Source organism: Amphibiibacter pelophylacis (assembly GCF_037688875.1).
Lineage (GTDB): Bacteria > Pseudomonadota > Gammaproteobacteria > Burkholderiales > Burkholderiaceae_C > Amphibiibacter > Amphibiibacter pelophylacis.
In genome coordinates this window covers 1-56,015 of record NZ_JAWDIE010000001.1, presented here as the reverse complement: position 1 = coordinate 56,015, position 56,015 = coordinate 1, and the positions used below count along the sequence as shown (strand labels likewise).

Sequence of the window (56,015 nt, the reverse complement as noted above, 5' to 3'; positions counted from 1 at the left end):
GCATGGTCAGCTGGGCCGCGCTGCCGCCGGACGTTGATCACCCTTACGGGCACCACAAGGCGGAGTTTTTCTCCAGCGGCTTTGAAGGCATCCTGGTGGTGCTGGCCGCGGGCGGCATCATCTGGGTCGCGGCGCAGCGCCTGATGCACCCGCAGCCGCTGGAAACGCTGGATCTGGGCCTGGTGCTGGCGCTGCTGGGCGCGGCGCTCAACGGCGGTTTTGCCTGGCTTTTACTGCGCAAATCGCGTCAGTTCCGTTCGCAGGCGCTGGAGGGCAATGCGCGCCACCTGATGACCGATGTGGTCACCACCGTGGGCGTGGTGCTGGGCCTGATCCTGGCGCGGCAGACCGGCTGGCTGTGGCTGGATCCGGTGGTGGCGATTGCCGTGGCGCTGCACATTTTGCGCGAGGGCGCGCACCTGATCTGGGAATCGGCCCATGGCCTGATCGACGCCTCGCTGGACGACAGCCAGCTGGCCGCCATCCAGGACACGGTGCAGCAGGTGCTGGCCGGGCAGGAAGGCGTGCGCTTTGATGATCTGCTCAGCCGGGGCGCGGGCCAGCGGCAGTTTGTGTCCATGCACCTGCACGTGCCCGGCGACTGGACGGTGCAGCGCGCCACCGAACTGCGTGCCGCGCTGGAGCAGGCGCTGCTGGCGCTGATGCCCAGCCTGGTCTGCCACATCGAGATTCTGGCCGGTGACATGGAGGCCCAGTCGCAGAAGCAGGCCCTGCTGCTGGACCCCCGGCCGGCCGGCTGAACTTTACTTCTGACCGGCGCGAATCTCGCGCAGACGCTCCTGCAGGTAGCCGTCGGCGGTGATGTTGTCGAAGCGGCGCGGCCGCTCGGCGCTGACGCAGCCCGGCAGGCAGTTCAGGCTCATCTCGGGGCGCGGGTGCAGGAAGAAGGGAATCGAGAAGCGCGGCTGATGCCACTCTTCGCGCGGCGGGTTGACGACGCGGTGTGTGGTCGAGCGCAGCACGCCGTTGGTCAGGCGCTGCAGCATGTCGCCGACGTTGATCGTCAGATCGCCGTGACCCGGCTGCACCGGCACCCACTGGCCGTCCAGCGTTTTCACTTCCAGCCCCTGGGCCGACGAGCCCATCAGCAGCGTGATGAGGTTGATGTCCTCGTGCGCCGCCGCGCGCACCGCGCCCGCCGGTTCGGTGGTGATGGGCGGGTAATGGATGGCGCGCAGGATGCTGATGCCGCCCTGGATGTGCGGCACGAAATAGTCTTCGGCCAGCCCCAGATAGAGCGCAATCGCGCGCAGCAGATCAGAGCCCGTGCGCTCCAGCGCCTCGAACGTGGCCTTGAGCGTGGGCGTGAACTGCGGCCGCTCGGACACCTCCAGGTTGGGCGGCTGGTGCGCGCCCAGCGGGTCGTTCGCGGCGTAGGTCTGGCCGTGGTGCCAGAACTCTTTCAGGTCGACGCGGGTTTCGCCCTTGGCCTTTTCGGTGCCAAAGCCGCTGTAACCGCGCTGGCCATTGATGCCGGGCACGATGTATTTCTGCTTGGCCTCGACCGGCAGGCCGAAGAAATCGCGCGTTTCGGCAAAGGCCGCATCCTGCAGCGGACGCGGCACGTCGTGGCCTTTGACCACGGCAAAGCCGATGCGGGAGAAAGAATCCCCCAGTGTCTGGATGAATGCCTGCCTGCGCGCAGGATCGCTGGCGCGGAAATCGGCCAGGTTGACATCGGAAACCAGGCCTTCGGGCACTGGGACGGGAGCGTTCATGAGCAGTCCTTTCTGTCGGACATCAAAACACGGCCTGGACAACACAACCCCGCCGTTGAGGCCGCCAAACGGCAGGGCAAAAAAACAGAAATGGGCGCTTAGGGCGCTCAGGGCGCGCGGCGCAGCGTGGTTTCGATGAAATCGAGCACGCCATCGCCGTTCACCTGCAGGCAGACATCGACGTTGCGGCGCAGGCCAAAACCGGGTTCGGCGTAGCCCACGCCGTCCACGGCGAAGACCGTCTGGCCGATGGCCGGGCCGTCCAGCACCACGTCGATCTGGCCCTTGCGCGTGGTGAACAGGTCGGGGCGCAGCACCTGCACGACGGTGGCCGGATCGTGGACCGAGAAGCCGTCAAAGCCGGCCGTGTTGCGGTAGAAATTGGCGTAAAAGCGGGTGATTTCGGCCAGGAAGCCGCCCACTTTGGGCGACACCTCGCGCAGCGCCGCCATGCGCGACTCGGGCATGATGGTGTGGTGCGTCACATCCAGCCCGACCATGGTGATGGGCCAGTCGGCGGCAAAAACCATCTGCGCGGCGTGCGGATCGTTCCAGATGTTGGCTTCGGCCACCGGCGACACATTGCCGCCCCGGTGCACCGAGCCGCCCATGATGACGACGTTTTTCACGTGCTTGGTGATCTCCGGGCACAGGCGCAGCGCCATCGCGATATTGGTCAGCGGCGCCACGGGCACCAGCGTGATCTCGCCGGGCGCCGCCATGATCTGGTCGACGATGAACTGCGCGGCACTGTCCTTCACGGGCGCGAAACCGGCCGGGGCTTCGGTGTGCAGATCGCCAAAGCCGAATTTGCCGTGGACGAAATCCGGGAAGGCGTGCGGCGTGATGACCAGCGGCGTCGCCGCACCTTGGGCCACCGGCACGGGCGCCGGCATGAGCGAGGTCAGGTAGCCCGCGTTGAGCGTGCCCTGCTCAACCGCCAGGTTGCCAAAGACCGTGGTCAGGCCGACCAGTTCGACGTCGGGGTGCCAGGCGGCCAGCAGGATGGCGACGGCGTCGTCCACGCCCGGGTCGGTGTCGATGATGATGCGGTGTTTCTGGCTCATGCTCAGGGCTCCGGGTAACAGTCGGGAAATCGGTGAGGGGGAATCAGGCAGACGGCAGTTCGCGTGCCCAGGGGATCGAGGGGCTGGCGCCTTCGCGCGACACCGTGATGGCCGCCGCCTGCAGCGCGCGCTGCAGCGCCGCGCCAACCGCCAGGCCCGCGTCCAGACCGGCCAGCAGGTAGCCGGTGATGGTGTCGCCCGCCGCCGTGGTGTCGACGACGGTGGTCGGCACGGCGGCCAGGCGCCAGTCCTGCGCACCCTGCGCGGCGTGCAGGCCGTCGGCGCCCAGCGTCATCACCACCAGGGTGTCCGGGCAGCGCGCGCGCAGCCGGGCCAGCGCCTCGGGCGGCGTGTCTGCGCCGCTGAGCTGCTGGGCCTCGATCTCGTTGACCACGAGCAGCCCCAGCTGCTCCAGCGGCAGCGCTCCCAGGCCCGGCGCGCAGGGCGCAGGGTTCCACGCCACGCGGCGACCGGCGGCCAGCGCCTGCGCCCAGGTGGCGGCGATGTCATTGGTTTCGTTCTGCAAAAGCACCCAGCCGTGGTCCGGGTGAGCGTCCAGCGCGGCCTGGATGTGCTGGGGCGTCAGGCAGGCGTTGGCGCCGGGGAAGAGCAGGATGCAGTTCTCGCCCGCCGCGCTGACCTGGATGATGGCGTGGCCGGTTTCGGCCTCGCCCCGGTGGATGGCGCCAGTAGGGAGGCCCGTGCGCTCCAGCGCCTGCGCGGTCCAGACATCGTCCTGGTGGATGGCGCCAACGTGGCAGACCGCCACCCCGGCGCGCTGCAGCGCAATCGACTGGTTCAGGCCCTTGCCGCCCAGATGGCGCTCGTAGCGCTGGCAGGCCAGGGTCTCGCCCGGCCGCACGAAGTCGGCCACGTGATAGACGTGGTCGCAGTTGATGGATCCGATATTAAGAACAGGCACGGTTCAGCGCTCCTTGCGGTAGGGGCGGCCGATCGCTTTGGGCGCGATGGCCTTGCCGATGAAACCCGCCAGCAGGATCACCGTCAGAATGTAAGGCAGGGCCTGGAAGACCTGCGTGGGCAGTGCGCCGATGCCGGGGATTTCCACCCCCTGCAGGCGGGCCTGCATGGCCTGCAGAAAGCCAAACAGCAGGCAGGCGCCCAGCACGGGCAGCGGCCGCCATTTGCCGAAAATCACGGCGGCCAGGGCGATGTAGCCCGCGCCCGCCGACATGTCTTTGCTGAACGAGGCGTTCTGCGCAGTGGACAGGTAAGCGCCCGCCAGGCCGCACAGCACGCCGGTGCCGATCAGCGCCAGATAGCGCAGGGCGGCCACCGAAATCCCGGCGGTGTCCACGGCGTTGGGCTCCTCGCCCACGGCGCGGATGCGCAGGCCCAGGCGCGTGTGCATCAGCAGCACATGAACGATGGCCACCACGGCAAACGCCACATAAACCAGCACAGCCTGGCCGGATATGACCGTGGCGTAGAACTGGCCCAGCAGCGGCACATGCTCGCGCAGAATATCCACCCCCGGCAGATGCACGGGCGCAAAGCGCTGCGCGCCCTGCAGCTCGGGCGTCTGTCCGCCCATGTCAAACCAGGCCTGGCCCAGCACCACCGTCAGGCCTGAAGCCAGGAAGTTCAGCGCCACGCCCGACACCACGTGGTCGCCCTTGTAGTGAATGGTCGCCACGCCGTGCAGCAGGGCAAAAATCACGCTGGCGGCGATACCGCCCAGCAGCCCGATCCAGACCGAGCCGCTGACGCTGGCCACCGCCGCCGCCACAAAGGCCGAGACCAGCATTTTGGCCTCCAGCCCGATATCGACCGTGCCCGAGCGCTCGGCCAGGATGCCGCCCATGGCCGCCAGGATGAGCGGCGTGGACAGCCGCACCGTCGAGGCCAGGATGCTGAAGAGATTCGTCCAGATGTCGTCCATGGGGGTCTCCTCAGCCGCGTGCGCGCTGCCAGCGGCGGAACTGGTTTTCGATGGGCGAGCGCACCAGGCTGTCCAGTGCTGCCGCAAAAAAGATCACCAGCCCCTGAATGACCAGGATGAGGTTGGGATTGATGCGCGGGAAATCAAACTGCAGGTCGCCCGTGCCCTGGATGAGCACGCCAAACACGAAAGCCGCCGCCGCCACGCCCAGCGGGTGGTTGCGGCCCATCAGCGCGACGGCGATGCCCAGAAAGCCCAGGCCGCTGGTGTAGCTCAGGATCAGCCGCCCCTGCCCGCCGTACACGTCGTTGAGCGCCATCAGCCCGGCCAGCGCGCCCGAAATCAGCATGGCGATGATGATCAGCTTCTGCGCCGACAGACCGGCGTAATCGGCCGCTTTGGGGTTCTGGCCCAGCACGCGCAGCGCGTAGCCCAGGCGTGTGTGCCACAGCAGCCACCACACCGCCGCCACGGCCAGAATGGCCACCAGCAGCGAATAGTTCAGCAGCGAGGTGCCGACATCCCAGCCCCAGCCAGCCAGCGTATCCGTGATGCGCGGCAGCATGGCCGTGGCCTCCCAGCTGCGCGTTTCCAGCCCCTGGCTGGTAGAACTTTTGATCGGGCCGACCAGCAGGTAGTTCATCAGCGCGGCGGCGATGTAGTTGAACATGATGGTCGTGACCACGATGTGCGCGCCGCGCCGCGCCTGCAGCCAGGCCGGGATCAGCGCCCAGGCCGCACCAAACAGCATGGCGGCCAGCCACGCCACCAGGAACATCAGCGGCGCGCCCAGCACATGGTCCAGCCACAGGCAGGCCAGCGCCACACCCAGGCCCGCGAAATAAGCCTGGCCTTCACCGCCGATGTTGAACAGCCCGGCGTGAAAGGCCACCGCCACCGCCAGGCCCGTGAAAATCAGGTGGGTGGTGTAGTACAGCGTGGAGGCCAGTCCAATGCTGGGGTCCAGGGCGCTGGAGACCATCGCGGTCATGACCTGCAGCGGGTTCTCGCCCACCATCAGCACGACCAGCGAGGCCACGGCCAGCGCCAGGGCCAGCTGGACGGTGGGAATCAGCAGCCCGCCCAGCCACCAGGGCAGGGGCCGGGCCGCAGCGGGCAGGGCGTCAGCGCTCATGTTCTTGCTCATGGTGAAAACCGCTCAGGCGGCCGTGCTGTGCTGCTCGGCCATCAGCTGGCCGACGGTACCGATGTCGGTCTCGGCGGTGCGCAGCAGGCCGGTGATGTGGCCCCCGTTCATGACCAGGATGCGGTCCGACAGGGTGAAGATTTCTTCCAGCTCGACCGACACCAGCAGGATGGCGGCACCGGCCTTGCGGGCGCGCATCAGCTCGGCGTAGATCAGCTCGATGGCGCCGATGTCCACGCCGCGCGTGGGCTGGCCGATGAGCAGCAGGTGGGGGTCGCGCATCATTTCGCGGCCCATGACCAGCTTCTGCTGGTTGCCGCCCGACATGTCGGCGGTGCGCAGGCCGGGCACGCTGGGGCGCACGTCGAAGCGGCCGATGATCTCCATCGTGCGTTCGCGGATGCGCGCCGGAGACAAACGCCAGGCGCTGCCCAGTTCGGCATCATCGTGGTAGCCCAGCACCGCCGTTTCCTGCATGGCAAACGATTTGACCAGGCCGTGCGCAATGCGGTCTTCCGGCACGTGCGCGCAGCCCATGCGGCGCAGCTGCGTGGGCGTGACCCACTGGTCGGGCGTGTAGCGCTGGGGCGTCCCGGCGCCGCCCGCCTGCGGCAGGGTCAGCGTCAGCGTGCCGGCCTGCGGCACCGCCAGACCCGACAGCGCGGCCAGCAGCTCGGTCTGGCCGTTGCCCGACACGCCGGCCACGCCCAGGATCTCGCCCGCGTGCACATCAAACGACAGATCGTGCAGGCGCGTCACGCCCCGGTTGTCCTTCAGGGTCAGGCCCTGCACGCTCAGGCGCACCGGGCCGCTGGCGGACGGACCGCGACCGGCCTGCGCCGTGTCGTGCGGGTTGGCCTTGCGCCCGACCATGAGCTCGGCCAGTTCGGCAAAGCTGGTTTCGCGCGTGGGCCGGTGGGCGACCACACGGCCGCCGCGCATCACCGTCACGTTGTCGGTGATGTCCAGAATCTCTTTGAGTTTGTGCGTGATGATGATCACCGTCACGCCCTGCGCGCGCAGCTCGCGTAGCACGGCAAACAGCTGCAGCGCTTCCTGCGGGGTCAGCACGCCAGTGGGCTCGTCCAGGATCAGCACGCGCGCCTTGCGGTACAGCGCCTTGAGAATCTCCAGCCGCTGCTGCTCGCCCACGGGCATGTCCTCGACCCGCGTGTCCAGCCGCACCGACAGGTGAAAGCGCGCCATGATCTCTTCGAGCAGGCGGCGCGCCTGCGGCAGCGCCTTGCGCAGGAAGAAGTGCTGTTCGGCGCCCAGAATGACGTTGTCCAGCCCGGTCAGCGTATCAACCAGCATGAAGTGCTGGTGCACCATGCCCACGCCTTGGGCGATGGCGTCGGTGCTCTGGCGGATGCGCACGGGCTGACCGTGCAGCAGAATCTCGCCGCTGTCGGCCGTGTAAAAGCCGTACAGGATGGACATCAGGGTGGATTTGCCCGCCCCGTTTTCGCCCACGATGCCCTGGATGCTGCCCGCCGGAACGCTCAGGTCCACCGCGTCGTTGGCCAGCACCGAACCGAAGCGCTTGGTGATCTGCCGCAGCTCGACCGCGGGGGGTTTGGGCGCATCCATGGCTCAGTTCTCCTCGTCGCCAGTGGGGACACCGGCGGACCCGCTGCCGGGCCGCCGGTTTTTCTCTTTACCGAAGGGTCAGGCGATCAAGCGCCGCACTTGGCCTTGTCTTCGTCCTTGTAGTAATCCAGCACCTTGATCTTGCCGCTGATGATGTCGGCCTTGATCTCTTTGACCTTGGCCTCAATGGCCGGGGTGATCAGCGAGCGGTTGTACTGGTCGAGGGCCCAGTCCACGCCGCCCTCTTTCAGGCCCAGATCCTGCGTGCCGCCCGAAGGCTTGCCCTTGCCGTCGTTGGTGAAGCTGTTCTTCACCGCCACGTCCACGCGCTTGACCATCGAGGTCAGCATGGTGCCGGGGAAGAGGTAGTTCTGGTTGCTGTCCACGCCGATGGCGAATTTCTTGGCGTCCTTGGCCGCCTGGTAAACGCCCACGCCGGTGCCACCCGCTGCCGCGAAAATCACGTCCACGCCACGGTCCATCTGCGATTTGGCCAGCTCACCGCCCTTGGTCGGGTCGTTCCAGGCGCTGGGCGTGGTACCCGTCATGTTCTGCAGGACTTCGGCCTTGGGATTGGCGTATTTGGCGCCCTGGGCGAAACCGCAGGCGAAGCGGCGGATCAGCGGCACGTCCATGCCGCCAATGAAACCGACCTTGCCGGTGGCCGATTTCAGCGCGGCCACGGCGCCGACCAGGAAAGAGCCTTCGTTGTCGCGGAAGACGATGGATTTCACATTGGGCTGGTCCACCACCGAGTCCACGATGACGAACTGCGTGTTCGGGAACTTGGGCGCGACCTTTTTCAGGGCCGATTCGCCGATGAAACCGATGGTGATCACCGGATTGTTCTTGCGCTGGGCCAGGCGCTCCAGGGCCTGCTCGCGCTGGGCTTCGCCCGACAGCGTGATTTCGGTGTAGTTGCCCCCGCCCGCCTTCTTGAACTGTTCTGCGCCCGTGGCGGCCGCCTGGTTGAAGGATTTGTCGTTCTTGCCGCCGGCGTCGTAGACGATGGCGGGTTCAGCCAGAGCAGCCTGGGTGCAGGCCAGCAGGACGGCCGAAGTCAGGACTTGATAAACGGTCTTCATGGTTCGCTTTCCGCAGCACACGCTGCCAGCCAGTTGCAAAGGGAGCAGAAGATTAGCACGCGTCATCCTGGCGCGGCGCACGGTGAAAACCCTCTCTTGACTTTTGCACGCTGAATTGATTTAGCAAAACGATTCAGCATCCGGGTCTAAGAGCTGCAGCGCCCCCGTCCGGGCACCGTGCGCCGGGGGCGGCATAATCAAAACCATGCCAGCCTACAAATACGATGCCCTGACCCAGGACGGGCGCAGCCGCACCGGCCTGACCGAGGCCGATACGCCGCGCGCCGCCCGGGCGTGGCTCAAGACCCAGGGCCTGATGCCGGTGTCGGTGACCGAGGTCGCGACCCAGGCCTCGCGCGCCAGCCTGCTGGCCCGGCGCGCCTTCACGCCCGCCACGCGCACGGTGTGGACGCGCCAGCTCGCCGGGCTGGTCAGCGCCGGGCTGCCGCTGGAGCGCGCGCTGACGGCGTTGGGCGACGAAGCCGAATCCCCCGCGCAGCGCGAACTGATGGCGCAGCTGCGCAGCGAAGTCAACGGCGGCGCGCCCTTCGCGCAGGCCCTGGCGCACGCGCCGCGCGAGTTCGACGCGGTCTTCTGCTCGGTCGTTTCGGCGGGCGAGCACAGCGGCGCGCTGGGCCCGGTGCTGGAGCGCCTGGCCGACGACCTGGAAGAGCGCCAGGCGCTGCAGTCCAAACTGCTGGGTGCGGCGCTCTATCCGGCCATCGTGTCGGTGATTGCGGTGGTCATCGTGCTGTTCCTGGTGACCTATGTGGTGCCGCAGGTGGCCAGCGTGTTTGCCAGCTCCAAACAGACGCTGCCGCTGCTGACGCGCGCCATGCTGGCGATCAGCGCTGGCGTGCGCAGCTACGGCCTGTACGCCGCCGCCGCCATCGCGCTGGGCGTTTTCCTGTTCGTTCGCGCGCTGCGCGCCCCGGCTTTTGCGCTGCGCGTGGACGCCGCGCTGCTCAACCTGCCCCTCGTCGGTCGGCTGGCGCGCGGCTATAACGCGGCGCGCTTTGCTGGCACCCTGGCCATGCTGGCCAGCGCGGGCGTGCCGATTCTGAAAGCGCTGCAGTCGGCGGCCGAAACGCTGTCCAACCGCGCCATGCGCGAGGACGCGCTCGACGCCCTGGTGCAGGTGCGCGAAGGCGCGCCGCTGGCCTCGGCGCTGGCGGCCAAAAAACGCTTCCCCGGCCTGATCGCCATGTTCGCCCGCCTGGGCGAGCAGACCGGCCAGCTGCCGCAGATGCTGACCCGCGCCGCGCGCCAGCTCTCGGGCGAGGTGCAGCGCCGCGCCATGGGCATCGCCACGCTGCTGGAGCCGCTGCTCATCGTCGTCATGGGCGGGGTGGTGATGCTGATCGTGCTGGCGGTGCTGCTGCCCATCATCCAGCTCAACACCTGGGTCAAATGACATGAGAGCGCCATGAGCACCCCCCACAGCCCCAAACCGCGCCCGGCTCTGGTGGTGGCGCTGTCGTCGCGGGCGCTGTTTGATTTCGACGCCGACACCGAGCAGTTCGAGCGCGAACGCGCCGCCCTCCCCAGCCCGCCGCCTTGGGAAGACCATTTCATGGAGTTCCAGCGCCAGCGCCTGGAAAGCAGCGTGCCGCCCGGCGCCGCCTTTGCGCTGGCCAGCAAGCTGATGCGCTTCAACACGCCCGGCCAGCCGCCTCGGGTGGATGTGGTGGTGGTGTCGCGCAACGATCCGATCTCGGGGATGCGCGTGTTTCGCAGCGCGCAGCAGCGCGGCCTGCCGCTGGAGCGCGGCGTGTTCACGCGCGGCCAGCCGCCCTGGCCCTATCTTGAAGCGCTGGGCGCGCACCTGTTTCTCTCGCCGCTGGAAGCCGATGTGCGTGCCGCGCTGCAGGCCGGCATTCCGGCCGCCCGCGTCTTCAACGACGCCGCGCGCGAAACTGCCAGCCCGGCGGACGAGCTGCGCATCGCCTTCGACGGCGACGCGGTGCTGTTCTCCGACGAGGCCGAACGCATCTACCAGGAAGGTGGCCTGAGCGCCTTCACCGAAAACGAGCGCAGCAAGGCCGGTGTACCGCTGGCCGACGGGCCGCTGAAGCCGCTGCTGCAGGCACTGCACGCGCTGCGACAGATGGATTGCCCGCTGCGCGTGCGCATGGCGCTGGTCACGGCGCGGGGCGCTCCGGCGCACGAGCGTGCGCTCAACACCCTCACGCAGTGGGGGCTGGCGATGGACGAAGCCTTCTTCCTGGCCGGCCTGCCCAAAGGGCCTTTCCTGGCCCGCTTCCAGCCCGATTTTTTCTTTGACGACCAGCGCGGCCACATCGACAGCGCCCGCTCGCACGCCCCCGTCGGCCATGTGCTGCAGGGCGTGAGCAACCCGGATTGATCCATGACCGAAGCCCTTCTGACCGCCAACCCTTTCCCCGCCGCCACCTCTGGCCCCGCAGGCCCCGGTGCGGACCGCATCCTGGTGATGCGCCTGATGCCCATGCCGCGCGATCTGAACGGCGCGGGCGACGTGTTCGGCGGCTGGCTGCTGGCCCAGCTCGACCTGGCCGCCAGCGTGCTGCCAGTGCGCCGTGCGCGCGGCCGCGTGGCCACCGTGGCGGTCAACGAGGTGCTGTTCAAGAAGCCCGTTTCGGTCGGCGACCTGCTGAGCTTTTACGCCCGCATCACCCGCATCGGGCGCACGTCCATGACCACGCACATCGAGGTGATCGCCGAGCGCAACCCCTCCGATCCGCACTTCACCGTGGTCGCCGAAGCCACCTTCACCTTTGTGGCGCTGGACGAAAAAGGGCAGCCGCGCCCGGTGCCTGATCGGGAAGACTGAAGCCCAGCACGAAGCGCGCCCCGCCCAGCGGGTTCTCGCCGTCTGGGGCCAGTGTCAGCGTGGCATCGTGCATGGCAGCGATCTCGCGGGCGATGGCCAGCCCCAGGCCGCTGCCCTCGGCGCTGACTTCCAGCGAGCGGTAGAAGGGCTCGAAAATGCGCTCGCGGTCGGCCTCCGGAACGCCCGGGCCCGAATCCTCGACGATGACTTCTGCGCAGCCCACGCGGGCCTGCACGCGCACCGTCACCACCCCGCCCTGCGGCGTGTAGTTGATGGCGTTGTCGACCAGATTGCGCACCAGCTCGCCCAGCAGCAGGGCGTGGCCGGGCAGGATCAGCGCCTGCGCCACGCCGCCGTCAATTTCGGCCAGCTCGTCGTCCGTCACGTCGGGCGGCAGGCCGCTGTCGGGTGCCGCTTCGGGCTGAGGCAGGACGGCGGCGCAGTCCGGATCGATGTCGGTTTCCAGCCCCAGATCAATGCGCCGCGCCATGGCGCGCGGCACGCTGTCCTGCGTCACGCCGGTGACCAGGGCCAGCAGATCGAGCGGGTGCTTCTCCACCGTCTGCGCCTTGTCCTCGGCATGCGCCAGCGCCAGCAGCTGGTTGACCATATTGGCCGCCTTCTGGCTGGAATAGGCGATGTGCTGCAGGCTGGGCCGCAGCGCCTGTGCGGTGGCGCCGTCGTCGATCTGCTGCTGCGCCAGTTCGGCCTGCATGCGCAGCCCGGCCAGCGGCGTCTTGAGCTGGTGCGCGGCGTCGGCCAGAAAGTGCTTCTGTGAGGCCAGCGAGCGGCTGAGCTGCTGCAGCAGCCCGTTGATCGACTGCACCAGCGGCACGACCTCTTCGGGGGCGCGGCTCTCGTCCATGGGGCTCAGATCGTGGCTGTCGCGCTGGAAAATCTGCTGCTGCACATGGTGCAGCGGCGCAATGGCGCGGGTCAGCGCCAGCCAGACCAGCAGCAGCGCCAGCGGAAACAGCGCCGCCTGCGGCAGGATGACGCCGCGCAGGATGTCCTGCGTCAGCGTGTACTGGTCGCGCGTCAGCAGCGCGCTGCGCAGCAGCACCGGGTGATTCAGCCCGGGCACGCCGCGCAGCCACAGCCGCGCCACCCGGCGCTCACCTTTGGCGCTGGGCAAGGTGTCCAGCACCACCTGCCCGGCCGGAGACGGCCGCAGGGAGAGCTGGGCGAGAAAATCGCGGGTGCTGGCGTCCGAAGCGGCCAGCAGGCGGCCGTCCTGCGCGTGGACATCCCACCAGTAACCGGGGTTGTCCAGCGCCGCCTGCGCCTGCGGCGAATACCAGCCCCAGCGCACCAGCTGCTCGCCAATGTGGGCGGTCTGGGCGCGCAGCTGGCCGTCAAAATACTGGTTGGTGATGTGCTGCGACACCAGCCAGACCAGCGCCATCGAGCACAGCCAGAGCAGGAAAAGCGGCAGCAGCATCCACTCCAGCAGCGTCTCGGCCAGCGACAGGTTGGCGCGCGCGGCCTCGCGGCGGCGCAGCCAGGCGCGCCAGACCACTCAGGCCGTCCGGCTGGCCGCCGGAGCGATTTTCTCCAGGCAGTAGCCCAGGCCGCGCACGGTGGCGATGCGCACCGGGCCCTGCTCGATCTTCTTGCGCAGGCGGTGGATGTAGACCTCGATGGCGTTGCTGCTGACCTCGTCGCCCCACTCGCACAGCTTGTCGATCAGCTGGTCCTTGCTGACCAGGCGCCCGGCGCGGCGCAGCAGCACCTCCAGCAGGGTGATTTCGCGTGCGGACAGATCCAGCATGCGCCCGTCCATGTAGGCCACCCGGCCCGAGGCATCGAAGCTCAAAGGCCCATGCTCGATCACCGCCGACGCCGATCCCAGGCCGCGGCGCGTCAGGGCGCGCACGCGGGCCAGCAGCTCGGCCAGATCAAAGGGCTTGGACATGAAATCGTCGGCGCCCAGGTCCAGCCCCTTGACGCGCTGCTCGACGTGGTCGGCCGCCGTCAGGATCAGCACCGGCATGCTGCTGCGGCGCTCGCGCAGGCGGCGCAGCACCTCAAAACCATCCAGCCGGGGCAGGCCCAGGTCCAGGATCAGTACGTCGAACTCCTGGGTGGACAGCGCCGCATCGGCGTCACGCCCGTTCCCCACCTGGTCGACCACGTAGCCCGCATGACGCAGGCTGCGCAGCAGGCCATCGGCCAGAACCTGGTCATCTTCTGCAATCAGGACACGCATGGAAACAATACTCCTCCTTGCGGGGGGTGCGGTGGTGGCCCCCGGACTGAAGCGTTATTATCCGGGGTCATCGGGCCACAGCCGCCCCAAAGGTCTCGGGACTTTCCCGCAGGCCCATCGTTTTTTCAGACCCCACAGACCTGCCGCCAGCGCACAAGGAAAACATGTCCACTACCCTGACCAACGACCGGGCCAAGGCCCTGCAGGCCGCTCTGGCCCAGATCGAAAAACAGTACGGCAAAGGCACGATCATGCGCCTGGCCGAGGGCGAGGCCATCGAGGACATCCAGGTGGTCTCCACCGGCTCACTGGGTCTGGACGTGGCGCTGGGCGTCGGCGGCCTGCCGCGCGGGCGCGTCGTTGAAATCTACGGCCCGGAATCGTCGGGCAAGACCACGCTGACGCTGCAGGTCATCGCGCAGATGCAGAAGCTGGGCGGCCAGTGCGCCTTCATCGACGCCGAACACGCGCTGGACGTGCAGTACGCGCAGAAGCTGGGCATCCAGCTGAGCGATCTGCTCATCAGCCAGCCCGACACGGGCGAACAGGCGCTGGAGATCGTCGATGCGCTGGTGCGCTCGGGCTCGGTCGATCTGATCGTCGTCGATTCGGTCGCGGCGCTGACGCCCAAGGCCGAACTGGAAGGCGATATGGGCGATTCGCTGCCCGGCCTGCAGGCCCGCCTGATGAGCCAGGCGCTGCGCAAGCTCACCGCCAACATCCAGAAAACCAAGTGCACCGTCATTTTCATCAACCAGATCCGCATGAAAATCGGCGTGATGTTCGGCAGCCCCGAAACCACCACCGGCGGCAATGCGCTGAAGTTCTACGCCTCGGTGCGCCTGGACATCCGCCGCACCGGCGCCATCAAGCGCGGCGAGGAAGTCATCGGCAGCGAAACCAAGGTCAAGGTCGTGAAGAACAAGGTCGCACCCCCCTTCAAGACGGCCGAATTTGACATCCTTTACGGCGAAGGCACCAGCCGCGAGGGCGAGATCATCGACATGGGCGTGGCCCAGAACATCGTCGAGAAATCGGGCTCGTGGTACGCCTACGGCGGCGAGAAAATCGGCCAGGGCAAGGACAACGCCCGCGAGTTCCTGCGCGAAAACGCCGCGCTGGCGCTGGAGATCGAAAACAAGGTACGCGCTGCACTGAACGTGCCCGCTGCTGCAGGCGCTGCCCCGGCCGCCGCCGCTCCGGCCGAAGGCTGATCCCGAAAGCCCCCATGCCTGCGGCAGAACGGCTGGCCCACTCCCTGCGCCAGCGGGCGCTGGCCAGCCTGTCGCGGCGCGAGTACGGCCGCACCGAGCTGTCGCGCAAACTGCTGCAGTGGCTGCGCCGCCAGCCGCCTGAAGTGCTGGGGGTGACTGAGGCGCCCGGCGACGAAGCGGCGCCCTCCCCGGCGACCTCCCCGGCGTCCTTCCCGGCGCTGGTCGACAGCGTCCTCGATGGCCTGGCCGCCAGCGGCTGGCTGGACGAGGCCCGCGCCGTCGAATCCCGCGTGCGCCAGCGCGAGGGCGGGCGTGGCCTGCGCCGCATCGAGCAGGAACTGCAGCAGCTCGGCCAGCGCCTGGACGCGCCGCTGCGCGATCGGCTCAGGGACAGCGAACTCGCCCGCGCCCACGCCCTGTGGTCGCGCCGCTACGGCCAGCCGCCACTGGACGAGCGCGAACGCGCCCGCCAGTCGCGCTTCCTGCTCTCGCGCGGCTTCGGGATGGACACCGTGCGCCAGCTCTGGGCCGGCTGGGAGCCGCCGCAGGACGAGGCCTGAAGCCACTTTGCCGGGGGCCGGGTGTCAAGTTACGCTCAGGTTGGGCGGACCCAGCGTGTTACATTTGTCGCCGTCATTGACTTCCAACCCTCAGACCTCCCATGAAAATTCATGAATATCAAGGCAAGGAGCTCCTGCGCCAGTTCAACGTGCCTGTGCCTCGCGGCTACCCGGCGTTCAACGTCCAGGAGGCTGAAGAAGCCGCTCAGAAGCTGGGTGGCGCGGTCTGGGTGGTGAAAGCCCAGATTCACGCCGGAGGTCGCGGCAAGGGCGGCGGCGTCAAGGTCGCCAAGTCGCTGGACGACGTCAAGGCACTGTCCGGCCAGATCCTGGGCATGCAGCTCAAGACGCACCAGACCGGCCCCGAAGGCCAGAAAGTCCGCCGCCTCTACATCGAGGAAGGCGCGGACATCAAGAAAGAATATTACGTCTCGCTGGTCACCGACCGCGCGTCGCAGAAGGTGGCGTTCATCGCATCGTCTGAAGGCGGCATGGACATCGAAGAAGTCGCGCACAGCACGCCCGACAAGATCATCACCGAGATCATCGACCCGCTGACGGGTCTGGGCGCTGCGCAGGCCGAGAAAATCGCCCGCGCCATCGGCCTGGGCGATGTGTCGATCGCGCAGGCGGTGACGCTGTTCCAGAACCTGTACCGCTGCTACATGGAGACCGACGCGTCGCTGGTGGAAATCAACCCGCTGAACTGCGACAGCAAGGGCACCCTGATCGCGCTGGACGCCAAGTTCAACTTCGACAGCAACGCCCTCTTCCGCCACCCCGAGATCCTGGAATACCGCGACCTCGACGAAGAAGATCCGGCCGAAATCGAAGCCAGCAAGTTTGACCTGGCCTACATCAGCCTGGACGGCAACATCGGCTGCCTGGTCAACGGCGCGGGCCTGGCCATGGCCACCATGGACACCATCAAGCTGTTCGGCGGCGAACCGGCCAACTTCCTGGACGTGGGCGGTGGCGCTACGGCCGAAAAGGTCACCGAAGCCTTCAAGATCATGCTCAAGAACCCCGAGGTCAAGGGCATTCTGGTCAACATCTTCGGCGGCATCATGAAGTGCGACACCATCGCCGAAGGCGTGATCGCCGCGTGCAAGGCGGTCAACCTGAGCGTGCCACTGGTCGTGCGCATGAAGGGCACCAACGAGGATCTGGGCAAGAAGATGCTGGCCGAATCCGGCCTGCCCATCATCTCCGCCGACACCATGGCCGAAGCCGCGACGAAAATCGTCGCCGCCGTCAAGTAAGCCCGCCCAGAGCCAAGGAACACGAACATGAGCATCTACATCAACAAGGACACCCGGGTCATCACCCAGGGCATCACCGGCAAGACCGGCCAGTTCCACACCCTGGGCTGCCAGGCTTACGCCAACGGTAAAAACTGCTTCGTCGCGGGCGTGAACCCCAAGAAGGCGGGCGAGAAGTTCTCGGACATCCCCATCTACGCCACCGTCAAGGAAGCCGCGCAGCAGCAGGGCGCCACGGTGTCGGTGATCTATGTGCCGCCCGCCGGTGCCGCCGCCGCGATCTGGGAAGCCGTTGAAGCCGATCTGGACCTGGTCATCTGCATCACCGAAGGCATTCCCGTGCGCGACATGCTGGAAGTGCGCAACAAAATGAAGGCCAAAGAGGCTGCTGGCGGCAAGAAAACCCTGCTGCTGGGCCCCAACTGCCCCGGCCTGATCACGCCGGAAGAAATCAAGATCGGCATCATGCCCGGCCACATTCACCGCAAGGGCCGCATCGGCGTGGTATCCCGCTCGGGCACGCTGACCTATGAAGCCGTGGCGCAGCTGACCGAAATTGGCCTGGGCCAGTCGTCTGCCGTCGGCATTGGGGGCGACCCCATCAACGGGCTCAAGCACATCGACGTGATGCGCGCTTTCAACGACGATCCCGAAACCGACGCCGTCATCATGATCGGCGAAATCGGCGGTCCGGACGAGGCCGAAGCGGCACGCTGGGTCAAGGATCACATGAAAAAGCCGGTGGTCGGCTTCATCGCGGGCGTCACGGCGCCTCCGGGCAAGCGCATGGGCCACGCCGGCGCGCTGATCTCGGGCGGTGCCGACACGGCCGATGCCAAACTCGCCATCATGGAAGAGTGTGGCTTCACCGTGACGCGCAACCCGTCCGAAATGGGCAAGCTGCTCAAAGCCCTGCTCTGACCGGATGTGACCACGCTGGCATGGGTGCTTCTGGGTCTGGCGCTGGGCGCGGCCTGGGCGCTGTTCCAGCGCGGACGCCGCCCGCCCGAGGCGGCGTCTTTGTCAGCGCCTGAAACCGGACCGGAAGCGGACTCGGGTGAGGCAGCTACAGATGCGTCTGCTGGCGCTGCAAGCCCTCCCGTCCTGCTGGGCCTGACCCTGCAGGACGTTCTGGGCCGGGGCAGCAGCGCCACCGTCTATCGCGCCCTCGACCACGCCAGCGGCGACACCGTGGCGGTCAAGGTCTTTGCCACCGCACTCGACGGCCAGGGCCGCGCCCGGCTGGAAGACAGCGGCGATCTGCCGCGCTTTCTGCAGGAAGTCCAGACGCTGGAGCGCCTGCAGCACCCCCACATCGTGCGCGCGCGGCGCAGCGGCCAGCGGGGTGGCCGTGTCCATCTGGTGATGGATCTGCTGCGGGGCCAGAGCCTGCGCGCCTGGTGCGGCAGCCAGCGCCTGAGCAGCCCGGCGCTGGCGGGCATCGCCGACCAGATCCTGGACGCGCTGGCTTACGCCCACGAACAGGGCATCGTCCACCGCGATCTCAAACCCGACAACATCCTCTACGACGAGGCCAGCAGCCAGGTCACGCTGACCGATTTCGGTGTGGCGCGCTGGCTGCAGGACAGCCAGACGCGCAGCGGCATGATGCTGGGCTCGCCCGCCTACATGGCTCCCGAGCAGCTCATGGGCCAGCCCTGCGACGCGCGCGGCGATCTGTATGCCCTGGGTGTGGTGCTGACCGAGCTGCTGACCGGCCGCCCGGCGTTTGACGCGCCCTCGCTGGGCGAGCTGATGCGCCTGATCCTCAAAGGGCCGGTCCCCGCCGTGCCCGACCGCGCCGACGGCAGCGCCCCGGCCTGGAATACCTTCCTGCAGCCCCTGTGCGCGACCGACCCGCAGCAGCGTCCGGCCAGCGCCCGCGCTGCCCGCGCTCTGCTGGCCCGCAGCGGCCTGCGCGCATGAACACGCCCCCTGCGCCCGACCCCAGTGGCGGCTGGCTGGCCGCCCCCTGCGATTTCGATCTGCTTTGGGGCGCCGCCACCGACGTGGGTCTGGTGCGCCGCAACAACGAAGACGCTGTGCGCATCGAACACGAGGCCGATCTGGCCTTTCTGGCCGACGGCATGGGCGGTTACAGCGGGGGCGAAGTCGCCAGCCGCATGGCGGTGAACTGTGCCTGCACGCAGATTCTTTCGGCGCTGGGCCGCGCTACTTCGGCGGACAGCGACAGCAGCCTGGCCGCCGTGCAGCAGGCTCTGCACGACGCGCAATGGCAGGCGCACCACCAGGTGATGCAGCAGGCGCGCCGGGATCCGGCGCTGCACGGCATGGGCACGACCCTGGCCGGGCTGTGGCTGCGACGCGACCGTGCTTTTGTCTGCCATGTGGGCGATTCGCGCATTTACTGCTGGCGGGCCGGCGAGCTGCTGCAGATCACCCGCGACCACACCGTGCTGCAGGAGCAGATCGACGCCGGGCTGCCCGCGCAGAGTCTGTTCGGCCATCCGGCGGCGCGCAATGTGCTGACCCGCGCCCTGGGCATCGAGGGCGCGTTTGGCCCGGAGACGCGCGTGCTGCCCGTTGTGTCCGGCGATCTTTTCCTGATGTGCAGCGACGGCCTGACCGACGCCCTGGACGACGCGGGCATCGCCCGGCTGTGCGCCGGCCTCAGTGCTCCGCAGGCCCTGGCCGAAGCCCTGGTCCGGGCCGCGAATGAACACGGCGGACGCGACAATGTCACCGTGCTGACCGTGCGCGTCGGCTCTTTGCGGACGCCTCCGGGGCTTTCTGGCCGATAATGGCGCCCAATCCGCGCGCGATCGGTTGCGCGCCTTTCTGACTGGAACCGGCCTATGAGCAGCCCGCTGAAACTGATTTTGTCGCTGGACGGACAGGTGGTCCGTGAAGTCGATCTGTCCAAAGACCGCACCACCCTGGGGCGCCGCCCTTACAACGACGTCGTCATCGACAACCTCGCCGTAAGCGGCGAGCACGCCGTGCTGCAGCGCATCGGCGACAACGTTTTCCTGGAAGACCTCAACAGCACCAACGGCACTTACGTCAACCGCAAGCCCGTCAAGCGCCAGATGCTGGGCCCGGACGACGTGATCGAAATCGGCCGCTACCGCCTGCAGTTCGCCCGCGCCACCGAGCCCCTCGCCGCTCCGGCGCTGCCCGCTTTTGGCACCATTGCTGACCTGTCCAGCGCACCACAGGCCCGCGAATCGGTGATGGGCGACACCCCAGACCCGACGTCCGAGCCCACGATGGTCGGTGCCGCGCTGGCCGATCTGGCCCAACCGCCGGTGGCAGCAGCGCCCGTCCCGGCGCCGCAACGCGACAGCGAGGGCCTGCTGGTCTGCCGCCTGCACGTGCTGTCGGGCAAGGCCGAAGGCAAAATCATGCCGCTGGCCAAGGCACGCACCACGCTGGGCAAGCCCGGCGTGCAGGTCGCCGCGATTGTGCGCAGCGCGGACGGCGTGGAAGTCCAGATCGACGACACCCGCCGCGCCCTGACCAGCGGCGAGGTGCTGGACATCGCCGGGACGCGCATCGAAATCCTCATCCCCTGACCGCCCGGCGGCCGTGAGCGCGCGGGCCGCAAGCCGGGAGCGCTGGCTGGGCTGGCGCGAGGCCCTGTGGCGGCTGCCGCTGCGCTGGCTGGTCGGGCTGGCGCTGGGGTTTCTGGTCACCTTAGGCACCTTTCACGCCGTGGGCGTGCTGCGCCTGGCGCCGGTCGAACGCGTCGAGTGGTGGCTGCAGGACGTGCGCTCGCTGGCGCTGCGCCGCCCCAGCAGCGCGCCCATTGTGATCGTTGACATCGACGAAGCCAGCCTGCAGCGTCTGGGCCGCTGGCCCTGGCCGCGCGAGACGCTGGCCGGGCTGACACGCGAACTGACAACCACCCTGGGCGCCCGCGCCGTCGCCTTCGATCTGGTCCTGGCCGAACCCGAGCAGACCGTGCCGCTGCAGGCCTGGCAGCGCCTGACCCAGCAGCACCCGGCCCTGAACCGCTACACCCGCGACTGGCAGAGCCTCACCCAGCCCGACCCGGCCCTGGGCGCCTGGCTGGCGCAGCAGCCGGTGGTGCTGGGCTACTACCTGACCTCGGACCGGCTGGGCCAGCGCAACGGCCACCTGCCGCCGCCGCTGTTCCCTGCGCCAGGGCTGATCTCGCCCTGGACAGGTTACGGCGCCAGCACCCGCGCGTACGCCGGGGTGCGCGGCGGCTTCATCAACGCCCTGCCCGACCGCGATGGCGTGGTGCGCCGCGTGCCGCTGGTGACGCCGCTGGACGGGCAGTTTTATGGCTCGCTGGCGCTGTCGCTGTACCTGCTGCCGCACAGCGGAATGCAGGTGCAGCCGCAGTGGCTGCCCGCCAGCCGCAGCGACAGCGGCCAGCGCCTGCTGCTGGGCCTGACGCTCACACCGCCGGGCCAGGCGGCGCGGACGATGGGCCTGGGCCGCATGGGTGATGTGCTGGTGCCCTGGCGCAGCGCACGGCCCGCCTCGGAGGACAGCCCTGGCCCGCCATCGGCCTTCGACCGCATCAGCGCCGCCACCCTGTGGCAGGCCCGCCAGGGCGAGCTGGCGCCCGCGCAGGTGGCGGCGCTGCGCGCGCGTCTGCAGGGGCGGCTGGTGCTGGTGGGCAGCTCGGCGCCTGCGCTGGCCGATCTGCGCGCCACGCCCATCGCCCCGGCACTGCCCGGTGTCGAGGTGCACGCCCACGTGCTCAGCGGCCTGATCGACGGCGATCTGCCCTGGCGGCCGGACTGGGCCAGCGGCTACGAGATTCTCTCGCTCATTGTCGTCGGGCTGTGGGTGGGCAGCGCGGTGCTCTGGCTGGGACCGTGGTCGGGCGTGATGTCGCTGCTGGGATGCACGTCCTGTCTGGTCGCGCTCAATCTGTGGCTGTACCGCAGCGAGCACTGGGCGCTGCCCATGGCTGCGCCGCTGATGCTGGCCGCCCTGCTTTATATCGGCGCCACCAGCTGGGGCTATGTGACGCAGACGCGCCAGAAACGCGATCTGGTCCGCCTCTTTGGCAGCTACGTGCCACCCGAACTGGTGCGCCAGATGGCGCGCCACCCCGGCCGCTACAGCCTGCAGGCCGAAAACCGGGAGCTGACGGTGATGTTCTGCGACCTGCGCGGCTTCACCGCGCTGGCCGAGGGGCTGGACCCGAGCGCGCTGCGCGACATCATCAACCTCTTCCTGTCGCGCATGAGCGCCGTCGTCCACCGTCACCAGGGCACGGTGGACAAGTACATCGGCGACGCCATCATGGCCTTCTGGGGCGCGCCGGTGGCCCAGCCCGACCACGCCTGGCGCGCCGTGCGCTGCGCGCTGGCCATGCAGACGGCGCTGGCCGAGCTCAACCAGGATCTGGCCCAGCGCGGGCTGCCCGGCGTGGGCATGGGCGTGGGGCTGAACACGGGCATGGTCTGCGTCGGCGACATGGGCTCGGACGTGCGCCGCACCTACACCGTGATCGGCGATGCGGTCAACGTGGCCGCGCGGCTGGAGGCGCTGACGCGCCAGTTTGGTGTGGCCGTGCTGGCCAGCGCCGCCACGCAACTGGCCTGCACGCCCTGGCAGAAACACCCCGCGCCTGCACCCGGCAAAGGACGCGGACGGCCCGTCACGCCGCCTGGCCCCGAGTGGCACTGGCAAGCCGTCGCCGAAGTCCAGGTCAAGGGCCGCCAGCAGAAGGTGGCGGTGCTGACACCCGTTTTACGGGATCCGGTTTGCGTGCACAACAGCACACCGGCTGGTGCTATTTCCCACACAGCAGGGGATTAATCCCTTGCCCCTGTCCGGCGGGGCGCGCATCATCGCGTTTCGCCAGCCCCAGATTCACCATGCAACTTCGCGTCCTGGGCTGCTCGGGCTCCATCGCCTCCGGCAGCCACACCAGCACCTTCCTGCTCGACGACGACATCCTCATCGATGCCGGAACGGGCGTGGGCGGCCTGACGGTGGACGAAATGGCGCGCATTGACCATATTTTCATCACGCATTCACACCTGGATCACGTGGTGTCCATCGGCTTTCTGGCCGACACGGTGATGCGGCTGCGCCAGCGCGCATCGCGCCCGCCGGTGCGTGTGCACGCCCTGCCCGAAACGCTGGACGCCCTGCGCCGCCACGTTTTCAACGGCGTGATCTGGCCCGATTTCAGCGCCCTGCCCTCGCCGCGCCAGCCCACGCTGGCCTTCGAGCCCCTGCAGACCGGCGACATCATCGCCCTGGGTGACCGCCGGATCGAAGCCCTTCCCGCCGAGCACAGTGTGCCTGCCGTCGGCTATGCCGTCTCCCCGGCGGACGAGCCCGGCCGCGTCTGGGCCTACACCGGCGACACCGGCCCCTGTCCGGCGCTGTGGCAGCGCCTCAACGAGCTGGATGTGGCCGCACTGATCGCCGAAACCGCCTTCTCCGACGACGACGCCCTGCTGGCCCGCATCAGCGGCCACCACTGCCCCGCCACGCTGCTGGCGGGTTTGGGCGAGCTGCGCCAGCCCACCACCGTGCACCTGACCCACATCAAACCGGGCGAACACGCCGCCGTGCTGCGCAGCCTGGGCCTTGCCTGCCAGCAGATGGGCCAGCACAACAGCCCGCAAGCAGGTCTGCGCTCCAGCGAGGCCCCCCTGTTTGCTCCTTGCCAAGGCGGTCACCATCGCCTGCAGCCGCTGCAGCAGGGTCAGCAGCTGAATTGGGAGCGCCCAGCCATTTTCGCGCTGCCAGAGCAGGCGCTGCGGTGCGCAGTGTGATGGCGTAAAACGGCGCGAGCCCAGCGACCGACACCCCCCGCGAGGGGACAGACACCCGCGCCGCGTGCGACTAGATTGGATGTGCCTTTACACCCCCACTGGAGCACATCATGACCCCTCGCCGCATCCCGCAACGTACCGCCCACCGCACCACAGTGCGCCCGCACGGCTTCACCCTGGTCGAACTGATGGTGGCCGTGGCCATCATCGGCATCCTGGCCGCCGTCGCCCTGCCCGCCTACCAGGATTACGCCAAACGCAGCCGCGTTACCGAGGGCCTGACGCTGGCCAGCGGGGCCAAGACCGCCGTCACCGAGTATTACGCCAACAACGGCGCCTGGCCCACCGCCAATGACAAAGCCGGTCTGCCCGCCACCATCAAAGGCAAGAGCGTGGACAACGTGCAGGTCGGTGCTGACGGCGTCATCACCGTGACTTTCTCCACGAAAGTCGATGACGCCACACACAACCTGCTGACCCTCACCCCGCAGGACAAAGACGGCTCGCTGCAATGGGCCTGCGCTCCGGCAACCGACAAGGGCGTCAAACCCCAGTATCTGCCCAGCGAGTGCAAGACGGCAGGCACAGCAACAGGCTGACGTTTTTTGTCAGTTGACACTTTTTGCCGCCCGCCAGCCGAGGGCTGCGCAAAAAGTGTCGCCCGCTACGCCGTACAAACCTGCACTTTGTCACGCACAAGCCTTGCGCAGCCAGCAGGCTCAACTCAAACACCTGGCACGGAACCTGCTTAGAGGAAGTCATCCTTTAACCCTCCAGGAGTTCTCCATGAAAAAACGTGCCCAGCAAGGCTTCACCCTGATCGAACTGATGATCGTGGTGGCCATCATCGGTATCCTCGCAGCCGTTGCGCTGCCGGCTTACCAGGATTACACCAAACGCGCCCGCGTTTCAGAAGGCCTGACCTTGGCCAGTGCGGCTAAAACAGGTGTGACCGAGTACTACACCTCGAACAACAAGCTGCCCACAAGCAACTCTGACGTTGGTCTGCCTGAAGCCAACAAGATTGTCGGCACGGCCGTCAAGAGTGTTGGAGTGGGTGCCAACGGCGTGATCACGGTGACGTTCAATGACAAGGTGGCCACCGATGCCACACTGACGCTGACGCCTGACGTCACTACAAGCACCGGTTCCATCGCTTGGAAATGCCGTGCTGGTGCTAGCAGCGGCACTAACGCCCTTCCGCAGAGCGTACTGCCGGCCGAGTGCCGTGGTACCTAATCTCGCTGATGCCTGATTCAATCCAGAAAGCGCCTTCGGGCGCTTTTTGCTTCCTGCTGCGGAGTGCCCATCATGAAGAGAAAAAATAGTGGCTTCACGTTGATCGAGCTGATGATCGTGGTCGCCGTCATTGGTGTGCTTGCTTCTATTGCCACCCCAGCTTTTCTGGACTACACAACGCGCTCCAAAGTGACGGAAGGCCTAAGTCTGGCCCAAGGTTATAAAACGGCAATCATGGAGACTTTTACCTCGCGTGGCCCTCAGAACATGGAATGTCTGGGCTACAACCCGGATGCCACCCTCTGCGGCATTAACTTGGGCATCCAAATCGTCAAGCCCACAAAAAACATTGCCAATGTGGCCAGCGCCACCAATGGCACCATCACAGTCACCTTCACGGAGGCCGTCGCTCCGATCGGCAAGAACACACTGGCACTGGTACCCAGTTTCGATCTGAGCCAGCCCAGCGTATCAAGTCAAAATGTTGTCTGGACCTGCGGCGGCACCCTTGATCCCAAGTATTTGCCCGCCAACTGCCGCACGGCAGCCAAAACGCCTTAAGGCTTGGGATCAGCCAGCAGATCTGGCCTGATCCGCGCGGTTTTGGCCAGGCTCTGTTCGCGGCGCCAGCGCTCGATCCTGGCGTGGTCGCCGCTCAGCAGCACGTCGGGCACAGCCAGGCCACCCAGCTCGGGCGGCAGGCGCTCGGGGCGGGTGTAGCACGGGCCTTCCAGCAGGCCGTCGGAGAAGCTGTCCTGCTCGTGGGATTGCGCCGTGTTCAGCACGCCGGGCTTGAGGCGCGCCATGGCGTCCAGCAGCGCCAGCGCGGGCAGTTCGCCGCCCGACAGCACGAAATCCCCCAAGCTGATTTCCAGATCGACATGCCGATCCAGCACGCGCTGGTCTATGCCTTCGTAGCGGCCGCACAGCACGACGAGGCGGGGGATGCGCTCCAGGCGCTGCACCAGCAGCTGCGTGAGCGGCTGGCCACTGGGGCTGAAGTGGATGACGCAGCGCGGGCTCTGCGCGCCGTCTGGCGGCAGCGCGGCCAGGGCGCGCTCCAGCGGCTCGGCCATCATCACCATGCCGGGGCCACCACCAAAGGGGCGGTCGTCCACACGGCGGTAAGTGCCTTGCGCAAAATCGCGCAGCGCCCACAGATGAACCTGCAGCGCCGCATCCGCGCCGCCCGCCGGCCAGGCCGCTGCTGCACTGAGTGCCGCAGCAGCATCCGGGCTGGCCCCATGCAGGGCATAGGCGCGGCGCGTCACACCCACAGCCATCAGGGACGGAAAAAGTTCGGGAAACAGGGTAATAAGATCAACGCGCTGCACGCGCGCGCCGTCTGAGTCCTGCTGATTCATCGAAGAGACCGGATCCGGCGGGTTCAATCGCTGAAATCCTCGGGCCAGTCCACACGAATCTGCCCGCCCGCCACATCGACGGCCAGCACATACTGCGCGACAAAAGGAATCAGGTGCTGGCGGGCGTCACCATGCACCTCAAGCACGCTGGACGGGCCGGTGCTCATGAGATCGTGCACGGTGCCCAGGCGCTGACCATCCTGGTTGAGAACCTCCAGACCGATCAGGTCGACCCAGTAATACTCGTCGGGATCGCCGCTGGGGAATTGCGCGCGTGAGACAAAAATCCGCGCCCCACGCAGGGCTTCGGCAATGGCGCGGTCGGCCACTTCGCGCAGTGTCGCAACCATGCCTTCGCCCTGGGGCTTGACCTGGGCGACCTGCACGCGGCAGGGGTAGGAGATGGCGATTTTTGCGGCGCCGCCCGCAGCCTGCGGCTGGCGCAGCACAGCTTCAGGCGCCTGCAAGTACCATCGTCTGGCCCCCAGCAAAGCCTGCGGGTCAGATGACCACGGTTTGATCCGGATGCCGCCTTTGACGCCCCAGGCGCCTGTGATGCAGGCGACCTCAACCGCATCGTCCGGCCACGGGGTCTGCGCATCAAGGGGCAGCAGCCCGGACGGCAAACCCGCCACGGCCATCAGGCGGTGGCCGTCTTCTTGGCTTCGCCAACCAGACGGGCGCAGGCGGGGGACAGCTGCGCGCCCACGCTCACCCAGTAGTTGACGCGGTCCAGCGCAATGCGCAGGGTTTCCGCCTGGCCCGAGGCCACGGGGTTGTAAAAGCCCAGGCGCTCGATGAAACGGCCGTCACGGCGGTTTTGCGAGTTGGCCACGACAATATTGTGGAAAGGACGCTTTTTGGAACCGCCGCGCGACAAACGAATGACAACCATGCCCATCTTCCTGAATGTTGGGCCGGACCGCTTGAGAAAGCGCGGTACGGCCGGAGTCTGATCTGTAGCGTTCCAGCCTGAACATCAGCCGGAACTTTGAATGAACCGGCTATTATAAGCGGCCCACCGCTGCTGCGGGCACCGTACCCGCCCTCATCTGTCAGAAATTGGCGACATTCATGCTGATCCGACCCTGCACCCCTGCCGACCTGCCCGCCGTCCAGGCGATTTACGCCCACGCGGTCGATCACGGCACCGGCACTTTCGAAACCGTCGCGCCCACCGTGCCTGAGATGCGCCAGCGCTTTGACGGCGTGGCTGCACTGGGACTGCCCTGGCTGGTGGCGCGGGACGAGGCCCACCAGATTCTGGGATACGCCTATGCGGGCTGGCTTCGCCCGCGCCAGGCCTTTCGCTACTGCGTGGAAGATTCGGTTTACATCGCGCCACAGGCCCAGGGCCAAGGCGTGGGTTCGGCGCTTCTGGCCGAGCTGATGGCGCGCTGCACTCAGGCCGGATCGCGCCAGATGGTCGCCATGATCGGGGACAGCGCCAACCTGGGCTCGATCCGTCTGCACGAGCGCGCCGGTTTCGTGCGCGCAGGGCTTGTGGCGTCGGCCGGGTGGAAGTTCGGGCGCTGGCTGGATCTGGTCATCTGGCAGAAAGCGCTGGGGGCGGGCGACAGCACGTCGGCCCAGCCCGCTGCGGCAGACGGCCGCGCGCCGGACAGATAAAGAGGCCAGTCAGGCGGCGGGAGAGCCCTGGTCCACGGCCTCGCGCAGGGCTTTGCCGGGCTTGAAGTGCGGCACGCGCTTTTCGGGGATGAGCACCTCGTCGCCATTGCGCGGGTTGCGCCCCACGCGCGGCGGGCGGCGGCTGACGGCGAAACTGCCGAAGCCGCGAATCTCGATGCGATGGCCTTTGGCCAGAGCGCCGGACATGGCCTCCAGCAGCGTCTTGACCACCAGCTCGGTGTCTTTGAGGGTGAGTTGCGGAAAGCGCTTGAGCAGGGCGCTCACCAGATCGGAACGGGTCATGGCGGGATCCTTGGTGTCACAGGCGCGCGCTTCGGGCGGCGATCAAAAAAGCCACCGGTCTGGCAGAGCCGGACCCGGTGGCTGGGAGAGCAGCGCAAAGGGGCCGCCGAAGCCGCCCCTTCGCTGGAGCGATCACTCGTCGCTGCCACCCATCTTGGCGCGCAGCAGCGCACCCAGGCTGGTCGTGCCCGCGTTTTCACGCTCGCTCGACTGCGACAGGCGCTGCATGGCTTCCTGCTGGTCGACCTGGTCCTTGGCCTTGATCGACAGCTGGATGTTGCGCGTCTTGCGGTCGATCGCGGTGATGACGGCGGTGATCTCGTCGCCCACCTTCAGCACGTGGCTGGCGTCTTCGACGCGGTCGCGGCTGATTTCGCTCACACGCACATAGCCCAGCACTTCGGTGGCCAGTTCGACTTCGGCACCGCGCGCATCAACGCTGATGACCTTGCCGCTCACCACCATGCCGCGGTCATTGACCGAGGTGTAGCTGGTGAAGGGATCGGCGTCCAGCTGCTTGATGCCCAGGGAAATGCGCTCGCGCTCGACGTCCACAGCCAGCACCAGGGCTTCGACTTCCTGGCCCTTCTTGTAGTTGCGCACGGCGGTTTCGCCCGGCTCGTTCCAGGACAGGTCGGACAGATGCACCAGGCCATCGATGCCCTGGGCCAGGCCCACGAACACGCCGAAATCGGTGATGGACTTGATCGGGCCGCTGACCTTGTCGCCGCGCTTGACCGTGGTCGAGAATTCTTCCCACGGGTTGGCCTTGCACTGCTTCATGCCCAGCGAGATGCGGCGCTTGTCTTCGTCGATCTCCAGGACCATGACTTCGACCTCGTCGCCCATGGACACCATCTTGGACGGAGCCACGTTCTTGTTGGTCCAGTCCATTTCGGAGACGTGCACCAGACCTTCGATGCCGGGCTCGATTTCTACGAATGCACCGTAGTCGGTCAGGTTGCTGACCTTGCCGAACAGGCGGGTGCTGTTGGGGTAACGGCGCGACACGCCCAGCCACGGGTCTTCACCCAGCTGCTTGATGCCCAGCGAAACGCGGTTTTTCTCGGCGTCAAACTTGAGCACTTTGGCCTGCAGTTCCTGGCCGACCTGAACGACTTCGCTCGGGTGACGCACACGGCGCCAGGCCATGTCGGTGATGTGCAGCAGGCCATCGATGCCGCCCAGGTCCACGAAGGCCCCGTATTCGGTGATGTTCTTGACCACGCCATCGACGATGGCGCCTTCGTGCAGGGTTTCCAGCAGCTTGGCGCGCTCTTCGCCCATGGAGGCTTCGACCACGGCGCGGCGGCTCAGCACCACGTTGTTGCGCTTGCGGTCCAGCTTGATGACCTTGAATTCCAGCGTCTTGCCTTCGAAAGGCGTCATGTCCTTGACAGGGCGCGTGTCCAGCAGCGAACCCGGCAGGAAGGCGCGGATGCCATTGACCAGCACCGTCAGGCCGCCCTTGACCTTGCCCGACACGGTGCCGGTGACGAAGTCGCCCGATTCCAGAGCGGTTTCCAGCGCCAGCCACGAGGCCAGGCGCTTGGCCTTGTCGCGCGACAGGATGGTGTCGCCGTAACCGTTTTCCACGGCGTCGATGGCCACGGCCACGAAGTCGCCGATGTGGACTTCGATCTCGCCCTGGTCGTTCTTGAATTCGTCGATGGGCACGTAGGCTTCGCTCTTGAGGCCGGCGTTGACCACCACGTAGCTGTGCTCGATGCGGACCACCTCGGCGGTGATGACCTCGCCTGCGCGCATTTCGCTGCGTTGCAGGGATTCCTCAAAGAGGGCGGCAAACGATTCGCCGCCAAAAGATGCCATGGATTCAGACATGTTGATACTTGGATATGCAGACGTGGGCAGGGCGCTGTCGCGCACGTTGCGGGTTGAACAGAAAAAAGGGCGGTGCCCACCGCCCCGGTTCACTGCAGAAAATCGGGAAACTGCGCTTTTGACAGGCGATGCCTGACGATCACTGAAGATCAGGCCCGGGACCACCACACCTGCAGCACCTGGTCAACGGTCTGGGCGATGGTCAGATCCGAGTTGTCCAGCAGCACGGCGTCCTGTGCGGGCACCAGCGGGTGAGTGGCGCGCTGCGTGTCGCGTGCATCACGCTCGCGCAGGTCTGCCAAAAGGTCGTTGATTCTAGACGAGATTCCCCGCTGCAGCAATTGCGCATGACGGCGCCCGGCGCGAGATTCGGCGCTGGCGGTCAGAAAAATCTTCAGGCGCGCGTCCGGGAAAACCACCGTGCCCATGTCGCGGCCATCGGCGACCAGGCCCGGTAGCGCGCGCAGGCTGTGCTGCAGGCCGTCGAGGGCATGGCGCACGCCGGGCAGCACGGCTACTTTAGAGGCGGCGTTGCCGACCGCCTCGCTGCGCAGCTCATCGCCCACCGAAACGCCGTTCACGCGCACACCCTGTGGCTCGAACGCGACATCCAGCCCGGCCAGCATCGCCACCAGCGCGGCCTCGTCGTCCAGCGCGACGCCGCGCTGCAGGGCCGCCCAGGCCGTCATGCGGTAGAGCGCGCCGGAATCGAGCAGGCGGTAGCCCAGCCCTTGGGCTAGCTGCGCCGCCAGCGTGCCCTTTCCCGAGGCCACCGGGCCATCGACCGCCAGCACCGGCACGGCGCCTCTTGGGCGCGTGCAGGCGAACAGGGTCTCGAAATAATCCGGGAAGGTCTTGCCCACGCAGCGCGGATCCTCAATGACCACGCCGCGCGAGTCACCCTGCAGCGCGGCCAGCGACAGGCACATGGCCATGCGGTGATCGTCGTAGGTGTGAATGCGCGGCAGCGGCCCGGATTCGGGCGCGTGCAGCGGCGCGGACACCTCGATGAAATCCGGCCCTTCGGTGACGCGGGCGCCCACCTTGCGCAGCTCGGTGGCCATGGCCGCGATGCGGTCGGTTTCCTTGACGCGCCAGCTGGCGATGCCCGTCAGCCGCGTCGCCGGGCCGTCCGGATCGGTGAACAGCGCCATCACCGCCAGCGTCATGGCGGCGTCGGGGATGTGGTTGCAGTCCATGTCCACGGCCTTGAGCGGCCAGGCGCCCCGGCGCACGACCAGGGCGTTGGCCTCGCCTTGCACGTCGGCGCCCATGGCGCGGGCGGCGTCGATGAAGCGCACGTCGCCCTGAATGGCGTCCAGGCCCACGCCTTCGATGCGCAGTGGCGCGTCCACGGCCGCGATGGCGCCCAGCGCCACAAAATAGGACGCCGACGACGCATCGCCTTCCACCCAGATCTCGCCCGGGCTTTGGTAGCGGCTGCCCTGCGGCAGCGTGAAGCGCGACCAGCCCTCGCGCTGCACGCTGATGCCAAAGCGCGCGAGCAGCCCCAGGGTGATGTCGATGTAAGGCTTGGAAATGAGCTCGCCCTCGACCTCGATCACCATGTCGCCCTGGGCAGTCAGCAGCGGCAGCGCCAGCAGCAGCGCGGTCAGGAACTGGCTGGAGACATCGCCGCGCACGCGAATCTGGCGCCGCGCCGGGAAAGGCCCGGCCGCAGCAGCCACGCGCAGCGGCGGATAGCCCTCCTGCCCCAGGCAGGTGACGGTGCAGCCCAGCTCGCGCAAGGCATCCACCAGGTCGCCAATCGGGCGTTCGTGCATGCGCGCAATGCCGGACAGCTCGAAGCAGCCGCCCTGCTGCGCCGCCAGCACCGCCAGCGCGGCAGTCAAGGGCCGCATGGCCGTGCCCGCATTGCCCAGAAAAAGCTGCGCCTGCGGCACCGCCAGTGTCACGCGGGCATCAGGGCCGCCCAGGCCCGTGACGCGGCAGACGTCGCCGTCCTGCACCACGGCGCAGCCCAGCTGCTGCAGTGCGGCCAGCATGACACGGGTGTCGTCGGAATCGAGCAGGCCACGGATCGCAGTCTCGCCTTGCGACAGCCCCGCCAGCAGCAGGATGCGGTTGGAGATGCTTTTGGAGCCCGGCAGCACCACGGTGCCCGCCGCCGACAGCAGGGGAGGAAGTTCCAGGGCAGGAATGGAGTACATGGCCGCTTGATCCGCAAAAAGAAAAGACAGCCGGTCAGTTTACCGCCGCCGCCTGAGTCGCTGCCGCAGGGGCCGCTGCCGGTTCACGCTTGAGCCGGGTATCGATCCAGCGCAGCAGATCGCCCCACATGGCGCCGCTTTCGGCCTCGGCGATGCGGCTTTCGTGCTTGAGCTCGATGGTCACCACCGGCACGCCGCGCACCAGGCCGCCGTAATTGCCCAGCGAGCCGGGGTAGACACCCAGCTGGTCCAGAAAGAGGCTGCCCAGTTTGCTGGGCGGCTTTTGCGGGCCGTCGAAATCCAGCAGACCGTAGGGCGCGTGCACCGAAACGACCAGGTCGGGGCGAAATTCGCCGATCTGGTCCAGCACCCAGGAGGTTTCGGGCTCGGACGCCGCCGACGGGCCGGGGAAGCGGCGCGGGTCCTTGCGTGTGGTCTTTTCCCAGTAGTGCGCGGCCTTGGCCACCCAGTCTTCGGTGGGGAAGTTGCGGTTCAGATCCACCCCATGCGCGTTGACGCGGGTGGGCGGGCTGTGCAGCAGGCCGTCGGGGTTGACCAGCGGCGCCATGCGCCAGACGATGCCCGGCGCCGGGTGCTCGCGGGCGCGGCGCACCCAGTCGAACACCAGCGTGGACGCTGACATTTCATCGCCATGAATGGCGCCCAGCACCAGCACGCGCAGTGGCCGGGTGCCCGATGTGGCCGGAATGTCGGTGTACCACAGCGAGCGGCCCTGCACGGAGCGCCCCTTCCCGGGCACGTAGCGGCCCTCCTGGCAGCGCTGCTGCGGCGTGCCGGGCAGGCGTGGCACGATTTCTTCGCACCAGGCGTCACGGGCGCGCGCGATGCTGGGGCTGTCCGGATCGTCCTGGGCGACAGGCGCTGACGGTGGCACAGGCACAACGGGGTCTGGCGCAGGCGCTGTCCCGGGCGACGGGTAGGCCGGGCCGCTCTGCGCCAGCGTGGGCGCAGCCGCAACCGCCTGGGGCGCAGGACCGGCCAGACGCCAGAAGGCCCAGCCCACAAGAAGGATTGCCCCCGCAACCGGGAGCCATTTTTTGATGCGCACGCGTCTCTTTGCCGAATCACGGAAACCGGCGCGGGGCCGGCACAGAAGTGCTGCAGATTTTAAGGGCGCGCGCTGGCAAGACCCGCATTCGGGGGTCGGTTTTTGCCGCGCGGGCTTGGGGCGCGTGGCAAAAAAGGGCAAAATAGCACTGCAATCTTGATTGACCAAGCTTTGCCCTGCTTTTCCTCCCTGAGCAGGCATGCGACGTGATCGCATGTTCATGCCCCAGCTTAGGCTGGGGTTTTTTATTTTTGCCCGCTCTTCCCTCTTCTTCCACTTCAGGATCGCGCCCGCGCCATGGACATTGCCTACCTGTCGGTCAAAACGCTGCACATCATCTTCGTAGCGGCCTGGTTTGCCGGGCTGTTTTACCTGCCGCGCCTTCTGGTCAATCTGGCCATGGTGCCCGACGACAGCCACGCCGAGCGCGAGCGTCTGCTGCTGATGGCGGGCAAGCTGCACCGTTTTTCGCACATGTTGATGGGTGCGGCGATCGTTTTTGGCCTGGTGCTGTGGCTGCACTTTGGCATCGGCCAGGGCAAGGGCTGGGTCCACGCCAAGCTGGTGCTGGTGGTTCTGGCCATCATTTACCAGATGGCGTGCAAGCGCCTGCTGGCCGGTTTCGAGGCACGCACCAACACGCGCAGCCACGGCTGGTACCGCGTGTTCAACGAAGTCGCCATCGTGCTGTTTGCCGCGATTGTGGCGCTGGCGGTGTTCAAGCCCTTCTGAACTCTTACAATCCCGCGATGAATTATTTCGAGCGCCACATCTTCTTCTGCACCAACCAGCGCGATAACGGCGAGCGCGCCTGCGCCCAGTTCGACGCCAACGCCCTGCTGGAAACCTGCAAGGTGGCGGTCAAAACGGGCGACCTGGCCGGGCCGGGCAAAGTCCGTGTGAGCAAGGCCGGCTGCCTGGGCCGCTGCGCGGGCGGGCCGGTGGCCGTGGTCTACCCCGAAAGCACCTGGTACAGCTTTGTCGACCGCGACGACGTGCTGGAGGTGGTCGAAGAGCACCTGCGCCACGGCCGCGTGGTCGAGCGCCTGGTGCTGCCCGACAGCGTCGGGGTCTGAGGCGCATCGCCCTGTTTTCATGAACAGCCAGACCCAGCTGATCAAACTGACCGGGCCGGCCGGCGTTCTGGCCTGCGCCGTAGACCGCCCGGCCAGCGCCGAACAGGGCCTGGCCCTGCTCTGCCACCCCCACCCGCTGCATGGCGGCACGATGGACAACAAGGTCGTGCAGACGTTGGCGCGCGCCTTCGTGCAGCTGGGCTACCGCTGCGTGCGCTTCAACTTCCGGGGCGTGGGTGAATCGCAGGGCGTGTGGGACGAAGGCCGGGGCGAAATCGACGATGCGCTGGCTGTGCTGGCCGCCTCGCGCGACCCGGCCCGGCCGGACAGCCCGATCATGGTCGCCGGATTCTCGTTTGGCGCTTACGTCGCCAGCCACGTCATGCAGCGCCGCCAGCAGGCGGGCGATGCGCTGCTGCCCGGCGTGCTGGTCGGCACCGCCGTCACGCGCTTTGCGGTCGCCGGTGTACCGCAGGACACCCTGCTGATCCACGGCCAGGCCGACGATGTCGTGCCGCTCGATCCCGTTCTGGCTTTTGCGGGCGAGCACCAGCTGCCCGTCACCGTGATGCCCGGCGCCGGACATTTTTTCCACGGCCAGCTGGCCGCGCTGCGCACCACCATCCAGCAGGGCTGGCTGGGCCGCGTGGCGCTGCGCCAGCTCGCGCCCCGATGACCCTTTCTTAGCCGCTGACTGTGTCCATGAACCGTTCCTCCCTGACCCGAACCACCCTGTCGGCCGCCACGGCCCTGTCGCTGGCGCTCAGTGCGCTGGCCCTGCCCGCAGCCGCCCAGAACATGCCCAAGCCCGCCGGTGCCGCCACGGCGGCGGTGGTGACGGCCACGGGCGTGCCTGCTCCAGCCGTCGCGGCGCCGATCAAGCCGCCCGAAATCGCGGCCAAATCGTATTTCCTGCTGGACGTGTCCAGCAACCAGGTGCTGGCCGATCACAACGCCGACGTCCGGGCCGACCCCGCTTCGCTGACCAAGCTGATGACGGCTTACGTCGTTTTTGACGCCCTCAAGCAGAAGAAAATCAGCCTGGACCAGCGCCTGCCCGTGTCGCAGAAGGCCTGGGACGAGCGCAAATACGGCAGTTCGCTGATGTTCATCGATCCCAAGATGACGCCGACGGTGGACCAGCTGCTCAGCGGCCTGATCATCCAGAGCGGCAATGACGCCGCCGTGGCACTGGCCGAGGGCGTGGCCGGCTCCACCGACGTCTTCGTGCAGATGATGAACGCGCAGGCCAAGGCCTGGGGTCTGGCCAACACCCAGTTCGCCAACCCGACCGGGCTGACGCAGGAAGGCCACTACAGCAGCGCCCGCGACATCGCCACCATCGCCACGCGCATCATCCGCGACTTCCCCGAGTACTACCACTACTACTCGACGCGCGAGTACACCTTCAACAACATCAAGCAGCCCAACCGCAACCAGCTGCTCTACCGCGACCCGACGGTGGACGGCATGAAAACCGGCTACACCAGCGCCGCCGGTTACTGCCTGGTGGCCACGGCCAAGCGCGCCCTGCCCAACGGCAACCGCCGCGTCATGAGCGTGGTCATGGGCACGGCCAGCATGGCCGCGCGCGCCAACGAGGCGCAGAAGCTGCTCAACTGGGGCTACCAGGCCTTTGATTTCGTTCGCCTCTTCGACAAGGACGCGACCATCAGCGTGGCGCCCGTTTGGCAGGGCAAGGACAGCGAAGTCAGCCTTCGCACGCGCGGCGGCTATCCCGTCTACGTCAGCGTGCCGCGCGGTGAGGCGCAGAAGCTCAAATCAGGCATCGAGCGCCTGGATCCGCTGGTCGCGCCGCTGGCCAAGGATCAGAAGGTCGGTCTGCTCAAAGTCACCACCGCCAGCGGCGCGCCCGTGGCGCAGTTCGATCTGGTCACGTCCAATCCCGTAGAGCAGGCCGGACTTTTCGGCCGCCTGTGGGACAGCCTGCGGATGCGTCTGAAATGGTGAGCGAGCCCAATCCCGGCAGCACGCCTTCCCCTGAAACAGGCCCCACCGGCCCCGCGCAGGACAGCCTGATCGAATACCCGTGCGTCTTCCCGATCAAGGTGATGGGCGTGAAGCACGACGATCTAGTCGGCGCTTTGAGCGCCGTGGCGCGCGACACCGATCCCAGCTTCGACCCCAGCACGCTGGAGCTTCGCCCCAGCAGCAAAGGCACCTACCTGGGCGTGACGCTGAACGTGCGCGTCGAAAACCGCGAGCAGCTGGACAACCTGTACCGCACACTGTCCAGCCACCCGCTGGTCCGGGTGGTGCTGTAAGGCCAGCGGCGTGGACGCGGCGCCCGTCAGTCCACCCGTGGCGCCTTGCGCCGTTGTCCGTCATCTGGGCGAGGCCGATTACGCCGCCACCTTCGCCGCCATGGTCGAGTTCACGGCCCAGCGCGGCGCGGACACGCCGGACGAGATCTGGGTCTGCAGCCACCCGCCCGTCTACACCCAGGGCGTGGCGGGCCTGCCCGAACACCTGCTGCGCGACACCGGCATTCCCGTGGTGCGCAGCAACCGGGGCGGGCAGATCACTTACCACGGCCCCGGACAGATCGTCATTTACCCGCTGCTGCACCTGGGGCGGCTGGGTCTCTTTGTGCGCACCTACGTCAAGCGCCTGGAAGAAGCGCTGATCCTGACCTTGGCCGATTTCGGTCTGGCGGGCGAGCGCGCCGCCGGTGCGCCTGGCGTTTACGTGCGCAGCGGGCCGCCGCAGGATTCATTCTCAGCAGAGGCTGGCGCCGCGCCGCTGGCCGGTCTGCAGAAAATCGCCGCGCTGGGCGTCAAGGTGTCGCGCCAGTGCAGCTACCACGGCCTGGCGCTGAACGTCGCCATGGATTTGTCCCCTTTTGACGCCATCAACCCCTGCGGCTACGCCGGGCTGGTGACCACCGACATGGCCCGCCAGGGCGTCCACGCCGACCCGGCGCTGGTGGCGCAGCGTCTGGTCGAGCACCTGATCGCGCAACTGATGCCGCCCAAAACCCCATGCTGATTTTCGCCAACCCTGACCACGCGGCGCACTGTGGCCGTTTCGAGATGTTCCGCGGCCGCCAGGTGCCCTGCCACGAGGTGCCTGCGCGCCTGGACCAGGTGCTGGCCGAGCTGGAACGCCGCCGCTTCTGCGCCCCCGGGGGGCCAGCCGCCCTGCGCGAACCGCTGCCGCTGGAGCGTGCGCTGCTGGAACGCGTCCACGCGCCGCGCTACCTGGATTTTCTGGAAAACGCTTGGGGCGAATGGCTGGCGCTGGACCCGGCCAACGCCGCACTGGACGCCCTGCCCTCGGTCTGGCCGGTGCGCGGCTTTCGCAGCGACATTGCGCCGCAGAACTTCGCCGCGCGCATGGGTCTGTTCTCGTTTGATTCGGGCAGCCCGCTCACCGCAGGCACCTGGCGTGCCGCCTGGCAGGGTGCGGCCTGCGCCGCCAGCGCCGCGCAGGCGCTGCTGGGCGGTCCAACCGAAGATCGCCCCACCGCCACTCTGGCGCTGACGCGACCGCCCGGCCACCACGCCGGCCCCGACTTTTTCGGCGGTTACTGCTTCATCAACAACGCCGCCGTCGCCGCCGAAGCGCTGCTGGCGCAGGGCGCGCGCCGCGTCGCCATCCTGGACGTCGATTACCACCACGGCAACGGCACGCAGACGATTTTCGAAGCGCGCGCTGACATCCTCACCGTGTCACTGCACGGCGATCCGCGCACCGAATACCCCTTCTACCTGGGCCACGCCGACGAGCGTGGCACCGGCGCGGGTGAAGGCTTCAACCTGAACCTGCCGCTGCCCGCTGGCACCGGCTTTGACGCCTGGCGCCGTGCCCTGCACAGTGGCCTGCAGCGCGTCAGCGACCACGGCGCCGATGCGGTCATCGTGGCTTTGGGTGTGGACACCTTTGCGGGCGACCCAATCTCGCGCTTTGGCCTGGCGAGCCAGGATTACCTCACCCTCGGTGCCGACCTCGCCGGGCTGGGCCTGCCGCTGCTGTTCACGCTGGAGGGTGGCTACGCCGTCGCCGACATGGGCGTGAATGTGGTGAATGTGCTGGAAGGGGTGATGATCGCTGTGGCCTGAGCCCCTTCAGCGCTCACGCATAGGCATACGGCCCGCCCGCCGCCAGCGCCCGCTGCCAGGCGGGGCGGGCGTGGATGCGCGCCACGTAGTCGCGGATGGCCGGGTAGGGCGTCATGTCGGCGCGGCTGGCGGCGGCTTCCAGCGGGAAGCTCATCTGCACATCGGCGCCGGTGGGGTGATCGCCCGCCAGCCACTCGCGCCCGGCCAGCTCGTCGTTGACGTACTGCAGGTGGGTGCGCGTCTGCGGCCCGATGAAGGATTGCGTCACCTTGGCCACGATGCCTTTGGCGATGGGCCGGGCAAAAAACGGCATCGGCGCCTTGGCCACCTGGCCAAACACCAGGCCCAGCAGCAGCGGCGGCATGAGCGAGCCCTCAGCGTAATGCAGCCAGAATCGGTAGCGATCGAAATCGGGCGTCCCCGGCGCCGGTCGCCACAGCGGGTGTCCGCCCGGGCCACTGCGGTCGTAGTGATCCAGCAGGTATTCGACGATGTGGCCCGATTCGGCGATGACGGCGCCGCCCCGGTCCTCGTCCTGCAGCAGCGGCGATTTGCCCAAGGGATGAATCTGGCGCAGCCCTTCGGGCGCCAGCATCGTGGCGCTGTCGCGCGCCCAGGGCTGGATGCGGTAAGGCAGGCCCAGTTCTTCCAGCAGCCACAGGATGCGCTGCGAGCGCGAATTGTTCAGATGATGCAGCACCAGCATGACGTCCCTCCGGAAGGGTTGATTCGGAGGCGTCAGCGTAGCAGAGCGCGCCGGGCCGCTAAACTGCCCGGCCATGAGCCCTCTGCTTCTGCTGCCGGATTTCCTGCTGATCGCCCTGGGCTGCGCCCTGTGCCGGGGCACGGCGCTGAACCGCCCGGTGTGGGAAGGCGTCGAGCGTCTGGTGTATTTCGTGCTCTTCCCGGCGCTGCTGTTCCGCGCCAGCGCCACGGCGCAGATCAGCGCCTCGGACGCCCTGCACCTGGGCGGCGCGGGTCTGGGCCTGAGCACGCTGGGGGTTCTGGCGGCCTACAGCCTGAAGCGCTGGCCCGGCGTGGATGCCACGCTGCACGCCAGCGGCGCGCAGTGCGCCTTTCGCTTCAACAGCTATGTGGCGCTGGCGCTGGCCGACCGCATTTCGGGCACCGACGGCGTCGCCTGGACCGCGCTGCTGCTGGCGCTGTGCGTGCCGTTCTGCAACATCGCCGCTGTCTGGCCGCTGGCGCGGCACAGCGGGCAGAACTTCGCCCGCGAGCTGCTGCGCAATCCGCTGATCATCGGGACGCTGTCCGGGCTGCTGGTCAACGTGCTGGGCTGGCCGCTGCCGGGTCTGGCCGACATCACCCTGCAGCGCCTGGGCCAGGCCGCCGTACCGCTGGGCCTGATGGCCGTGGGTGCGGGCCTGCGCTTTGGCGCGCTGCGCGAAGGCTGGCCGCTGGCCGCCGCTTTTATGGGCATCCGCCACCTGCTGCTGCCGCTGGCGGCCATCGCCTGGGGCCTGATCGCCGGTCTGCCGCCGGGCCAGCAGGCCATGCTGGTGTGTTTCGCCGCGCTGCCCACGGCCAGCAGCGCTTTCGTGCTGGCCACGCGCATGGGCGGCAACGGGCCGTTCGTGGCGGGGCTGATCACGCTGTCCACGCTGCTGGCCCTGCCCGGCGTGCCACTGGCGCTGTGGGCGCTGTCACACGTCTCGCGTCTGATGGGTGCCTGACGGGCGCACGACGGGCGCGCACTGAACTTCACCCCAAAAGAGGCCTGATATGGATCGCCGACGCTTTCTTCAATCGTCCAGCCTGATCGCCGCAGCCACCGCGGCGGCGACGTTGCAGCCGACGGCGTGGGCCGCAGCAGCCCAGGTGCCCGCCTTGCCCATCCCGCCCCGGCTGGTTGCGGATGCGCAGGGCCGCGTCGTGCTGACCGCGCAAACGGGCACGTCGCGCCTGCGTGGCGCCCGCGCCACCGCCACCTGGGGCTTCAATGGCGCGCTGCTGGGCCCGGCGCTGGTGCTGCCGCGCGGCAAGCCGGTCACGGTCGAGGTGCGAAACCGGCTGCCGCAGCCCACCTCGCTGCACTGGCACGGCCTGCTGATTCCGGGCCGTGCCGATGGCGGGCCGGAATCGCCCATCGCGCCCGGGCAATCCTGGACGGCGCAGCTGCAGACCGATCAGCCCGCCGCCACGGCCTGGTACCACCCGCACCCGCACCACACCAGCGGCTTGCACGTCGCCATGGGGCTGGCCGGGCTGATCCTGATCGACGATCCGGACAGCGCCATCGCGGCCCTGCCGCAGCGCTGGGGCGTGGACGACATCCCCCTGGTGCTGCAGGACAAGCGCCTGAACGCCTCGGGCCAGATCGATTACCAGCTCGACGCCATGACCGCCGCCGTGGGCTGGTTTGGCGATCTGATGCTGACCAACGGCGTCGCTGCGCCGCAGCACCGCGCGCCCAGAGGCTGGCTGCGCCTGCGCCTGCTCAACGGCTGCAACGCCCGCACGCTGAATCTGGCCACCAGCGATGGCCGCACGCTGTACGTCATCGCCAGCGACGGCGGCTTTCTGGCCGAACCGGTGGCACTGAAGACGCTGGAGATACTCCCCGGCGAGCGCTTCGAGGTCATGGTCGATGCGCGCAGCGGCACGCCGTTTGATCTGCAGACGCGGCCCGTGATGCAAATGGGCATGACACTGCCGCCTTTTGATGCGCCCGTCACGCTGCTGCGCGTGCAGCCCGCTGGCGACGCGGGTCCGGGCCGCCTGCCCGACCGTCTGGCCACGCTGCCCGCCCTGCCCGGCGCCAGTGCCCTGAAAACGCTGACGCAGCGCCGCCTGGCGCTGTCCATGAACCCGATGCTGGACGCGCAGGGCATGCAGGCGCTGATGGCGCGCTACGGCATGCAAGCCATGGCCGGGATGCCCATGGATCACAGCAGTGGACATGGCGAACACGGCGCCATGAAGCTCGATCTGCACAGCGCCAATCTCATCAACGGCCAGGCGTTTGATGCGGCCCGGCCGCTGTTTGACGCCCGCGTGGGCCAGCCGGAACGCTGGACGATCACCGGCGCGGGCGACATGATGCGCCACCCTTTTCACATCCACGGCACGCAGTTCCGCATCCTGTCCGAAAACGGCCGCGCGCCCGCCGCACACCGCTGCGGCTGGAAAGACACCGTGCACGTCGAGAACGCAACCAGCGAAGTGCTGGTCCGCTTCACCCGCACGGCCGATCGCGCCAAGCCGTATATGGCGCACTGTCACGTGCTGGAGCACGAAGATACCGGCATGATGGCGGCTTTTACCGTCAGCGCCTGAAACCCATGGACAGCACGCCCACCCCTGCCCTGCGCATCGCCCTGCCCGCGCAGTGGCATTTCCGCACCGAACTGCCGCTCTACATTGAGCACGTCAACCACGGCCAGCACCTGGACAACGCGCGCCTGATCGGCCTTGTGGGCGAGGCGCGCGTGCGCCTGCTCCGGCACTGGGGCTACAGCGAAACGGATGTCGAAGGCGTGGGCATCGTCGTGCGCGACGTGGCGGCGCAGTACCGCGCCGAGGCCTTTTACGGCGACACGCTGTCTGTCGCCCTGGCCGTCGGCGCCCTGCGTCCGCACGGTTTTGATCTGGTCTGGCAGGTCAGTGCGCTGGCCACGCCCGAGCGACCCCAGACGCGCGAAATCGCCCGCGGCCGTCACGGCATTGTCTTTTTCGACTACGCCACACGCAGCAAGGCCAGGGTGCCGCACGCGTTTGCGGAGCGGGTGGCGGCCTTGCGGGAGGGCGATCAGCGCAGCCATCCACAAAAGCGCAGCGTATTGACAGTGCTGGCCATGCCAGGCGGGGAGAACATCGAATTCGATCCGCCCAAGCTGCAACTGGTCTCGCGCCCCGCTGATTTTTCGTGATGTTCATCCTGGACACCAACGTCGTATCAGAGCTGCGCAAAGCGGGCACGGCACGGATGCATCCGCAGGTTCAGGCGTGGGCGGACGGCGTGGATGCGGGCGATCTGTTTCTGTCCGCCATCACGGTCATGGAGCTGGAGCTGGGCATCCTGCAGCTCCAGCGCCGCGACAGGACGCAAGGCGATCTGCTGCGCGAGTGGCTGAGCGAGCGCGTTCTGCCCGAGTTTGGGCAGCGCATCCTGCCCGTCGATACCGCCGTGGCCCAGCGCTGTGCCCGGCTGCATGTCCCCGACCCCCGCGCCGAACGCGATGCCCTGATCGCCGCCACCGCACTGGTGCATGGCATGACAGTGGCGACCCGCAACGTGAACGATTTCAGACCGACCAGCGTGCAGCTCGTCTGCCCGTGGGATATTCCCGGCTGAGCCCGGCGCCCCTCACAACGCAATCAGCCCCACCGCCACAGCCGCCAGCGCCATGCCGGCCGCCTGCACGCGCCCGACGCGCTCGCCCAGCAGCAAGATGGCCAGGGCCACCGTCGCGACCGGGTAGAGCGAGGTGATGACGCTGGTGGTCGACAGCGCACCCAGCCCCAGGGCGTAGTAAACGCAGGCGTTGGCCAGCCCGTCCAGCACGCCGACCCATGCGCCCAGGCGCAACAGATCTCCGCCAGACTGCTTCGGGCGGGCCAACTGGGCCAACTGTGCCGACCGGGCCAGCGAGACGCAGCGGCGACGAACGATCCAGAACAGCAGCACCGCCCCCGTCGCCGTGCCCCGCGCGGCCAGCATGGGCCACAGACCGCCGCCCGCCGGGATGCGGTGGATGAGGAAAAAGCTCAGCGCAAACGCGCTCCCGGCCACGCAGGCCAGGCCCAGCACGGCGGGCGTCAGGCGCGGTGCGTCAGCGCAGACAGTGGTCGCCCGTTTGGGCGGCAGGCTGACCAGCACGATGGCCCCGAGCGCCAGCGCCACGCCCAGCAGCGCCAAAGCCGTGAGTGTCTCGCCCGCCAGCAGGCCCAGTCCCACCGGAATCGCCGCCGCCAGAACCGCCGTCACCGGCGACACCACGCTCATCGGGCCCTGCGCCAGCGCCGCGTAGAAAAACCCGATAGCCAGCGCCATCGACGCACCCGACAGCGCACCATAGAGCAGCGCCTCCGACGTCGGCTCACCGCCCAGCCACGGCGCAGCCAGCAGCAGGGCCAGCGCGGACACGGGGTAAGCCACCAGAATCACGTGCAGCACCGGATGACGGCGGCTGGCCAGGCCGCCCAGATAATCGCTGACGCCATAGGCCAGCGCGGCCACCAGGGCGAGGATGAGATTCACGGGGGCGGTCTCCGGGAAAGTGTCGTTGGGAACAGGTGCTGGATGCGGATCAAATGCGCCACAAAAAAACCCCGCCAGTCTCCCGGCGGGGTTTTTGAGCAGAGCCTGTCAGGCCGCCAGGATCACTCCTGGGCGGTGTCGCTGACCCCTTCTGCGGGGGCACCAGCGGCCAGGATTTCCTGTTCGGCGTCCACGCGGGCCAAGGCTTCCTGCGCTTCACGCAGGTCGTTGGCACGGCGCTCTTCGTCGTCCAGCTTGTCCTTGACCTTGCGCGCCTCGTGGAAGGCCAGGCCCGTTCCGGCGGGGATCAGGCGGCCGACGATGACGTTTTCCTTCAGGCCGCGCAGCTCGTCGCGCTTGCCCATGATGGCCGCCTCGGTGAGCACGCGGGTGGTTTCCTGGAAGGACGCCGCCGAGATGAAGCTGTCGGTGGACAGCGACGCCTTGGTGATGCCCAGCAGCACGTCGGCGTAGGTGGCCACCAGCTTGCCCTTGCGGGACAGGTCTTCGTTGGTCATCAGCAGTTCGGAACGCTCGATCTGTTCGCCGGTGATGTAGTTGCTGTCGCCCGGGTTGACGATCTGCACGCGGCGCAGCATCTGGCGAACGATCACCTCGATGTGCTTGTCGTTGATCTTCACACCCTGCAGGCGGTACACGTCCTGCACTTCATCGACGATGTAGCGCGCCAGTTCCTCGACACCCAGCAGGCGCAGGATGTCCTGCGGATCGGCCGGACCATCGACGATGTGCTCGCCCTTGTTCACCACCTGGCCTTCGTGCACCAGGATGTTCTTTTCCTTGGGCACCAGTTCCTCGTGGACCGTGCCTTCCGGACTGGTGATCTGCAGGCGCACCTTGCCTTTGGTTTCCTTGCCAAAAGAGACCGTGCCGGTCTGCTCGGCCAGGATGCCCTTGTCCTTGGGCGAACGGGCTTCGAACAGCTCGGCCACACGCGGCAGACCGCCGGTGATGTCGCGCGTCTTCTGACCTTCCATGGGGATGCGGGCCAGCACTTCACCGGGCAGCAGATCCTGTCCGTCGCGGACCTGGATCAGCGCGCCCACCGGGAAGCCGATCGTCACCGAGTGGTCGGTGCCGGGGATCTTCACCTCGTTGCCTGCCTCGTCCAGCAGCTTGACCTGCGGACGAACCACCTTGGCCGAACCACGGCGCTTCGGATCGATCACCACCAGCGTGGACAGGCCGGTCAGCTCGTCCACCTGCTTGGCCACGGTCACGCCCTCTTCCACGTTCTCGAAACGCGCCTTGCCAGCGAATTCCGTGATGATGGGGCGAGTCAGCGGATCCCAGTTGGCCAGCACCTTGCCGGCCTTGATGGTCTCGTCCGGGCGGATGTTCAGCAGGGCGCCGTAAGGCACCTTGTGACGCTCGCGCTCGCGACCGTGCGGGTCGGTAATGACGATTTCGCCCGAGCGCGAAATGACGACCAGCTCGTTCTTGCCGTTGGTGACGTAGCGCATCGTGGCGTTGAAGCCGATGATGCCGTCCGATTTGGCTTCGACGCTGGAGGCCACCGCCGCGCGCGAGGCCGCGCCGCCGATGTGGAAAGTCCGCATCGTCAGCTGCGTGCCCGGCTCGCCGATGGACTGCGCGGCGATCACGCCGACCGCCTCACCGCCGTTGACCAGGCCGCCCCGGCCCAGATCGCGGCCATAGCACTTGGCGCACAGGCCGTAGCGCGTGTCGCAGGTCAGGGGCGTGCGCACCTTGACTTCGTCCACGCCAGCGGCTTCCAGCACGTCCAGCACGTCCTCGTCCAGCATCACACCGGCGTTAACCAGCAGCTCCTGCGTTTCGGGGTTGAGCACTTCCGTCGCGGTGACACGGCCCAGGATGCGGTCGCGCAGCGATTCGATGACGTCGCCGCCCTCGACCAGCGCGCGCATGGCAAAGCCGTTGGACGTGCCGCAATCCTGTTCGGTCACGACCAGATCCTGCGTCACATCGACCAGACGGCGCGTCAGGTAGCCCGAGTTCGCGGTCTTCAGCGCCGTATCCGCAAGGCCCTTGCGGGCGCCGTGGGTGGAGATGAAGTACTGCAGCACGTTCAGGCCTTCACGGAAGTTGGCCGTGATGGGCGTCTCGATGATGGAGCCGTCGGGCTTGGCCATCAGGCCCCGCATCCCGGCCAGCTGGCGGATCTGCGCGGCCGACCCGCGCGCGCCCGAGTCCGCCATCATGTAGATCGAGTTGAACGATTCCTGATCCACCTCGTTGCCGTGGCGGTCGATGACCTTCTGCTTGGCCAGCTGGCTCATCATGACCTTGCCGACCTCGTCACCGGTCTTGCCCCAGATGTCCACGACCTTGTTGTAGCGCTCGCCCGCGGTCACGAGACCGGATGTGTACTGCTTCTCGATCTCCTTGACCTCGGCTTCAGCGCGCTCGATCAGGGCCTGCTTCTGCGGCGGAACCAGCATGTCGTCGATGGCGATCGAAATGCCGGCGCGCGTCGCCAGACGGAAACCGCTTTGCAGCAGCTTGTCGGCCAGCACCACGGTTTCTTTCAGGCCGCACTTGCGGAAGGAGGCGTTGATCAGGCGCGATATTTCTTTCTTCTTCAGCGCCTTGTTGATGTTGGCGAAAGGCAGACCCTTGGGCAGGATTTCGGAGAGCAGCGCGCGGCCCACGGTCGTGGAAACCAGCTTGGTCTCGGGCACGAACTCGTTGCTGTCACGGCTGCGCACCCACTCGGTCAGGCGCACGTTGATGCGCGCGGTGACCTCGATCACGCCGTTGGCCAGAGCGCGGTCGACTTCCCCGATGTCGGAGAAAATCATGCCCTCGCCCTTGCCGTTGATGCGCTCGCGGGTGGCGTAATACAGGCCCAGCACCACGTCCTGCGACGGCACGATGGAGGGCTCGCCCGAGGCCGGGAACAGCACGTTGTTGGACGCCAGCATCAGCGCGCGGGCCTCCATCTGCGCCTCGATGGACAGCGGCACGTGAACGGCCATCTGGTCACCGTCAAAGTCGGCGTTGAAGGCCGAGCAGACCAGCGGGTGCAGCTGGATGGCCTTGCCTTCGATCAGCACGGGCTCAAACGCCTGGATACCCAGGCGGTGCAGCGTCGGCGCGCGGTTGAGCATGATGGGGTGCTCTTTGATCACCTCTTCCAGGATGTCCCAGACCACCGGCGTGCCGGATTCGACTTCCTTCTTGGCCGCCTTGATGGTGGTGGCCACGCCCATGGCTTCCAGGCGCGAGAAGATGAACGGCTTGAACAGCTCCAGCGCCATCAGCTTGGGCAGACCGCACTGGTGCAGCTTGAGCGTCGGACCCACGGTAATCACCGAACGGCCCGAGTAATCGACGCGCTTGCCCAGCAGGTTCTGGCGGAAACGGCCGCCCTTGCCCTTGATCATGTCGGCCAGCGACTTCAGCGCACGCTTGTTGGCGCCCGTCATGGCCTTGCCCCGGCGGCCGTTGTCCAGCAGCGAGTCAACGGCTTCCTGCAGCATGCGCTTTTCGTTGCGCACGATGATCTCGGGCGCCTTCAGCTCCAGCAGGCGGGCCAGGCGGTTGTTGCGGTTGATGACGCGGCGGTACAGGTCGTTCAGATCAGACGTCGCAAAGCGGCCCCCGTCCAGCGGCACGAGCGGACGCAGGTCGGGCGGCAGCACGGGCAGCACGTCCATGACCATCCACTGCGGCTTGATGCCGGATTTCTTGAAGGCTTCCATCACCTTGAGGCGCTTGGAATTCTTCTTGACCTTCAGTTCCGAGCCGGTCATGTCGCCGCGCAGGCGCTCGATCTCGGTGTCGAGATCGATGTCGGCCAGCAGCTTCTGGATGCCTTCGGCGCCCATCATGGCGATGAACTCGTCGCCGTACTCTTCGACCTTGGCCTCGTACTCGTCCTCGGACATGATGCTGAACTTCTTCAGCGGCGTCATGCCGGGATCGACCACCACATAGGCTTCAAAGTAAAGCACGCGTTCGATGTCGCGCAGCGTCATGTCGAGCACGAGACCCAGACGGCTGGGCAGCGACTTCAGGAACCAGATGTGCGCGCACGGCGCCGCCAGGTCGATGTGACCCATGCGGTCGCGGCGCACATTGGCCTGCGTGACTTCCACGCCGCACTTCTCGCAGATCACGCCCTTGTGCTTGAGGCGCTTGTACTTGCCGCACAGGCACTCGAAATCCTTGATCGGGCCGAAAATCTTGGCGCAGAACAGGCCGTCGCGCTCGGGCTTGAAGGTGCGGTAGTTGATCGTTTCGGGTTTTTTGACTTCGCCAAACGACCACGACCGGATTTTCTCCGGTGAGGCCAGGCCAATGCGGATGGCATCGAAATGCTCTTCGTCCGGGGTCAGCTGCTTGAACAGGTCCAGTAGGCCTCTCATGCTTCTCTCCTGAAAAATTGAATCGGATGACGCAGCATCACGCGTTGTTCTTGACGAGTTCGATGTCCAGGCCCAGGGAACGGATTTCCTTGATCAGCACATTGAACGACTCGGGCATGCCCGCGTGGATGGCGTGTTCGCCCTTGACGATGTTCTCGTACACCTTGGTGCGGCCGTTGACGTCGTCGGACTTGACGGTGAGCATTTCCTGCAGCACGTAGGACGCGCCATAGGCTTCCAGCGCCCACACTTCCATCTCGCCGAAACGCTGGCCGCCGAACTGCGCCTTGCCGCCCAGCGGCTGCTGGGTCACCAGGCTGTACGGGCCGGTCGAGCGCGCGTGCATCTTGTCGTCCACCAGGTGGTGCAGCTTGAGCACATGCATGTAGCCGACAGTGACCGGGCGCTCGAACTGCTCGCCAGTGCGGCCGTCGCACAGCCAGGCCTGGGTGCGCGTGTCAGTCAGGCCCTTCAGTTTGGCGATCTCGTCCGGGTAGGCCAGCTTGAGCATGCCGCGGATCTCGGCCTCGGAAGCGCCATCGAACACCGGCGTCGCGAACGGCACGCCGTTCTGCAGGTTGGTCGCCATTTCGACGACTTCCCTGTCGGTCAGCTGGGCGATGTCCTCGGCCTTGCCACCGCTGCGGTTGTACAGCTCGTCGAAGAACTTGCGCAGCTCGGCCACGCGCGTCTGCTCCTGCTGCAGCATGGTGTTGATGCGCTGGCCGATGCCCTTGCCAGCCCAGCCCAGGTGAACTTCCATCACCTGCCCGACGTTCATGCGCGAAGGCACACCCAGCGGATTGAGCACGATGTCCACCGGCGTGCCGTCGGCCATGTAAGGCATGTCTTCCAGCGGCGTGATCTTGGAGACCACACCCTTGTTGCCGTGACGGCCGGCCATCTTGTCGCCGGGCTGCAACCGGCGCTTGACGGCCAGGTAGACCTTGACCATTTTGAGCACGCCCGCCGGCAGCTCGTCGCCCTGCGTCAGCTTGGTGCGCTTTTCTTCAAAAGCGACATCGAAACCATGGCGCGTCTGTTTGAGCGCGTTCTTGGCACTTTCCAGCTGGTTGGCGACTTCCTCTTCCGCCGGGCGGATGTCGAACCAGTGGTGACGGTCCATGCTGCCCAGGTAATCGGCCGTGATGGCCGTGCCCTTGGTCAGCTTGTTGGGGCCCCCGTTGGCGATCTTGCCCAGGAGCAGCTTCTCGATACGCTCGAAGGCATCGGCTTCCACGATGCGCATCTGGTCGTTCAGGTCCAGCCGGTAGCGCTTCAGCTCGTCATCGATGATCTGCTGGGCGCGCTTGTCGCGATCGATGCCTTCGCGGGTGAAGACCTGCACGTCGATGACGGTCCCCTGCGTGCCCTGGTCCACGCGCAGCGACGTGTCTTTCACGTCGGAGGCCTTCTCGCCAAAGATGGCGCGCAGCAGCTTTTCTTCCGGCGTCAGGCTGGTTTCGCCCTTGGGCGTGACTTTGCCGACCAGCACGTCGCCGGGGTTGACTTCAGCACCGATAAAGACGATGCCCGACTCGTCCAGGCGGCTGAGCTGGTGCTCGGACAGGTTGGGGATGTCGCGGGTGATTTCCTCGCTGCCCAGCTTGGTGTCGCGGGCCATGACCACCAGTTCCTCGATGTGGATCGAGGTGTAGCGGTCTTCGGCGACGACGCGCTCGCTGATCAGGATCGAGTCTTCGAAGTTGTAGCCGTTCCAGGGCATGAAGGCGACCAGCATGTTCTGGCCCAGCGCCAGTTCGCCCAGGTCGGTCGAGGCGCCATCAGCGATGATGTCCTCGGCCTGCACCCGGTCACCGCGACGCACAATGGCGCGCTGGTGGATGTTGGTGTTCTGGTTGGAGCGGTGGTACTTGATCAGGTTGTAGATGTCCACGCCGACTTCGCCAGCGACGGTTTCATCGTCGTTCACGCGGATCACGATGCGGTTGGTGTCGACGTAATCGACAAAACCGCCCCGGCGCGCCGTGACCACAGTGCCGCTGTCCTTGGCCGCCACGCGCTCGACGCCCGTGCCGACCAGCGCCTTTTCGGGGCGCAGCGTGGGCACAGCCTGGCGCTGCATGTTGGCACCCATCAGTGCGCGGTTCGCGTCATCGTGCTCCAGGAAGGGCACGAGCGAGGCCGCCACCGACACGATCTGCGTCGGCGCCACGTCGATGTACTCGATGCGGTCGGGCGTGGTCAGCACCGGCTCGCCGTTCTCGCGAGCCGAGACCAGCTCATCGATCAGGCGGCCGTCTTCGCTCAGGGCCGCGTTGGCCTGGGCGATGACGAAGTGACCTTCCTTGATGGCCGACAGATAGTCGATCTGGTCGGTGACCTTGCTGTCGATCACGCGGCGGTAGGGCGTTTCCAGGAAGCCGTAATCGTTCAGGCGGGCGTAGAGCGCCAGCGAGTTGATCAGGCCGATGTTCGGGCCTTCCGGCGTTTCGATGGGGCAGACGCGGCCGTAGTGCGTGGGGTGCACGTCGCGGACTTCGAAGCCCGCGCGCTCGCGCGTCAGACCGCCCGGGCCCAGAGCCGAGACGCGGCGCTTGTGCGTGATCTCGGACAGCGGGTTGGTCTGGTCCATGAACTGCGACAGCTGGCTGGCACCGAAGAACTCCTTGAGCGCCGCAGAAATCGGCTTGGAGTTGATCAGGTCGTGCGGCATCAGGGCTTCGGTTTCGGCCTGGCCCAGACGCTCTTTCACGGCCTTCTCGATGCGCGCCAGGCCACTGCGATACTGGTTTTCGGCCAGTTCGCCCACGCAGCGCACGCGGCGGTTGCCCAGGTGGTCGATGTCATCGACCTGGCCCTTGCCGTTGCGCAGATCCACCAGGATCTTGACGACGGCCAGGATGTCCTCGTTGGACAGCGTCATGGCGCCCTCAGAGCCCTCACGGCCGATGCGCGCATTGAACTTCATGCGGCCCACACGGCTGAGGTCGTAGGTGTCTTCGCTGTAGAACAGGCGGTTGAAGAGCAGCTCGACGGCGTCTTCCGTCGGCGGCTCGCCGGGGCGCATCATGCGGTAGATGGCGATGCGTGCGGCCATCTGGTCGGCGGTGTCATCGGCGGCCAGCGTCTGGCTGATGTAGGCGCCACGGTCAAGTTCGTTGGTGTAGAGGCACTCCAGCGTGGTGATTCCCGCGTCGCGCAGCTTCTGCGCCAGCGCTTCGGTCAGCTCTTCGTTGGCGCGGGCGACGACTTCGCCCGTGCTGCGGTCGACCACATCACGGGCCAGAATGCGGCCCAGGACAAAGTCTTCCGGCACCGAAATCTGCGAGATGCCCGCCTGCTCCATCTGGCGGATGTGGCGTGCGGTGATTCGCTTTTCCTTCTCGACAATGATTTCGCTGTCCTTGCCGACGATGTCAAAGCGGGCGATTTCACCCTTGAGGCGGTCGGCCACGAAATCCATGCGCGCGCCAGTGTCTTCCAGCGTGAAACGGTCGAAATCGAAGAAGGTGGACAGGATGTCTTCGTTGCCCATGCCGATGGCCTTGAGCAGCGTGGTCACCGGCATCTTGCGGCGGCGGTCGACGCGGAAGTAGAGGAAATCTTTCGGATCGAACTCGAAATCCAGCCACGAACCGCGGTAAGGAATGATGCGCGCGCCAAACAGCAGCTTGCCGCTGGAGTGCGTCTTGCCTTTGTCGTGCTCGAAGAACACGCCGGGGCTGCGGTGCAGCTGCGACACGATCACACGCTCGGTGCCGTTGATGATGAAGGAACCAAAGTCAGTCATCAGGGGCACCTCGCCCATGTAGACCTCTTGTTCCTTGATTTCCTTGACGGTTTTGGCCTGTGGGCTTTCGCGGTCGTAGATCACCATGCGCAGGCGGGCGCGTACCGCCGAGCCGAACGTCAGACCCCGGATCTGGCACTCGCGCGTGTCAAAAGCGGGCTTGCCCAGCGAGTACTCGAGGTACTGCATCTCGACCAGGCCGTTGTGCGACACGATGGGGAAGGCCGACAGGAAAGCGGCCTGCAGGCCTTCCGGCTTGCGCAATTTGGGAGGGGTATCGGCCTGCAGGAAGGCGCGGTAGGCTTCGCGCTGCATCGACAGCAGGTAGGGCACTTCAAGCACGCTGGGGCGCTTGCCGAAATTTTTTCGGATGCGCTTGCGCTCGGTGTAGGAATAGGCAGGAGATTGCGCCATGAGAACTCCGTGTCAGTTGCCGGGTGGCAATTGGGGGCGTCGTTGGCGACTGGACGTGCACGGGGGCGTGCGTCAGCTTGGTACCTGGCCTCTACCAGGTGCTGGCGGACAACCCTGGCCTTGCACCAGAGTTCGACCAAACCGGTTCTTTGCAGTCGGATCAAAGAACAGTTGAAAGACCACCTGATCCAGCTCCGCCTGCAAGGCAGGCTGCCGGATGGGCTTTCAAATGTACTGGAATCGAAGCAGGATGTGGGGCGCGTTAACCGCCAAAACGCCACCAGGCCTGTTTGTGACAGGCCAAGTGGCGAATTATCACACACAAAACAGCGCCGCACTGCACCGGAGCACAGGCGCGGCGACTGCCGCAGGTGTTACTTGAGCTCGACCTTGGCGCCAGCTTCTTCCAGCTTCTTCTTGGCGGCTTCGGCGTCGGCCTTGGGCATGCCTTCCTTGACGGTCTTGGGCGCGCCATCGACGAGGTCCTTGGCTTCTTTCAGGCCCAGACCGGTGATTTCGCGCACGGCCTTGATCACGGAGACTTTCTGTGCGCCAGCTTCGGTCAGAACGACGTCGAAGTCGGTCTTTTCCTCAACGGCAGCAGCAGCGCCACCGCCCGCAGCAGCGGGAGCGGCCATGGCAGCGGCGGACACGCCAAACTTCTCTTCGATGGCTTTCACCAGGTCGTTGAGTTCCATCACGGACATGCTGTCCAGAGCGGTCAAAAAGGCATCTTTATCGAAAGACATGATGTTTCCTTGGGTTTCAGGGGGCGGTCCGGGAAATGTGGACGTGCCCCAAAGAGAAAAATGAAATCAGGCGGCAGCCTGTTCGCGTTGCTCGGCCACGGCCGCCAGCACGCGCGCCATGCGCGAAACGGGCGACTGCATCAGACCCAGCAGCTGGGCCAGCAGCACTTCCTTGCTCGGGATGGCAGCCAGCGCTTTCACGCCATCCGCATCCAGGGCCTTGCCCGCGTACGAGCCGCCCGTGATCACCAGCTTGCTGTTGGTCTTGGCGAAATCCGCCATGACCTTGGCCGCGGCCACGGGGTCCTGCGAAAAACCATAAATCAGCGGGCCCACCATTTTGTCCGCCACCCCTTCGAAGGGGGTGCCAGCGACAGCGCGGCGCGCCAAGGTGTTTTTCAGCACGTGAAAGTACACCCCTGCTTCGCGGGCCTGCTTGCGCAGCCCGGTCAGGTTTTCCACAGTGAGGCCACGATATTCGGCCAGAGCCAGTGTCTGCGCCGATTTGGCCTGCTCGACCACTTCGGCGATCACGGCCGCCTTTTCATTGCGATTGAGACTCATGGTCTGCTCCTCACGATGATAGTCACACACAGCCCTGCTTATGCGGGGCTGCACCCTTGCGACGAACTGTGGCCATCACGTGCGCCAGGCTGTGGGGCCTGTCTCTCATGAAACCAGCGGGTTCGCCATCTGCGCTGGGCGGACTTCCTGCGAAGCCCCAATTAAGCTTTTGAAAGACTCCAAAGAGCCTGACGCGAGCCCCAACGGTCTTGGATGACCCCGGTTGCCCGGGCCCACCACTCACGGCCGCTGCGCCGCGAAGCGCAGCAGCCAGTTTTCAACAATCAGGCAGCCGGCTGAAGCGCGATGCTGCTGATGTCCACGCGTACGCCCACGCCCATGGTGGACGACACGGCCACCTTGCGCAGGTACACGCCCTTGCTGGTGGCCGGTTTGGCCTTGGTCAGCGCTTCCATCAAGGCGGCCAGGTTGCCCTGGAGCTTGTCAGCGCTGAACGAGCGACGGCCGATGGTGCTGTGCACGATGCCGGATTTGTCCACACGGAACTGCACCTGACCGGCCTTGGCGTTTTTCACCGCTTGGGCCACGTCCGGGGTCACCGTGCCGACCTTGGGGTTGGGCATCAGGCCGCGCGGCCCCAGGATCTGGCCCAGCGTACCGACAACGCGCATGGCGTCCGGTGCGGCGATGACCACGTCAAAGGGCATGTCGCCCGCCTTGACGCGCTCGGCCAGGTCTTCCATACCGACGATGTCTGCACCAGCGGCTTTGGCTTCGTCCGCCTTGGCGCCTTGAGCGAACACGGCGACGCGCTTGGTTTTGCCGGTGCCGTTGGGCAGCACAACGGCGCCACGCACCACCTGGTCGGATTTCTTGGGGTCGATGCCCAGCTGGATGGCCACGTCGATGGATTCATCGAACTTGGCCGTGGCGCATTCAGCCACCAGACCCAGCGCATCGCCAATGGCGTACAGCTTGGTCGACTCGATCTTGCCCGCGTAGGTTTTCTCGCGTTTGGTCAGCTTGGCCATATCAGAAGCCCTCCACATTGATGCCCATGGAACGGGCCGAACCGGCGATGGTGCGCACGGCGGCGTCCATGTCGGCGGCAGTCAGATCCTTCATCTTGGTCTTGGCGATTTCTTCCACCTGGGCGCGCGTCAGACGGCCGACCTTGTCGGTGTGCGGACGGGCTGAGCCCTTGTCCAGCTTGGCGGCTTTTTTCAGCAGCACGGTCGCCGGGGGCGTCTTGATGACGAAGGTGAAAGATTTATCGGCGAAGGCCGTGATGACCACGGGCAGCTTCAGTCCGGGCTCGACGCCCTGGGTCTGCGCGTTGAACGCCTTGCAGAACTCCATGATGTTGAGGCCGCGCTGACCCAGTGCCGGGCCGACGGGGGGAGAGGGGTTGGCTTTGCCTGCAGGAATCTGCAGCTTGATGAAGCCGACAATTTTCTTGGCCATGTGTACTCCTGTCGAGTCTTAACGCTGTCGCCCGAAAGCGGATCAGCTCCTCGTCCTGTGGCCTCGGACCGGCGCACAGGCACCGGCAGCGGAACACCTGACGCCGGGCCACCCCGCGTCAGGCTGCAAAACTCAAACTTTTTCGACCTGGCCGAAATCCAGCTCGACCGGCGTGGCACGGCCAAAAATGGTCACGGCCACACGCACCTTGGATTTCTCGTAGTTGACATCCTCGACCGTGCCATTGAAATCGGCAAACGGACCTTCCTTGACGCGGACCACTTCGCCCGTCGTCCACTCGACCTTGGGACGCGGCTTCTCGGCGCCCTCCTGCATCTGGTTGACGATCTTGTTGACTTCGGCCTGCGAGATCGGCGCCGGACGGTTGCGCACACCACCGACAAAACCGGTGACCTTGCTGGTGTTTTTCACGAGGTGCCAGGAATCATCATCCATATGCATCTCGACCAGTACGTAGCCCGGGAAGAAGCGGCGCTCGGTGACCGATTTCTTGCCGTTTTTCAGCTCGACCACTTCTTCGGTCGGCACCAGGATGCGGCCGAAGCGGTCCTGCATGCCCGCGCGCTCGATGCGCTCGCGCAGGTTGCGCTCGACGGCTTTTTCCATGCCCGAGTACGCGTGGACGACATACCACTTCAGCGTCGGCACGGTGGCAGACGGCACAGCCCCCGGAGCGCTCTGGGCGCCTTCAGGCAGCAGGGAGTCGGTCGTGTCGGTCATGGATTACCTTTCTCAGATCGTGCGGTCACTGTGTCCAGCCCAGAATCAGGCGGTAGAGCACGAATTCGACGATTTTGTCGCTCAGCCACAGGTAGAGCGCCACCACCAGAACGAAGGCGAAAACATAGCCGGTCAACTGCAGCGATTCATTGCGCTTCGGCCAGACCATCTTGCCGACTTCTTTCCAGGAATCGCGGGCAAACCCTACGAGACGGCGCCCGGCATCGGCGTAAAAAAACGTCGCTGCTGCCAGCACCAGGCCGGCCAAGAAGGACAGCACGCGCTGCCAGCCCGGCTGCGAGGCCAGAACATAGTAGGCCCCAACGCCCAGAATCACCCAGACCGCCACCATCACGAGCAGGAATTTCTCCTTGCCCGGGGTCACCGTCTGCGCTTCAGTCACATTGGCCATGAAACAACCTTTGAACAAGACAGCAAGCCCGAAGACCTGACGGTCTTTCGGGCCAAGCCTTAAACGGCAGTGCTGTCATAGAAGGGCACAAGGCCCTTCGTCAACAGATGGCAGGGGCGGAGGGAATCGAACCCCCGACCTTCGGTTTTGGAAACCGGCGCTCTACCAATTGAGCTACACCCCTGCGGCAGGCGACCTTGCGGCCGCCCGGAAAACAGATTACTCGATGACCTTGGCCACAACGCCAGCGCCCACCGTGCGA

54 protein-coding genes and 1 tRNA gene (1 of these 55 running past the window's edge) are annotated in these 56,015 nt (G+C 66.7%); 28 read left to right on the top strand and 27 right to left on the bottom strand.

The annotated features are described in order from the left end of the window. Positions 1–761: the 3' portion of a cation diffusion facilitator family transporter gene (locus RV045_RS00275; RefSeq protein ID WP_423233752.1), read on the top strand. It extends 241 nt beyond the left edge of the window; 761 of the gene's 1,002 nt are visible here — the last part of the coding sequence; its start codon lies off the left edge, out of view; the stop codon is at positions 759–761. A 3-nt stretch (positions 762–764) separates the two neighbouring features. Here RV045_RS00275 and RV045_RS00270 read toward each other — a convergent pair whose 3' ends face one another. The 7 genes from RV045_RS00270 to RV045_RS00240 form a co-directional block, all read right to left on the bottom strand. Further along, positions 765–1,739 carry an isopenicillin N synthase family dioxygenase gene (locus RV045_RS00270; RefSeq protein WP_423233751.1) on the bottom strand — a complete coding sequence of 325 codons (975 nt, stop codon included), beginning with the start codon at positions 1,737–1,739 and terminating at the stop codon, positions 765–767. A 107-nt stretch (positions 1,740–1,846) separates the two neighbouring features. Then, a complete protein-coding gene (locus RV045_RS00265) occupies positions 1,847–2,806 on the bottom strand; it encodes a nucleoside hydrolase (protein ID WP_423233750.1) in 960 nt (319 codons plus the stop codon). A 43-nt stretch (positions 2,807–2,849) separates the two neighbouring features. Next, positions 2,850–3,728, bottom strand: a complete 879-nt coding sequence (locus tag RV045_RS00260; RefSeq protein ID WP_423233749.1) for a ribokinase — start codon at positions 3,726–3,728, stop codon at positions 2,850–2,852. A 3-nt stretch (positions 3,729–3,731) separates the two neighbouring features. Further along, positions 3,732–4,709, bottom strand: coding sequence for an ABC transporter permease (locus RV045_RS00255; protein ID WP_423233748.1), 978 nt, complete (start codon positions 4,707–4,709; stop codon positions 3,732–3,734). A gap of 10 nt (positions 4,710–4,719) precedes the next feature. Then, entirely contained in the window at positions 4,720–5,844 is a 1,125-nt protein-coding gene (locus RV045_RS00250) for an ABC transporter permease (protein ID WP_423233747.1), read from the bottom strand. Positions 5,845–5,868: 24 nt separating this feature from the next. Continuing rightward, complete coding sequence (locus RV045_RS00245; protein WP_423233746.1) at positions 5,869–7,446, bottom strand: ABC transporter ATP-binding protein; 1,578 nt, start codon at positions 7,444–7,446, stop codon at positions 5,869–5,871. Positions 7,447–7,532: 86 nt separating this feature from the next. Next, a complete protein-coding gene (locus RV045_RS00240; RefSeq protein WP_423233745.1) occupies positions 7,533–8,531 on the bottom strand; it encodes a BMP family lipoprotein in 999 nt (332 codons plus the stop codon). A gap of 205 nt (positions 8,532–8,736) precedes the next feature. Between RV045_RS00240 and gspF the strand changes: the two genes are divergently transcribed. From gspF to RV045_RS00225, 3 genes are read left to right on the top strand one after another with little or no spacing between them, the layout of a single operon-like run. Then, entirely contained in the window at positions 8,737–9,945 is a 1,209-nt protein-coding gene (gene gspF / locus RV045_RS00235) for a type II secretion system inner membrane protein GspF (protein ID WP_423233744.1), read from the top strand. A gap of 12 nt (positions 9,946–9,957) precedes the next feature. Next, positions 9,958–10,896, top strand: coding sequence for a 5'-nucleotidase (locus RV045_RS00230; protein WP_423233743.1), 939 nt, complete (start codon positions 9,958–9,960; stop codon positions 10,894–10,896). A gap of 3 nt (positions 10,897–10,899) precedes the next feature. Further along, complete coding sequence (locus RV045_RS00225) at positions 10,900–11,343, top strand: acyl-CoA thioesterase (RefSeq protein WP_423233742.1); 444 nt, start codon at positions 10,900–10,902, stop codon at positions 11,341–11,343. Here the strand turns inward: RV045_RS00225 and RV045_RS00220 are convergent. Together RV045_RS00220 and RV045_RS00215 are read right to left on the bottom strand one after the other, a co-directional pair. After that, positions 11,282–12,862 carry a sensor histidine kinase gene (locus RV045_RS00220; protein ID WP_423233741.1) on the bottom strand — a complete coding sequence of 527 codons (1,581 nt, stop codon included), beginning with the start codon at positions 12,860–12,862 and terminating at the stop codon, positions 11,282–11,284. The two genes, RV045_RS00225 and RV045_RS00220, sit on opposite strands and share 62 nt — an antisense overlap. Further along, on the bottom strand, positions 12,863–13,552 hold the full coding sequence (locus tag RV045_RS00215; RefSeq protein WP_423233740.1) for a response regulator: 690 nt from the start codon (positions 13,550–13,552) through the stop codon (positions 12,863–12,865). Positions 13,553–13,716: 164 nt separating this feature from the next. Here RV045_RS00215 and recA point away from each other — a divergent pair, with 164 nt between their 5' ends. The 12 genes from recA (at position 13,717) to RV045_RS00155 (ending at position 25,125) form a co-directional block, all read left to right on the top strand. Continuing rightward, positions 13,717–14,766 (top strand): recombinase RecA, encoded by a 1,050-nt coding sequence (recA, locus tag RV045_RS00210; RefSeq protein ID WP_423233739.1) that lies wholly within the window; start codon positions 13,717–13,719, stop codon positions 14,764–14,766. 14 nt (positions 14,767–14,780) lie between these two features. Further along, positions 14,781–15,326 (top strand): regulatory protein RecX, encoded by a 546-nt coding sequence (locus RV045_RS00205; RefSeq protein WP_423233738.1) that lies wholly within the window; start codon positions 14,781–14,783, stop codon positions 15,324–15,326. A 101-nt stretch (positions 15,327–15,427) separates the two neighbouring features. Continuing rightward, entirely contained in the window at positions 15,428–16,588 is a 1,161-nt protein-coding gene (gene sucC, locus RV045_RS00200) for an ADP-forming succinate--CoA ligase subunit beta (protein WP_423233737.1), read from the top strand. 27 nt (positions 16,589–16,615) lie between these two features. Then, entirely contained in the window at positions 16,616–17,509 is an 894-nt protein-coding gene (gene sucD, locus RV045_RS00195; RefSeq protein ID WP_423233736.1) for a succinate--CoA ligase subunit alpha, read from the top strand. Between the two features lie 6 nt (positions 17,510–17,515). After that, positions 17,516–18,514 (top strand): serine/threonine-protein kinase, encoded by a 999-nt coding sequence (locus tag RV045_RS00190; RefSeq protein WP_423233735.1) that lies wholly within the window; start codon positions 17,516–17,518, stop codon positions 18,512–18,514. Next, complete coding sequence (locus RV045_RS00185; RefSeq protein WP_423233734.1) at positions 18,511–19,350, top strand: PP2C family protein-serine/threonine phosphatase; 840 nt, start codon at positions 18,511–18,513, stop codon at positions 19,348–19,350. The genes RV045_RS00190 and RV045_RS00185 overlap by 4 nt, the downstream gene beginning before the upstream one ends. Before the next feature lie 54 nt (positions 19,351–19,404). Next, positions 19,405–20,124: an FHA domain-containing protein gene (locus tag RV045_RS00180; protein WP_423233733.1), complete on the top strand. Its 720-nt coding sequence runs from the start codon at positions 19,405–19,407 to the stop codon at positions 20,122–20,124. A gap of 13 nt (positions 20,125–20,137) precedes the next feature. After that, positions 20,138–22,354, top strand: a complete 2,217-nt coding sequence (locus tag RV045_RS00175; protein ID WP_423233732.1) for a CHASE2 domain-containing protein — start codon at positions 20,138–20,140, stop codon at positions 22,352–22,354. Between the two features lie 59 nt (positions 22,355–22,413). Continuing rightward, a complete protein-coding gene (locus RV045_RS00170; RefSeq protein WP_423233731.1) occupies positions 22,414–23,325 on the top strand; it encodes an MBL fold metallo-hydrolase in 912 nt (303 codons plus the stop codon). 110 nt (positions 23,326–23,435) lie between these two features. Beyond that, complete coding sequence (locus tag RV045_RS00165) at positions 23,436–23,924, top strand: pilin (RefSeq protein ID WP_423233730.1); 489 nt, start codon at positions 23,436–23,438, stop codon at positions 23,922–23,924. Between the two features lie 187 nt (positions 23,925–24,111). Further along, a complete protein-coding gene (locus RV045_RS00160) occupies positions 24,112–24,564 on the top strand; it encodes a pilin (protein WP_423233729.1) in 453 nt (150 codons plus the stop codon). Between the two features lie 72 nt (positions 24,565–24,636). Then, positions 24,637–25,125 carry a pilin gene (locus RV045_RS00155; RefSeq protein ID WP_423233728.1) on the top strand — a complete coding sequence of 163 codons (489 nt, stop codon included), beginning with the start codon at positions 24,637–24,639 and terminating at the stop codon, positions 25,123–25,125. Here the strand turns inward: RV045_RS00155 and trmD are convergent. The 3 genes from trmD to rpsP are packed head-to-tail and all read right to left on the bottom strand — an operon-like array spanning position 25,122 to position 26,823. Then, the gene (gene trmD / locus RV045_RS00150) at positions 25,122–25,928 is read right to left on the bottom strand and encodes a tRNA (guanosine(37)-N1)-methyltransferase TrmD (RefSeq protein WP_423233727.1); all 807 of its coding nucleotides are present in this window, start codon (positions 25,926–25,928) and stop codon (positions 25,122–25,124) included. The two genes, RV045_RS00155 and trmD, sit on opposite strands and share 4 nt — an antisense overlap. Before the next feature lie 23 nt (positions 25,929–25,951). Beyond that, positions 25,952–26,569 carry a ribosome maturation factor RimM gene (gene rimM / locus RV045_RS00145; RefSeq protein ID WP_423233726.1) on the bottom strand — a complete coding sequence of 206 codons (618 nt, stop codon included), beginning with the start codon at positions 26,567–26,569 and terminating at the stop codon, positions 25,952–25,954. Next, the gene (rpsP, locus tag RV045_RS00140) at positions 26,569–26,823 is read right to left on the bottom strand and encodes a 30S ribosomal protein S16 (protein WP_423233725.1); all 255 of its coding nucleotides are present in this window, start codon (positions 26,821–26,823) and stop codon (positions 26,569–26,571) included. Before rpsP ends, rimM begins: the two co-directional genes overlap by 1 nt. Before the next feature lie 179 nt (positions 26,824–27,002). Between rpsP and RV045_RS00135 the strand changes: the two genes are divergently transcribed. Next, positions 27,003–27,557, top strand: a complete 555-nt coding sequence (locus RV045_RS00135) for a GNAT family N-acetyltransferase (protein ID WP_423233724.1) — start codon at positions 27,003–27,005, stop codon at positions 27,555–27,557. A 9-nt stretch (positions 27,558–27,566) separates the two neighbouring features. Here RV045_RS00135 and RV045_RS00130 read toward each other — a convergent pair whose 3' ends face one another. The 4 genes from RV045_RS00130 to RV045_RS00115 all read right to left on the bottom strand — a co-directional run bounded on the left by RV045_RS00130 (position 27,567) and on the right by RV045_RS00115 (position 32,942). After that, on the bottom strand, positions 27,567–27,860 hold the full coding sequence (locus RV045_RS00130; protein ID WP_423233723.1) for an integration host factor subunit beta: 294 nt from the start codon (positions 27,858–27,860) through the stop codon (positions 27,567–27,569). 132 nt (positions 27,861–27,992) lie between these two features. Next, a complete protein-coding gene (gene rpsA / locus RV045_RS00125; protein ID WP_423233722.1) occupies positions 27,993–29,702 on the bottom strand; it encodes a 30S ribosomal protein S1 in 1,710 nt (569 codons plus the stop codon). Positions 29,703–29,851: 149 nt separating this feature from the next. Further along, positions 29,852–31,873, bottom strand: coding sequence for a bifunctional 3-phosphoshikimate 1-carboxyvinyltransferase/cytidylate kinase (locus RV045_RS00120; RefSeq protein WP_423233721.1), 2,022 nt, complete (start codon positions 31,871–31,873; stop codon positions 29,852–29,854). A gap of 34 nt (positions 31,874–31,907) precedes the next feature. Then, positions 31,908–32,942, bottom strand: coding sequence for a M14 family zinc carboxypeptidase (locus RV045_RS00115; RefSeq protein ID WP_423233720.1), 1,035 nt, complete (start codon positions 32,940–32,942; stop codon positions 31,908–31,910). A 297-nt stretch (positions 32,943–33,239) separates the two neighbouring features. Here RV045_RS00115 and RV045_RS00110 point away from each other — a divergent pair, with 297 nt between their 5' ends. From RV045_RS00110 to RV045_RS00080, 7 genes are all read left to right on the top strand, one after another. Further along, positions 33,240–33,674 (top strand): CopD family protein, encoded by a 435-nt coding sequence (locus RV045_RS00110; RefSeq protein ID WP_423233719.1) that lies wholly within the window; start codon positions 33,240–33,242, stop codon positions 33,672–33,674. A gap of 17 nt (positions 33,675–33,691) precedes the next feature. Beyond that, the gene (locus tag RV045_RS00105) at positions 33,692–34,018 is read left to right on the top strand and encodes a (2Fe-2S) ferredoxin domain-containing protein (protein WP_423233718.1); all 327 of its coding nucleotides are present in this window, start codon (positions 33,692–33,694) and stop codon (positions 34,016–34,018) included. 19 nt (positions 34,019–34,037) lie between these two features. Next, positions 34,038–34,694 carry an alpha/beta hydrolase gene (locus RV045_RS00100; RefSeq protein ID WP_423233717.1) on the top strand — a complete coding sequence of 219 codons (657 nt, stop codon included), beginning with the start codon at positions 34,038–34,040 and terminating at the stop codon, positions 34,692–34,694. A 122-nt stretch (positions 34,695–34,816) separates the two neighbouring features. Beyond that, on the top strand, positions 34,817–35,989 hold the full coding sequence (locus tag RV045_RS00095; RefSeq protein ID WP_423233949.1) for a D-alanyl-D-alanine carboxypeptidase family protein: 1,173 nt from the start codon (positions 34,817–34,819) through the stop codon (positions 35,987–35,989). Further along, the gene (locus RV045_RS00090) at positions 35,983–36,303 is read left to right on the top strand and encodes an HP0495 family protein (RefSeq protein WP_423233716.1); all 321 of its coding nucleotides are present in this window, start codon (positions 35,983–35,985) and stop codon (positions 36,301–36,303) included. Before RV045_RS00095 ends, RV045_RS00090 begins: the two co-directional genes overlap by 7 nt. Before the next feature lie 10 nt (positions 36,304–36,313). Next, the gene (gene lipB, locus RV045_RS00085; protein WP_423233715.1) at positions 36,314–37,027 is read left to right on the top strand and encodes a lipoyl(octanoyl) transferase LipB; all 714 of its coding nucleotides are present in this window, start codon (positions 36,314–36,316) and stop codon (positions 37,025–37,027) included. Next, positions 37,021–38,100, top strand: coding sequence for a histone deacetylase family protein (locus RV045_RS00080; RefSeq protein WP_423233714.1), 1,080 nt, complete (start codon positions 37,021–37,023; stop codon positions 38,098–38,100). The genes lipB and RV045_RS00080 overlap by 7 nt, the downstream gene beginning before the upstream one ends. Positions 38,101–38,113: 13 nt before the next feature. Here RV045_RS00080 and RV045_RS00075 read toward each other — a convergent pair whose 3' ends face one another. Further along, complete coding sequence (locus tag RV045_RS00075) at positions 38,114–38,806, bottom strand: glutathione S-transferase (protein ID WP_423233713.1); 693 nt, start codon at positions 38,804–38,806, stop codon at positions 38,114–38,116. Between the two features lie 73 nt (positions 38,807–38,879). On the opposite strand from RV045_RS00075, the gene RV045_RS00070 reads away from it, so the two are divergent. From RV045_RS00070 to RV045_RS00055, 4 genes are read left to right on the top strand one after another with little or no spacing between them, the layout of a single operon-like run. Next, positions 38,880–39,794: an AEC family transporter gene (locus RV045_RS00070; protein ID WP_423233712.1), complete on the top strand. Its 915-nt coding sequence runs from the start codon at positions 38,880–38,882 to the stop codon at positions 39,792–39,794. Positions 39,795–39,843: 49 nt separating this feature from the next. Further along, positions 39,844–41,397 carry a multicopper oxidase CueO gene (cueO, locus tag RV045_RS00065; RefSeq protein ID WP_423233711.1) on the top strand — a complete coding sequence of 518 codons (1,554 nt, stop codon included), beginning with the start codon at positions 39,844–39,846 and terminating at the stop codon, positions 41,395–41,397. 5 nt (positions 41,398–41,402) lie between these two features. Continuing rightward, positions 41,403–41,990, top strand: a complete 588-nt coding sequence (locus RV045_RS00060; RefSeq protein WP_423233710.1) for an acyl-CoA thioesterase — start codon at positions 41,403–41,405, stop codon at positions 41,988–41,990. After that, positions 41,987–42,415: a type II toxin-antitoxin system VapC family toxin gene (locus tag RV045_RS00055; protein WP_423233709.1), complete on the top strand. Its 429-nt coding sequence runs from the start codon at positions 41,987–41,989 to the stop codon at positions 42,413–42,415. Before RV045_RS00060 ends, RV045_RS00055 begins: the two co-directional genes overlap by 4 nt. Positions 42,416–42,427: 12 nt before the next feature. On the opposite strand, the gene RV045_RS00050 is transcribed toward RV045_RS00055, so the two are convergent. From RV045_RS00050 to RV045_RS00005, 10 genes are all read right to left on the bottom strand, one after another. Beyond that, entirely contained in the window at positions 42,428–43,321 is an 894-nt protein-coding gene (locus RV045_RS00050) for an EamA family transporter (protein WP_423233708.1), read from the bottom strand. Between the two features lie 122 nt (positions 43,322–43,443). Continuing rightward, a complete protein-coding gene (gene rpoC / locus RV045_RS00045) occupies positions 43,444–47,694 on the bottom strand; it encodes a DNA-directed RNA polymerase subunit beta' (protein ID WP_423233707.1) in 4,251 nt (1,416 codons plus the stop codon). A 37-nt stretch (positions 47,695–47,731) separates the two neighbouring features. After that, positions 47,732–51,862, bottom strand: coding sequence for a DNA-directed RNA polymerase subunit beta (gene rpoB, locus RV045_RS00040; RefSeq protein ID WP_423233706.1), 4,131 nt, complete (start codon positions 51,860–51,862; stop codon positions 47,732–47,734). Positions 51,863–52,236: 374 nt separating this feature from the next. Beyond that, positions 52,237–52,611 carry a 50S ribosomal protein L7/L12 gene (gene rplL / locus RV045_RS00035; protein WP_423233705.1) on the bottom strand — a complete coding sequence of 125 codons (375 nt, stop codon included), beginning with the start codon at positions 52,609–52,611 and terminating at the stop codon, positions 52,237–52,239. A gap of 66 nt (positions 52,612–52,677) precedes the next feature. Then, positions 52,678–53,175 (bottom strand): 50S ribosomal protein L10, encoded by a 498-nt coding sequence (rplJ, locus tag RV045_RS00030; RefSeq protein WP_423233704.1) that lies wholly within the window; start codon positions 53,173–53,175, stop codon positions 52,678–52,680. A 284-nt stretch (positions 53,176–53,459) separates the two neighbouring features. Then, a complete protein-coding gene (gene rplA, locus RV045_RS00025; RefSeq protein WP_423233703.1) occupies positions 53,460–54,167 on the bottom strand; it encodes a 50S ribosomal protein L1 in 708 nt (235 codons plus the stop codon). 1 nt (position 54,168) lies between these two features. Beyond that, positions 54,169–54,600: a 50S ribosomal protein L11 gene (rplK, locus tag RV045_RS00020; protein ID WP_423233702.1), complete on the bottom strand. Its 432-nt coding sequence runs from the start codon at positions 54,598–54,600 to the stop codon at positions 54,169–54,171. 132 nt (positions 54,601–54,732) lie between these two features. Continuing rightward, on the bottom strand, positions 54,733–55,341 hold the full coding sequence (gene nusG, locus RV045_RS00015; protein ID WP_423233701.1) for a transcription termination/antitermination protein NusG: 609 nt from the start codon (positions 55,339–55,341) through the stop codon (positions 54,733–54,735). 25 nt (positions 55,342–55,366) lie between these two features. Beyond that, on the bottom strand, positions 55,367–55,753 hold the full coding sequence (gene secE, locus RV045_RS00010) for a preprotein translocase subunit SecE (protein WP_423233700.1): 387 nt from the start codon (positions 55,751–55,753) through the stop codon (positions 55,367–55,369). Between the two features lie 108 nt (positions 55,754–55,861). Continuing rightward, positions 55,862–55,937: transfer RNA gene (locus RV045_RS00005), tRNA-Trp, on the bottom strand. Positions 55,938–56,015 lie beyond the last annotated feature (78 nt).

Excerpts from the sequence above, each read along its gene's own strand:
- RV045_RS00160 (WP_423233729.1), top strand. The coding sequence starts at position 24,112 with ATGAAAAAACGTGCCCAGCAAGGCTTCACCCTGATCGAACTGATGATC.
- RV045_RS00165 (WP_423233730.1), top strand. The coding sequence starts at position 23,436 with ATGACCCCTCGCCGCATCCCGCAACGTACCGCCCACCGCACCACAGTG.
- RV045_RS00120 (WP_423233721.1), bottom strand. The coding sequence starts at position 31,873 with ATGTACTCCATTCCTGCCCTGGAACTTCCTCCCCTGCTGTCGGCGGCG.
- RV045_RS00130 (WP_423233723.1), bottom strand. The coding sequence starts at position 27,860 with ATGACCCGTTCCGATCTGGTGAGCGCCCTGCTCAAGCGCTTTCCGCAA.
- RV045_RS00110 (WP_423233719.1), top strand. The coding sequence starts at position 33,240 with ATGGACATTGCCTACCTGTCGGTCAAAACGCTGCACATCATCTTCGTA.
- cueO (WP_423233711.1), top strand. The coding sequence starts at position 39,844 with ATGGATCGCCGACGCTTTCTTCAATCGTCCAGCCTGATCGCCGCAGCC.
- RV045_RS00080 (WP_423233714.1), top strand. The coding sequence starts at position 37,021 with ATGCTGATTTTCGCCAACCCTGACCACGCGGCGCACTGTGGCCGTTTC.
- RV045_RS00095 (WP_423233949.1), top strand. The coding sequence starts at position 34,817 with ATGCCCAAGCCCGCCGGTGCCGCCACGGCGGCGGTGGTGACGGCCACG.
- RV045_RS00070 (WP_423233712.1), top strand. The coding sequence starts at position 38,880 with ATGAGCCCTCTGCTTCTGCTGCCGGATTTCCTGCTGATCGCCCTGGGC.
- RV045_RS00100 (WP_423233717.1), top strand. The coding sequence starts at position 34,038 with ATGAACAGCCAGACCCAGCTGATCAAACTGACCGGGCCGGCCGGCGTT.
- RV045_RS00225 (WP_423233742.1), top strand. The coding sequence starts at position 10,900 with ATGACCGAAGCCCTTCTGACCGCCAACCCTTTCCCCGCCGCCACCTCT.
- sucC (WP_423233737.1), top strand. The coding sequence starts at position 15,428 with ATGAAAATTCATGAATATCAAGGCAAGGAGCTCCTGCGCCAGTTCAAC.
- RV045_RS00265 (WP_423233750.1), bottom strand. The coding sequence starts at position 2,806 with ATGAGCCAGAAACACCGCATCATCATCGACACCGACCCGGGCGTGGAC.
- RV045_RS00060 (WP_423233710.1), top strand. The coding sequence starts at position 41,403 with ATGGACAGCACGCCCACCCCTGCCCTGCGCATCGCCCTGCCCGCGCAG.
- gspF (WP_423233744.1), top strand. The coding sequence starts at position 8,737 with ATGCCAGCCTACAAATACGATGCCCTGACCCAGGACGGGCGCAGCCGC.
- RV045_RS00255 (WP_423233748.1), bottom strand. The coding sequence starts at position 4,709 with ATGGACGACATCTGGACGAATCTCTTCAGCATCCTGGCCTCGACGGTG.
- secE (WP_423233700.1), bottom strand. The coding sequence starts at position 55,753 with ATGGCCAATGTGACTGAAGCGCAGACGGTGACCCCGGGCAAGGAGAAA.
- RV045_RS00155 (WP_423233728.1), top strand. The coding sequence starts at position 24,637 with ATGAAGAGAAAAAATAGTGGCTTCACGTTGATCGAGCTGATGATCGTG.
- RV045_RS00180 (WP_423233733.1), top strand. The coding sequence starts at position 19,405 with ATGAGCAGCCCGCTGAAACTGATTTTGTCGCTGGACGGACAGGTGGTC.
- RV045_RS00090 (WP_423233716.1), top strand. The coding sequence starts at position 35,983 with ATGGTGAGCGAGCCCAATCCCGGCAGCACGCCTTCCCCTGAAACAGGC.
- RV045_RS00215 (WP_423233740.1), bottom strand. The coding sequence starts at position 13,552 with ATGCGTGTCCTGATTGCAGAAGATGACCAGGTTCTGGCCGATGGCCTG.
- nusG (WP_423233701.1), bottom strand. The coding sequence starts at position 55,341 with ATGACCGACACGACCGACTCCCTGCTGCCTGAAGGCGCCCAGAGCGCT.
- trmD (WP_423233727.1), bottom strand. The coding sequence starts at position 25,928 with ATGAATCAGCAGGACTCAGACGGCGCGCGCGTGCAGCGCGTTGATCTT.
- RV045_RS00270 (WP_423233751.1), bottom strand. The coding sequence starts at position 1,739 with ATGAACGCTCCCGTCCCAGTGCCCGAAGGCCTGGTTTCCGATGTCAAC.
- rplK (WP_423233702.1), bottom strand. The coding sequence starts at position 54,600 with ATGGCCAAGAAAATTGTCGGCTTCATCAAGCTGCAGATTCCTGCAGGC.
- RV045_RS00205 (WP_423233738.1), top strand. The coding sequence starts at position 14,781 with ATGCCTGCGGCAGAACGGCTGGCCCACTCCCTGCGCCAGCGGGCGCTG.
- recA (WP_423233739.1), top strand. The coding sequence starts at position 13,717 with ATGTCCACTACCCTGACCAACGACCGGGCCAAGGCCCTGCAGGCCGCT.
- RV045_RS00105 (WP_423233718.1), top strand. The coding sequence starts at position 33,692 with ATGAATTATTTCGAGCGCCACATCTTCTTCTGCACCAACCAGCGCGAT.
- RV045_RS00240 (WP_423233745.1), bottom strand. The coding sequence starts at position 8,531 with ATGAAGACCGTTTATCAAGTCCTGACTTCGGCCGTCCTGCTGGCCTGC.
- rpsA (WP_423233722.1), bottom strand. The coding sequence starts at position 29,702 with ATGTCTGAATCCATGGCATCTTTTGGCGGCGAATCGTTTGCCGCCCTC.
- RV045_RS00075 (WP_423233713.1), bottom strand. The coding sequence starts at position 38,806 with ATGCTGGTGCTGCATCATCTGAACAATTCGCGCTCGCAGCGCATCCTG.
- RV045_RS00135 (WP_423233724.1), top strand. The coding sequence starts at position 27,003 with ATGCTGATCCGACCCTGCACCCCTGCCGACCTGCCCGCCGTCCAGGCG.
- rplJ (WP_423233704.1), bottom strand. The coding sequence starts at position 53,175 with ATGAGTCTCAATCGCAATGAAAAGGCGGCCGTGATCGCCGAAGTGGTC.
- rpoC (WP_423233707.1), bottom strand. The coding sequence starts at position 47,694 with ATGAGAGGCCTACTGGACCTGTTCAAGCAGCTGACCCCGGACGAAGAG.
- rpoB (WP_423233706.1), bottom strand. The coding sequence starts at position 51,862 with ATGGCGCAATCTCCTGCCTATTCCTACACCGAGCGCAAGCGCATCCGA.
- RV045_RS00170 (WP_423233731.1), top strand. The coding sequence starts at position 22,414 with ATGCAACTTCGCGTCCTGGGCTGCTCGGGCTCCATCGCCTCCGGCAGC.
- rpsP (WP_423233725.1), bottom strand. The coding sequence starts at position 26,823 with ATGGTTGTCATTCGTTTGTCGCGCGGCGGTTCCAAAAAGCGTCCTTTC.
- rplL (WP_423233705.1), bottom strand. The coding sequence starts at position 52,611 with ATGTCTTTCGATAAAGATGCCTTTTTGACCGCTCTGGACAGCATGTCC.
- rplA (WP_423233703.1), bottom strand. The coding sequence starts at position 54,167 with ATGGCCAAGCTGACCAAACGCGAGAAAACCTACGCGGGCAAGATCGAG.
- RV045_RS00250 (WP_423233747.1), bottom strand. The coding sequence starts at position 5,844 with ATGAGCGCTGACGCCCTGCCCGCTGCGGCCCGGCCCCTGCCCTGGTGG.
- RV045_RS00245 (WP_423233746.1), bottom strand. The coding sequence starts at position 7,446 with ATGGATGCGCCCAAACCCCCCGCGGTCGAGCTGCGGCAGATCACCAAG.
- sucD (WP_423233736.1), top strand. The coding sequence starts at position 16,616 with ATGAGCATCTACATCAACAAGGACACCCGGGTCATCACCCAGGGCATC.
- rimM (WP_423233726.1), bottom strand. The coding sequence starts at position 26,569 with ATGGCCGTGGCGGGTTTGCCGTCCGGGCTGCTGCCCCTTGATGCGCAG.
- RV045_RS00230 (WP_423233743.1), top strand. The coding sequence starts at position 9,958 with ATGAGCACCCCCCACAGCCCCAAACCGCGCCCGGCTCTGGTGGTGGCG.
- RV045_RS00185 (WP_423233734.1), top strand. The coding sequence starts at position 18,511 with ATGAACACGCCCCCTGCGCCCGACCCCAGTGGCGGCTGGCTGGCCGCC.